The sequence below is a fragment of the Mesorhizobium sp. M1409 genome, assembly GCF_040317535.1.
GTDB lineage: Bacteria > Pseudomonadota > Alphaproteobacteria > Rhizobiales > Rhizobiaceae > Mesorhizobium.
Genome location: NZ_JAMYKV010000019.1, coordinates 1 through 57,671 on the forward strand (window position 1 = coordinate 1; position 57,671 = coordinate 57,671).

Below are 57,671 nucleotides of genomic sequence, written 5' to 3' on the forward strand. Positions count from 1 at the left end.
CGCGGCATCGCTCTCGGCAGAAAGTCCTGGCTGTTCTGCGGTTCCGATCGCGGCGGACAGCGCGCTGCCGTTCTCTACAGCCTGATCGTCAGCGCCAAGATGAACGATATCGATCCGCAAGTCTGGCTCGCCCACGTCCTCGCTCGACTGCCCGCCTATCCAGCCCATCGGATCGATGATTTGCTGCCGTGGAATTGGAGACCCGCAAAACTGCGGACCAAACCAGCGGCGGCCTGATCATGCAGCGCAATAAGGTGCATCACATCTACACCGTCGAACGTGTCGCCAGGGACCTCGGCGTCAGCGAAGAGCTCATCCAGGACCTGACCCTCGGTCTCGAGCCCGAGGATGGCGTCATCTGGGTGTACGGGGCTAACGATGACGACGGGATCTTGGTCTTCACCGATGAAGGCATCGAAGAGGTCGAACTCCTCCTCGAAGAACATCATCGCGTCTCCCCATCGAAAGCTTGACCCCAGCACCGCGGTGCTCAGGTCCTCATGGCATCGGATATGCACGTCTGCGGTCTTCACCGGATGCGTACCCAGCACCGCCTGGCTGGCGATCACGCCCGCCTCGCGAGCCCGCTCGTAGCGCGCGTCCAAAATGAGATACGGATAGCTTTCCTCGAGCCGCTGCGTGAAGAACGCCTTGAGCGCCTCATCCAGCCGCGTCGTCGCCTCGCTCACCGTCGAGGCCGAGAAGGAGTGGCCGCACAATTCCTCCGTCACCGCCTTCACCTTGCGGGTCGAGACGCCCTGCACGTACATCTCCACCAGTGCCGACACCAATGCCTTCTCCGAACGCTGGTAGCGCTCAAACAACTCCGTCGAGAACCGGCCGGCCCGATCCTGCGGAACGCGAAGCTCCAGCACCCCAACCCGCGTCACCAGCTTGCGCTCGTAATAGCCGGACCGGTAACTCGTCCGCTCCGCCGTCCGCTCGCCTTTCTCGGCCCCGATCGCCTCCGTCATCTCGGCTTCAAGAACCTCCTGCACGACAGTCTGCAATGCCTGGCGAAAGCCGTCCTCATCCGACAACAGCAACGCTTTCAACTCGCCTCTGCTCAGTCTAACTTCTCGATTGGTCATGGCACTTCCCCTTCCACGGGAATCGGTGATTGCAACGTCACCATCGTGCCATGGCCGCTCGCCCCTCAGAGCAAGCGCCGTTCTCTCTCCAAAACTTTTTGCAGAACCTTCAGGACACTATCCGTTGAAGCGCGAATATCACTCCATTCTTCGGCTGGTGTGATCGATCGACCTGACCCAACGACCCCTGCTGCAGAAGGAACCGAAGTGGCGCGGCATCGTTGATCCTTACGATACTAGATCAAGTTGCAGACGGGGCTTCAAGTTGACGATCTTGATGCTTCCGATGGACCGATTTTATGGCTCGCAGGGCCATCGAGCCGGCGCAGGCAGGGTCGCCATCGCAGAGTGTGGCGCCATCACCTGTGGAGGCACAACCGGCGCTTGGAGACAGGGCCCGCGCAAACGCTGGCGGTCGCCTTTGGGTCATCGCCGCGGCGGTCCCGCTCCTGTTCATGATCAGCGGGCTTGTCATTCGGTATGCTGCGTTCCATTCAGTCTCGGCAGTACCAGGCTTCGAAGCTTATGCGCGTGCGCTCTGCAGGTGGGACTGCGCGTGGTATGTGGACATTTCCGAACACGGCTACGAGCGTTTTCCCATTCCAGGCCAAAGCAACGTCGGACGCTGGGGCTTCTTTCCATTGTATCCCATGCTCGTGACGACTCTTCGGTTTGCTTTCCCTTTTCCCACGATTCTGATCGCGACGATCACCTCGATTGCATGCAGCTATGCCGCCTGCCTTGTGGCATGGCCACTTCTGGAGAAGAACATGCGCGCTTATATACTGTATTGCGCTTTCCTGCTTAGCGGCCCGTTCTCCTTCCACTTCACCACGTTCCTTACCGAACCTCTTTTCGTGCTCCTGACTTCGTGCGTCTTTTTGGCACTCAAGCGCTCCAACTACCTGGCCGCTGGCGTTTCATGCGCTTTGCTGTCGGCAACGAGGCTGGTCGGGGTTCTTGCTGTGTTTGCAACCGTCATCCAAATGTTCGAGCAGCACCGCCAGCAGGGCGGGTCGGCGGTGTCTTTCCCGCGATGGGTGCTTGGTCGTCCGGATATGCTCGTAGCTATCTTCATCTCGCCCGCCGGCTTGTTTGCTTACATGCTCTTTTTGTATCTCACTGTCGGGGACGGGTTTGCGTTCTTGCACGTCCAGCGCGCGTTTGGGCGGGTTACTGGCGATCCGCTCCTTTTTCTATGGGACGGTCTCGCAGCTGTGCCGACAAAAGGACGGCTGCCCACGGCGCCGCAATGGAGCGCGCTCGCAGCGATCATAGGGCTGACCCTATCGGTCGTTCTGGCGGCTCGCAGGCGATATGGCGCTGCGCTCTTCTGTGCGAGCAGCATCATCCTGCCGTTGATCACCAACCTGGCTTCCATGGTTAGATACGTCATTGGGCTTGCGCCGCTGATGATCTTGATTGCCGAGCTGCTGTCGGTATCGAAGCTGACCTATCTCGTGACTTTGGCTCTTTTCCTGAGCGCATGTTATTTCATGACTGTGGCGTGGATTGGAGGCTATCTTGCCCTGGTCTGACAGCCTGTCACCCTTTGGCCGTGCTGCCTCGACTGGCGGCTACGCGCTGGCGTTGGTTCTGGCCGTGTCCGAGATCATCATCCTCGCACTCGCTCTCAATCCAGATGTCAACGCCGATTATCGGGCCTATTACATCGATCGCACGACGACGTGCCTCAATCGCGATGCGGTTGGCAGCTACACTCCTGGCCAGACGGTATCGTTCCGGTCCGACGGCGCCAAACAAGCAGCCGGCATGATGGTCTGCGGTTGGTCGGGCCCGGTAGGCGACGGAACCCATTCGCTGGGCGAGACCTCTCGGCTGAGACTGGAAATGCCTTCCGTTCGCGACGGGCTTACGGCAACGCTACAAATGTCCGCCGTCATTCGTCCACCACAGACCACTCAAAGGGTAATGATCTCGGTGAACGGAGTTCGGGTACACGAGGTAACACTGTCGAGCAAAGACCCGACGACGATCTCGTTCGCGATCCCGCACGCAGCGTTTGCCAGCGCAAAGGTACTCGAAGTGACTTTCGACTATCGCGACGGGATTCCGCCAAGCCCGGCCGCCAGCAAGATCTACAAACGCGCCATTAAATTGGTATCGTTCCGGCTGGACGCCGGCTAGAGCACTTCACCGTTTTGCGGAAACGGTGAAGTGCTCTAACTCTTTGTTTTGACGCAATTCCGGACGGAAAACCGCTTCACAATTTTCTGGAGTTGCCCTATTTCAGCAGCACAACAGTTCCGTGATTATCTCATATGCCTGCACCTCCCGGATGGAGGACAGCCGGCGTTGGCAATAGATCGGGAAGTCGCGTGCCTCCTCGCCGCTGCTCGGCAGCCAATCGCGATAAAGGCAGAGCGCGGCGGGCTCGAGATCATTGGAGCCGTGCTTCAGCAAGCGGCTTTAGAACGGAAATCTTTCTGGCGGATCACGCGTCAGCCATCGCCGGACTGATCGGGAATGTGTTCTGCAAAAACCCATCGGTCGAGCACGACGAAATTGATCGCGGGCACAAGCAAGCAGGTAATCATGATGGGAAAGATGAGCGGCAGGCCCAGCTTCGCCGTCAAAAGCGCAGGCGCGCCATAGGCGATGGCCAGGCCGATCGCCGCCAGCAAGAGAAATCGCGGAGCCTCTGATCTATGCGACCCGCGCGACATGAAGGTTACTGACCTGTGCGCGAGATAGGAAAACAACGCCGCGGCTGCGTAAGCTGCAAGGGACGCTCGGACGGGGCTGAAGCCGAACCGTTCCGATTTGACAAAGGCGGCCGCCAAGGCGGCATACAGGATTGTGGCGGCGATGCCGACCAGGCCGAAGCGCGCCAGAAGCTTTAGGGCGGAGCCGCCGGCAGACCGATGTTCAGACGCGCGCACTACACGCATACTGGGCTCCAAGCGGCAGCGGCGCGAGGGCACGCTCAACCTTTCTGGCGAACCCGCCGGTCGACGGGAGCAGCAGGAAGTGCTCGGATCGAACCTCCCTGAAGCCTGCTTGTCGAAAGAGGGCCGCTGCTTTGACCGCGTTGAGCAGGACCGCGTCTTGGTCGAACGGACACCGGAGCACCGCCAGACGCGTCAGCGGATTATAGGGATTGTGCTCGATGATGCAGGCGACGCCGCCTTGCCGCACGACGCGTCGCATCTCGCGAAAAAAATCGAGCCAGGATGCGGGCGAAACATGATGAACAACACAACTGGCAAAAGCCAAGTCGAACACGCAGTCGTCATAAGGCAGGCCCGTCGTGGTGCATGTCCTATAAACGACGCCCGGATTGTCCTCGCTGGCGCGCTGGATCGACCCTTGCGAGACGTCGCAGCCATCCAGGCGCTCGAAAGCGCCGTCTAGATAAGGATGGAGCGAACCGACACCGCAGCCCACATCAAGCGCCCGCACCATGGCTCCCCGCCGACGAAGTCCTCGCTCGGCGACTAGGCGCCGCAGCAGGTCGGCCTTTGCGACCAAAAAGAAATCGTGCTTGAGTCCGGAAAAGCGGATCGACCCGTCGATCGTCTCTCCGTAACTGGATCTATAGCTGTCGAAGAGTTCGGACACCGGGAGCGACTCCGTTCTTGGGCTTGCGAAACGATCTCCGGCGCCCACCAGCGATGGCACGCACCGGCTCGTCGAAGCCGGTAAGCCGATTGATCACGTAAAGAGGGCGGCGTTTCACCTCGGCGTGGATGCTACCGACATAGAGGCCGACCACGCCGGTCATGAAAAGATTGATGCCACACAGGAACGATACGATCACCACGGTGGACGTCCAGCCGGCAATGACGCCGGTTTCAAAAATCCAGGCGAACACGGCATAAGCGCCAAAGGCCAGCGCAAGTGCGGAAATGGCCGATCCGCCCCAAAGCGCAAAGTGGAGCGGCTTTTCCGAGAAGCTGACAACGGCGTGGACGGCAAGGTGCATCATCTTCCAGAAAGGGTATTTGGTCTGGCCGATGGTCCTCGGGGGGCGTTCGAATGGCACCCCCGCTTGCTTGAATCCCATCCAGCCGAACATGCCCCTGACGAAGCGATCGTGTTCAGGCATGTGTCTGAAGACATCCAGCGCATGGCGGCCGACCAGGCGGAAGTCCCCGACGTTGCGCGGGATGTTGACCGGCGTCATCTTCTCCAGGAAACGGTAGAAAAGATCGGCGCTAAGCCGCTTGAACCAGGATTCGCCCTCGCGCTTGACACGGCGGGCGTAGACGATCTCGAAACCTTCCTTCCACTTTGCCACGAGATCAAGAACGACCTCCGGTGGATCTTGCAGGTCGGCATCCATGACGATGACGGCATCCCCCTCAGCAGCATCCATGCCAGCCGTGATCGCAATCTGGTGTCCGAAATTTCGGGAAAGCTCGATAAGCCGGAAGCGAGGTTCGGCGGTGACCACCCGCCGAAGGTATTTGACGCTGCCGTCATGGCTACCGTCATCGACAAAAATCGCCTCGGTCTCTCCATCCAGCCGACTGATCAGTGATCTGATCCGTTCGATCAGTCGCGGCAGCACTTGTTCTTCATTATATATCGGCAGGACCAGCGAGTAGCGCGGCGACGCGTTCACTCCCGTCCCGACGCTTTGGATCACAGAGGCTCGCATGCGGATGAAAATGAAACGCCCGCACCAAAGTTCCATAAGGCATAGCTAATTTAGAAAATTTTAGATATGGAGAGTCCGGGGAAAGACAGGCGCGCTGCTGGCACCTGCTCAAAGCTCAATAGTCCATATCTGCAGCCTCGTCGCGACCGCGAACCGCCTGAGGCAACCACAAAATCCCTAATCCGCGAGACCGCCGTCGCGATGTTCAACGGCATGAATGATCGCTTCATAAACGCTACCGATCTCTTCATCGATCTCCTGAATTGGGATGCCTTCGACGGCCGCCGCCCGCAGGGCCTGGTCTGCCATATCGGTTACAAGCCGGCCCGGGTCGTCGGTTGGCCCTTCCGGCATGTGTTCGGAAATCCATTTGTGTAGAAAGTCGGCACCGCGGGTGCTCATGGCGATTGCTGGATAACGACCTCTGCCGAGACAAACCTAGGATGGGGAACAGACACTGTCAGGCCTTTCGAAATAGCCTCGGGCGCGAGGTGACGTCTCACCCTCTTCGGGTTGCATGCCTACCCTATGTTCGTTGACGGGCATTCCGCGCTTCCAGCCGGTATAGAGGAGAGCAGGCTGGCAGCGAAGGAAAGTGGCGAGGGTTCGCAGCTTTTCGCGCATTGCCGTTCAGCGGCACCGCGATGGAATAATCGCGGTGCCGCGCACAGCTAGCAGTTCGCGTCAGTCTGCGGATCGCACGCCTTGTTTTTTTGCTTCTGTGGCTTGGGCTTGGCCGCCTGCTCGGGCTCGGCTTGCTGCTGCTCGGCGGCGGGCTGCTCCTTGGCCTTCGGCTTCTGAGGTTTGGCCGCCTGTTCCGGCTCGGTTTGCTGCGGCTCGGCGGCGGGCTGCTTCTTGGCCTTCGGCTTCTCAGGCTTGGCCGTCTGTTCCGGCTCGGCCTGCTGCGGCTCGGCGGCGGGCTGCTTCTTGGCCTTCGGCTTCTCAGGCTTGGCCGTCTGTTCCGGTTCGGCCTGCTGCTGCTCGGCGGCAGGCTGCTTCTTGCCCTTCGGCTTCTCAGGCTTGGCTGTCTGTTCCGGTTCGGCCTGCTGCTGCTCGGCGGCGGGCTGCTTCTTGCCCTTCGGCTTCTCAGGCTTGGCCGTCTGTTCCGGTTCGGCCTGTTCGGTCTTTGCTGCGCCTTCGGTCGGCTTCGATTTCCGGCCAGCCTGAACCTGCTTCACCTCCTCAATGTCTTTGAGCTTGGCTGGTTTGACCTTGGGGTCGGCTTTCACCTCACCTTCAAAGACCGCGACCGTATTATTTTCCAATTTGCCGGACTGCTCGGGCGCGTCGGTCTTGCTGACCTTGACGGCAGTCACCTTCTGGTTCGTCGCCTTTTCGATTACATCAACATCAATGACTTTGTTGATCATCACGTTGTTCTGGATCGTCACGTCGCCGGCCGGCTCGGCCGCCTCGGCAATGCGCACAAATTCGGACTCATCACGGATAACGACGACAGAAACGTCCGCAGCAAGGAATTCGCGGGTGGGGACCACCACCCAGTAATAATCCGGCGTGGTGTCGAAGGTTATCTCGATTGAAATCAAATCCGGATCACGGCGCGGCGGCAGCGGAGCCCAAATGATGTGCTGCCTGTCACGACGCCAGCTCACCCATGCTGGCGCCCAGCGAGTGCCCGGAACCCAGTACCAGCCGATATCGTCGGCATAGCCCCATCGGCCGTAATGGTACGTCGCCCAACCGAATGGCTCGTCGGACACCCAGAGCCAGCCATACTGCTCGGTATAGACCCAGTGTCCAAGCGTATACGGACGCCAATCGTCAGGCACATCAACCGGCACGAAAACGGTCGCTCCGTGATACGAGATCCAATCGCCATGGGAAGACAGGTCTTCGTAGAATGTGCTGGTCGAAATCTGGGTGGCGGCCCTTGCCTCGGACACAAGCGGCAATGGCGTAATCGGGTTGGGAATCTCGACGATTGTGAGCAGGCAGGCGGTTACACCGCCGAGCATCAGTCGCACCGCATTGTGGGCAAGGACGCGTTTCATCCCGTTTCCTCCGAAACAGATCGCCCTTCATATTGGAAACTCGCCGGCAATCGAATTGTTCCACCTTGCCGGCGTCGCCCGCATTCGCTCACGCAGCGGCTTTGGCATCGCACAATGATAAGGGATCAAACATCAGAGTTGCTTCATGAGGGGCACCAGGTCACCAACCGCCCTCACAAATCCGCGCCCGGAGATTGGAGATGTTCCTGCTCGCAACCACGAAACTGTTTCCGCAAAGTCACATGAGGAGACAGCCATTTTCGGACCGCTCGATGCCGCGAAGAAACCCTGCAAGCCTATGTAGACAAAGCTTCCTGCTCCCACCAATCTGAGTAGCGTGGCAACGGCCATGAACAAATCGCTGCGTGCACACACACTGGGATGAGATACTATTTCAAACGAACCGCTGCGCCGGTTGCGCACCGATGATCATGTTCGACCTCGTCAAGCCGCGCGGGAGCAGAAACCTCATCGGCACCTCGAAGTCGACGGCCTCCGCGACCTGTCCGCATCCGCCACTATGGGCTGCTTGCCAGCGCCAACCGCAAGGCCAACATCGCGCGCGCTCGCGAACTGCTCGCCGCACCCCAGCCCAAGGACGAATGCGGCGGATCCAATAGCGCCGATGCGACCGCCCCAACCGACTGGCGGCCGCCATGTCCGTGCTGCGGCGGTCGCATGATCATCATCGAAACCTTCGAGCGCGGCAGCGATGCCAGAGCACCCCCGTCCGGCAGCTCGACAAGCGGAGCCCGAGCATCATGACCGGGCCCCGCTCATCACCGCGCATCATCTCTGCCGAGGGACCTTATCGTCCCCGGATGAACGGCTTCGCGCGCCGCCGCCCAACCGCACCGAAATCGCCCGCTCTTCAACCGCCACACCGCATCATGCGCCGCCTCGGCCGGCCGCGCGCGCCCGTCAACCTGAGCAGTCCCACCTGTCAGGCGCATCAGTGCACCCACCGCGGACCAAGCGAAACCGTCAAATCCCCATAGCGCCGAAACCGAGCCTCCATCCCGCGGGTTCTTTCCCTGGAGGCTTTCGGACGCCGGCCCGTCGCCAAGCCAACACGTTGTTGGCCGGCATCCGTAACCCTACACAGAAGCGGTCGTCGAAGCTCAGAAATCGGGTCCCTCGAAATATTTGGCCTTCAGCCATGTATTCGACGGTCCGCTCCTGTAGCGGCTGTCGGCGCGCTTCGAGATAATGCTTTCGAGCCCCACCTTTTCGATGGCACGAAAAATCGCTAGCGCACTGCCCTCGAAATGCTCGCTGTACTGGATCTTGCCGAGGCCGTGCTCAACCAGTTGCCACAGCGCCTGCTTGCGCTTCAGCAGGGGCAAGGAGCCTAGATTGCGACCGTCGAGATGGAGGATGTCGAACGCTACGAACACCAGCCGGCTCGGTTCGTTCCAGATCGCGGCTTCCAGCGAAGGGCAATCGGGAGCGCCCTGCTCGCCTGGCACAATGACCTCGCCGTCGATAATGGCAGCCCGGCATGGCAACTCGACAGCCAGCGCGATGGGCCAGTATTTCGTGGTCCAGTCACGGCCGTTCTTGCTGTAAAGACGCACACCTCCTTTATCGATGATGATCTGCGTTCGGTAGCCGTCAAGATTGACCTCGTGAAGCCATCCCTCATCTTCGGGCGGCTCCTTGACCCGAGTCGGGATCTGCGGCGGAATGAACTCCAGCCGGCCGCCGTTCACCTTGGCACGCTTACTCAATGACCCCACCTTTGATCGCGCAGCGGCGGCTGTTCGGCACAGGCAGCCCGACATCCCCCCAACCTGGACGCCTGCCGCCTGTGCCGAGGCCCCGCCGAGCCATTGCGAGCATCTGCGCACCAAGCCGGATTGTCGTTAGCTTCGCATCCACATACTTGTCCTGGCGTACATATCTCGCTCGTTGCGGCGGTCTTGCACCACGCAGTCTTTTGGCTAATTTCGAGCGACCTGATTAGTCCATCAAAAGCACCACAGCAGGATGCAGCTTCTTCAGATTCGGCAATGATTTTGATTGCCAGGGTATGTCGGGCGTTCCACGCACGACGAGTCGGACATCGGGATGCTTGCGCACCTCGATGGTAAATTTCGCCAGCAGGTTGATGCCGGAAGAGTTGAGAAAGTGAAGGTCCTTCAGATTGAGCGTAATGGAAGCGGGATTCGAGGCAAGCACGCTGGTCGCCAGTGCCGTGATAGGCGCACCGGCGTCGGAACTGGCAAGCCGCATTGCACCGTCGAAAAAAATTTCGCTTCCTTCAGTCCATACGCGGTAGTCGTCTGTCTTGATTTCCATAGGCTAGCTTCGTTTCATTTAGTTGTGAATTTGCGAGATCGGAATGGAGGCATATGTCTCCACATAAATCCGATCGCTTTCGTCGGCGGCGCTGAATATCCAAGCCAGGCGCGCGCCGTAGTCGCTCATCAACGTCAGTAATCCAAGTCCGGAGCCTCCTACGTCGGGGTTCGCGGCATTGGCTTCAATTCGCTGTATCAGCAGGTCCATGGGGTCGCCAACCGTGATGTCCGCCAGGAGACTTTGGAACTCGGACGCATCTTCACCATCGACGTCATTCGACACCTTGAGCTTGAAGCATTCCGAATCCATCGACGCCTCAATCAAGATCTCACCCGGTGCGCGAAACTTGACGGCATTTTCGATGAGTTCGTTGACCAGATATCCAATGCTGTGCCGCACTTCCACGTAGTCATTGCGGGACGACCGGAAGCGCAACGCGAAAAGATCGGCGATGAAGTCCGAGGTCGTGGCACAATGACGCCAACTCAAGTCGAGAGGTCCGTCGAACAGCCGCACGCGACTGACGCTCTCCTTCATCCCGATTGCAACGTCAGGGGTCCCGAACAGCGTTGTCATGGCTATGTGTGCCTTATGATCACGAGGGTGATGTCGTCGTGGATCTTCTGGATCCCGATATGGGCCATCAGATCGTCGATGATGCCGGTCTTGATGTCCTCGGCGCTGCTGCCGTGACGCTTTTGTGCGCTCTCACAGAGGCGCTCGAATCCGAACAATTTTCTGTCTTGGTCTTCCGCCTCGGTCACTCCGTCCGTGTGCAGCACGATCACGTCGCCGCTCCCGAACACGATGTCGCGCGTGGCAATGAACTTCGAGATGTCATTCTCCAGGCCAACCGGCAGACCCAGATCCATCGTGTCGATACGTTCGACGTCCCCGTCCGCACGCACGACGAGGACATCCTCATGCTGGCCGGATAGCGTGACCCGCTCATCCTCGAAGTCAAGGAATGCCAGCGAGAGATGCTTGCCGGTGTTCGTTCGCTCGATGTTTTTGTAGATCGCTCTGTTCAGCCGATCCAGAAACTGGCGCGGATCCCCCTCGTTGGTCTCCTGCAGCGCGCGTGCAACGGATTGGACCATGAGCATCAGCACGCCGCTCTCAAGACCATGACCGGTCACGTCGCCGATGCCGATTTTGACCCGTGACCCGTTCTGCAGGACGTCATAATAGTCACCGCCGACCTCGTCGGCCGGCCGCATGTAGGCCGCGATCTCCAGCCCCGGAATCGCTTCGAGTTCGAATTGTTTCGGCAGGACCATCATCTGTATCTGCCTGGCGACCGCGAGTTCGGCGCCAAGGCGGACGTTCTCGTCCTGCAGCTTTTCGTTAAGTGCGGAAATCTCCTGATTGGCGTCCCCGAGTTCCCTAGTTCGTTCGTCGACGAGTTGCTCGAGGTTTTCCGTGTGAAAGCTGATCTGCTCGGCCATCCGGTTGAAAGCGATTCCCGCCGCTCCAACCTCGTCGCGCGTTGGAATGCTCACGCGGACCGAATAATCTTTGGACTGGAGCCGCTGGGCGGCGCTGGCGAGCGCCCTGAGACCCGCGGTGATCCGCTTCGAAATTCCGAGCACGGCGGCAAAAACTATCAGAAGCGAAACGATGATCGCGGCGACCTGAAAAAGCAGGATACGGTTGGTTGCGCGGGAAATACTCTCCTGCGCGGCAAACAGGGACGCATAGATCTCCCGTTCGGGAACGACGATCCCGACCGACATCGTTTCGGACTTGATCGGTCCCGAACTCCACAGATTGGTTGGCTTCAATCTTTTGAGGACAACAATGTAGGGTACGCGTTCGCCCTTGTCGTCGAGCATGATATGCTGAATGACACCGTCATTGTTCCGGTCGAGAGGCAGCGACGCGATAGCCGGCTGCGTGCTTCCCCGCAGGGACCTCTCCAGGCCAGTGACGCCCTGGCTGCCCGCATCGCTCGATGACGTCAGGCCGATGATTGCTTGGCCCGACGGATTGATCGCCACCACGTTGCCAGTCGACATCGTGAGAAAGCCGAATCCGGTTTCAGCGATCTTCACGCGTCCGACGATTTCCGCGAGTTGGTCGAGAGTGATGTCTGCTCCCGCCGTACCGGCGATACCGGTGTGATCGCGCGTCCACAGCGGATGGAAAAAGCTGACGATCAGCTTTCCCGTGATTGCATCGGTGTAGGGCGCTGTCTGGGTAATGTCGTCGGGGACGGGACGAGAGGCTGGATCCCTGGCCCATTGCTGCCATGAACCGTAGATACCCGGAAAGAAGAACTCCCAGAATTCCGCCTTGTTGTGTCCCGGATAGAGCTTGTCGAATGTCTGTGCCTGGTCCGTATACGGCACGGTCCTGAATATCGGCCGTTCTTTTGGACCAATATAATACATCTGCAGTTTGGACGATCCGCTGGCCATGAGCGTCGGCGCAACGAGGTCCAGAACGGTGCTGTCTTCTATTTCCTGCTGAACGCTTGGCAGCGGACTGTGATCGGCGCCCAGCAGGTAGCCCCAGACGCTCACCACGGAAGGCGCGCCCGGCAGGTTCTGTGCCCAATCGCCCCGCGCGTCATAGACGACCTTTACCGAGCCGGGAGCCTGCTGCGAAAGGGTGGCTCCGACCTGTTGCTGCCTGCTTGGATCGTCGATCTGGGCCTGCAACACGCCGGCCAGCGCCTTGACGTCCCCATGAACTCGATCGAGCAGCAGGTCGACGCTCAGCGCTGTCGATTCGGCATAGGAACGAATGTATTCCTGGTTTGCGGTCGTCAGGCCCTCACCGACTTCCGATGTGGCATCGCGCGACAGCTTTTGAACGTTCCAAAGCGCCAGGCCACCGCTCAAGAGGAGGTCGAACAGCACGGCGCCACCAACGACCAATACGAATTTCGCTCGAAAGGAGCGCAGGCCGAAGCGCGGCGTACCCTCATCCTCGGCTTTCATTGCGGCCGTCGCCCCGATGCGACCCAGATCGGCCAACCCGCATAACCCTTGGGGTGGAGCGCAGCGAAAATGTGGTCCTCGAAGCCCTGCCGAAACCGCGCGACGAACTCCGGTCCATCGCCGCGTCTGGTCGCCATCTCGCCCGCATAGACATCCGCCCAGGCTGCGATGACATCGGCGAAGTCCTGCGGATCGCCGTCCAGATTAGTGACCATGAAGGTCTCCACAAGGATGTCTTCGAATCCGGCTTCCACCAGGTATCGCCGACTCTTGGGCCCAAGCTCGACGTCCATCTCGAAATGCCCGAACAGCTTCGCCACCTCGTCGTAGGTCCAGCGAATGCTTTCGGCGCGCGGCTCGCCGAGGCAATGCGAATTCTTTTCGTTGGTGATATAGACCCGACCGCCTGGCTTGCATATGCGGTAGAGCTCCTTGAGGATGAGTTCAGGGCGATTGAAGATTTGCAGGGAATGTCGGCAGGTGACCAAGTCGAACTGAGCTTCGTCGAGCAGCATCTCCGACGCATCGCCATACGTATATTCGATGCCCCGGATGTCGAACTCCCGCATCACTCGTCGAGCATAGTTCAGGCTTGATCTGGAGTGGTCGAGGGCGACGATCCGCGATGGCTGGAACTCCTTCTGCGCGAGCACAGCGAAATCGCCGATCCCGCAACAGATGTCGGCCATGACGATCCCGGGCCTCATCCCGTGTCGCGGCAAGATCGCGCGCTCGTGGCGCCATGTCATCTTTGTCTGAGTACGCAGGATCGGTACGAACCCGCCTTCCTCTAGAAAGCCCTGGCCCGGATAGAATTCGGTGTCATACTCCTCGACGGTGATGTTCGGTTCAATTCCGCTCAGGCGACCGAATTTTCGCGAGGTCCATCCGACGACGCTTGACGTGATGACGACGAATTTGAGATCGGGTCGAGCGCGACAAGCGTCGATGATGATCCTCGAAAAGGCGTGAAACGCGGCGTTGTTCATCTGCGTCAGGCGCCTGACATTGACGTAGAGAACGCCGCGCACACGGCCGATCGCATCGCGAAGCAATGCTATGCTGGGTCCAAGCTCATCGATCGCCTGAGGCCGCACCACGCCAGATATGGAAAACTCCTGGTTGTTCGCGTCGTATTGCGCCTTAAAGCGCGGGAGAAGGTCGTAGGGGCTCAATTTTGCAAGCCCTCGAGCGGAAGATCCACGACAAGCTTGATTGCATCGCCATCGGCCTCCTCGATCCAGAGTGTCGCGTTGTAGTCGACAGCCAGTTCCAGGAGCATGACCTCGCGGCTCGGCGCGAGATCCCCAGACACTGAATTGAGGTATCGCTCTCTGGCCTCTATTCCTGCAAGTTGCGACACGGCTTCTTCGTAGAATTGGCGCTCTTCCGGTACGCAAGGAAATGTCAACTCGATCCTATCCGTCGCGCCATGGCGAGACACCCTGCATGCCAGTTCGCCATCGGCATGGCGCGTGCGAAAGGCGACTTCCAGCAATTCGTTGAAGGCGGAGGAAAAGAGATTTGAATGCCGGACCGAGTCGGACCTGTTCTGGCTGATCATCCGGGCCATGTATGTCGAGACATAATCGCAGTGTCTCCAAGCGGAGACAAAAGCTTTGATTTCCATGTCGATCTGGACCATGGGTTCAAAGGTCGGTCCGCCGCCAGCCAGGTCATGATGAACAGGTCCCATCGGCATCCTCACTTGTTCCATCAGTATTGAACCCCCGCGGGGTGATGGCCTCCGCGACGAAAAGATTCACCGCCCGTGGTCAGTCAGTCTGGCACCGACCCGAAGAATTGCGCGGTATCCGCCTCGATCGTTCTACAAATCTCCACTTCATCGTTAACAAAGGGTTCAAGGCGCTAGTGCGCCCGATTTGATTCCTGCATCGCTCGTACCACCCTCGGCGGGGACCGCTTGATGAAATCGCTGATCGCCTCGGCTCCGAGCGGCCGTCCTAGGTAATTACCTTGCAGGCAATCGCAATTTTCCTTGATCAGCCAGCGTGCCTGTGCCGATGTTTCGACTCCCTCGGCAGTGACATTTATCCCTAGGCCGTGCGCCAGATTCATGATCGATCGCACGATCGTTTGGCTTTTGAGGTTGGTCTCCAGGTCCGCAATAAAGTACTGATCGATCTTCAAAGTATCGAAGGGAAAGTTCTTAAGGTAGCTTAACGACGAGTAGTATGTTCCAAAATCATCGAGCGAAATTCGTATTCCCAGGACGTTCAGGGTATTCAATGTATCGATATTGTCGATCGTCTTCTCAAGCAGGACCGTCTCCGTTATCTCCAGTTCAAGTCTGTCGGCTTCGATTCCAACTGCGTCGATGATCTGGGCGACGGTGTCCGTCAGCGAACCGCTAAGGAACTGAGCTGGTGACAGGTTCACCGCGACCGTCAGCGAGGAAGGCCACGTCAACGCCTGGCGACAGGCTTCCTCGAGCACCCAACGCCCAATCTCGTCCATCAGACCGTCGGCTTCGGCGATCGGTATGAACACGCTGGGAGGAATGTTTCCGACCTCAGGGTGCCGCCACCGCAGCAGCGCTTCGAAACCGATCACCGACGAGGGAGGCCGAATGAGCGGCTGATACTCCAGATAAAGCTCGCCCCGCTCCAGCGCGGTTCGAAGGCTGCGTCTCAGATTCTCGCGTTGCTCAAGCAAGAGCAGCATCGAACGGTTGAACGTTCGAGCGCAGCCGCGTCCATCTGTCTTGGCCGCGTAAAGGGCAATGTCAGCGGCTTTCATCAGTTGTTCGCCATCGGTCCCGTGCTCCGGCCCGAAAGCAATTCCGATACTCGAGCCGACGAAGACGGGAATGCCGTTGATGACGAACGGGTTCTTGAACGCGTCGACCAGCGATCCGGCGAGGCGCTCAGCTTCTGCTGGCTGCTCTTTCCCCAATTGGATGACAGCGAACTCATCGCCGGCATACCGGTATGCCGATTCGCCATCCTGCAGCGCGTCGCGGATACGACCCGCCGCGAGCTGAAGAAGCGTATCGCCTGCTCCATGCCCGAGCGTGTCGTTGACTGCTTTGAAATCGTCAAGGTCGATCTGCAGCAGGGCGGCTTTCGGCTTCAGTTCGCCGAGGGCCGCCAGCGCTTGCTGCAGCTGCTCGCCGAATCGCCGCCGATTCTGCAGTCCGGTCAGCACGTCATGCGTCGCCTGATGGAGCAAAATTACATGCTCTTGCTCGTCCGTCACGCTGCGCCCATCGCGCTCCCTTGATTCAATGATTCCCACACCATTTGCAGCGGCGAAAACAAAAACGGACCGCAGCACTTCGCCCGATGACCGCGGCAAATCGATGCTTGCCGGTGAGCCGCCATGGAACACGCGAAGAAACTCGTCGCGATACCTCGCATCGAGGAAGCTCGGGTAGATCTCCCAAAGGGCGGCACCCGGCGTCACCGCGCTTCCGTACATGCCCCTGAGCTTGGTTGCGTAGTGGGTCAGACAGAAGTCGCGGTCGTAGAACGACAAAAGTTCGGTCGTGTTGGCCAAAAGGTCAGCGAGAAGCGCTTCGCCGGGACGTCGAACATCGCTTGAGGAAGGCCCCTCACTCCCCTTGCCGACGCCTGATGCCTCTGGAGCCAAGAGCCACCTCCATAAGCGGCGCAAATCCACGTCGCCCAGTCCAGAAATAACATAACTATCAAGCTTGGCAAACTTTTAACTCGCGGTCTTAACAAGTGCAGCATACGGCGCAGGTGCAATGCGTGCTCCGCTGTGGTTCTCAGCGATAATAATCAACAGCCACAGTTGGTTAATAAGTCGGGAATTGTTACGAATTGGCTATATGATTGATGGCGTGGTGGACGCAACACGAAATATTCTGGTCCATGATGCGGCGTGGCCTTCCTGTTTTGAGCACGTCCCATCTCAACCATCGCCGAACTTGTGCTCAGCTTCCGAGCGCTTTGAGCCAACCTTCAAAGGAAGACGCCTTCTCGTGTTCAGCAAGCGAAACAGAGTGGGCGGGGCGCGGTAACACCACGGTACCGCGGCCTTCGCGGGGGCTGTAACCGAATTCCTTGCTGAATGCTCGGCTGAAATTAGCCGCTGAACTAAACCCGAAGGCCTCAGCAATGTCGACGATTCGCCGGCTGTCCGCCGGATCGCTAAGCGCAATATGGGCTGCCAGAAGTCGGCGACTTTGTATGTAATGGAGAACACCACCGCTCGGTTCGAACAATTGATAGAGACGAGAGCGCGATACGCCGAGCGCCCGGCACATTGAATCCGGTGCCAGATGGGCCGCATCCAGATTGTTTTGGACGTATCGACGCGCTCGCTCCATCAGCGCGACACTCACCAATTGTTCGGCGGCCGCGGCATGTTCCGCCGGAGGCGCGAGGCAGGCAATGATCATGCTGCGTGTCGCGTGTACGATGCGGGGCAGATCTTCAGCCGTGAGACTGCGCAGTCTTGCTTCTATGCTGTTGACGTAGTCGACAAAGAGGTTGGCAAAGTTGCCGGACATAATTGAATTGTTTTTTGCGTCGAGGGTAGACGCCGTATCAGAGAACAAATCACGCGGCAGATAGAGAAACAGGCTTTCCGAGTCCGTTACCCTCCCGCGAAACGGGTAGCCAAGCGATCTGAACTCCAACTTGCCCGGCTGGTTTTCCGCAACGCGGCGATCGACCTCCGTCCACGACCGGCCTGTACGTGGCAAGACGATGTACCAGTGGTCGATCGAACTGGATCGGAGCTTCGCGGCGGAACGCATGTAGCTGTGTGCCGGCGCGCGCTGTTGAACGATCAGCATGCCACCGAGATTCCAGGCTGTGTGGTCGGCGGGAAAACCATCGTCCGGCGATTTGTCATCCGGCAACCTGACCTCGACAAGCGGCGCCATTTGCGCTTGCCAAGCGGCGAATTGATCCCCTGGCGCCAGCTCGAGCGTTGAAAAGGGCAGAGGTTCGAGCGCCGGCGCGAACGATGGAGCGGCCTCATTGCGGGGTTGACCTTCGCGCGACCAACGACGTCGATCACGGTCCCGCGGCTGCCTCGCAGGAGCCTCGTCTTGCCTCTTAGTGTCCATCGCGTGGTGCCATATCCGAATCGGGTATGCCCATGCCCCTCTCAATCATGTGGTGTATTTCGGGCATCTGGCAAGGCTGGCGGAACTCGAGTCGACCGAAATGGCGATCACGCTGGATTACAGCAAGAAATGCATTCCGAGATAAGTTTCTGGATGCGAAGATAACGACACTCTTCAACCTGATGCGTATAGAATCTGGCATCGTGAAATAGTAGTTGAGGATGTCACCAAATGAACACAAAGCTCAACAGCGAAGATCGTCGCAAGATAATTCTTGAGGGATACGGCAACAATGAGCCATTGAAAGCTATTGCGGCAAAGATCGGATGCTCGCTGGCGAGTTTGAAGGTCACCGCCAGCAAACTCGGCTGTACACGAACTGCGAAAGAAGCGGCGGAATTTCGACGCGGATTTCACGTTCCGGAAGACAAGCGGCAAGATTACAACCAGCTTATGATTGCCGGGCAATATAAAGCTCGTGAGTGCGCGCTGATTTTGGGACTCTTAACAGAACAATCATCAGGCAGCAGGTAAACTGATTCCAATACACCTGTGGACGGTATTGTCACTTAATCATTCCATCGTGTCAGCGGTTCATCAGTAAAAAGCCCGCCGCAAAGCACGGGCGACGGGCCCTGAAAGGTTCGCACAGATGCTGCGTCGGCGTTTCAATCATTCCTGCCTCAGCCCTCACGATCTGGCTATTTGCGAACGCGTGTTCGATCGGGTCTGCGCGAATGAACATCTCGACCCTTTGGACCCGGACGCCGAAATCTTGGCAGTGATGGTCGTGGCCATTTTTCAAAATGTTCACACCAGCGAGCGCGAACTGCTGGAGGCGGTCAAGTGTCGTCGGCAAAAGGCTGCGGGAACCGGACATTAGTACATGTCGCCTAAAAGTACGCAGCGGTTTTAGTAAAGCGAGATGGAAGCAATAACCTAAGGCGTCGCATGAATCCGTTCCGCGCCCAAAGCGGCTGCTTGCGGCGGTGACCGAGGCGCCGGTTACCGCATGGTGTCGTCGGCAAAAAAGCGACGTTGCGCTCTCTGCTTTCACATCCGGGTACGCCGAAAAGTCCGGCGGTCAAAAGTCGACCAGCGGCGTGTCCACGATCTGGTGCTCGAACAGCAGCCAGAACGGCGATCCCCGGGATTCGGAGTACCAATGCTCAAAAATCGCAAGGGCCTCGCCGATATTGGTGGCGGGTTCGTCCTCGGGCAGCTTCGCGGCCTGGAACAACGCAAGCGCAACGGGGCCAAAATGCGTGATCGCTTCCGTGCGCGCCTCGCTGTCCGCATTCCAGCCGAGCCGCAAGCGCAGGACAGCCAAAGCGCTGGCCACGGCGATCTCCTCACTTTCGGCCGAGGCCACGGCGTCCGAGATCGCCTGCATGAGGTTGAGCCGCCTGAAGGCGAAAGCGCGCTCCTGTTCCAGAACCGCGATCTGATTGGCCGCTTGTCGCCTGAAGCTTGCTTCGGTTGTCCTGGCGGTCTCAGCCGTCGTTTTCAGGTCATTCAGAAAGGAAGCCGTCGGGTTCATCTTGGCTCACTGGGATAGCGGAAGAGAGTGGGAGTCGAACCCACCAGAGACCGACTCGCGGCCCCTCCCGGATTTGAAGTCCGGACGCCCCACCGGGGACGATGCTCCTCCAGAAATTTGCGCCATCGGCGGCTCACCCTCGCCTGTCAGGCGGAACAGGTCCAGCCTGCGCCTGTTCAGACGGCGCAAGTCTCCCCGCCGCAGCGTCACGCCGTGCCGATCGAGAAATTCGAGGATATGGATGGCGACCTTGCGTCCGCTGCCCACGCGATCGCGAAATTGAGCAGCGGTGAACTCGTCTGTAGGCATCGACGCAGCGAGGTCGCGCGCGATCTCGACGATCTGCGCCAACGCCTCGCGCTGGAAGAAGTGGTCATGAGCGACCTCGTGGACCTTCCCCATGCGGCCGGCAAGCTTCAGAAGCCGGCGGATTTCCGTCTCCGGCGCGGCCAGCGCCTCGGCAATATCCCACACTCTTGGCGGATGGAACCGTCGGGGTCCGCCGATGAGAGGCTGGGTTTGCAGCCAGAGAGTTTCATCCTTTGCCGTCAGGTGCGCCTCATGACCGGGCAGCCGCACCCAGGCACCGTCCAAGGCAACTTCTCCAGCGTGCGAAAGGCTCCGCAGAACTGCCGTGAAAGCGGGCGCCGGCAGACGTGGATCAAGCCCAATACGCAGTCTCTCCATTCCTACGCCCGGCAAATCCGGATTGTCGGCATGGAAGGTCTCCAGGGTCGCGGCCAAGTCGCGCTTGAATCGCAACCAGCGCTCCGGCGACAGCACGAGGAGCATTTCTCCCACGGCAAAATGGACAAGCCCGAGTTGATCGATCAGGCCTTCCGCCTCGCAGTCACTAAGCGCCCTGTCGCGCGCGAAAACCTTCAGGTCGAAATAGTGGGGCGGCGCATCAAGGAGTGCGGCGGCGGCCAGTTCGGGCGCCAATAGCGCATGGGCATCGAGTTGGATCAGCCGTTCCGGCGCGCGGCGTTTGCGGCTGGGCGCCCGCAGATCGAGAAAATGTCCGCCGCCGATGGTTCGCTGCGCGGAGGTGTCGCGCACCACGTAAACGTCGCCGGCAGCGGCCGCGATCGGACTGTCCAGCACCAATTGAACATTGGCCGTGCCGCCAGGCCCGATCGGTTCGTCTGCGAGGAGTACGATGCGTGCCCCGACGTCCGTCGCGGCATGGTGGAGCCGCACCGGCAACCATTGGCCGATCGGCTTGCGTTCATCCGGCAGAACGCGAAGGCTTGCATCGATCCGGTCCGTCGGCGCGTGAAGCTTCGGATCGACAATCACGTCGCCGCGCCGGATCGCCTCCTTGATAACCCTTTCGCCGGTCAGATTGAGCGCGCAGCGGTCTCCCGCCCGACCACGTTCAGCCGGCCGGTTCTGGGCGTGGATCGATCGAACCCGCGCGAGCAATCCCGAGGGGCTTACGACCACGTTGTCTCCAATACCGAGAGAACCCGAAAGCACGGTGCCCGTCACGACGGTGCCCACGCCGCGCAGCGTGAACGAGCGGTCGACCGCTAATCGAAAACGGCCCGAAACTGCACGCCGGGCAAGATGCGACGCCTCCTCGAACAAGAGATACCTGAGTTCATCGATACCTTCGCCTGTAACGACCGAGACGGGAATCAGGGGGGCCTCGGCAAGCATCGTCCCGGCAACTACTGCGCGGATCTCGCTCGCCACCGCGGTGCGGCGCTCGGGACCGGCCAGATCGCATTTCGTAAGCAGGACGGCGCCGCGCTTGACACCGAGCAGATCGACGATGGCGAGATGCTCCCGGGTTTGCGGCATGACGCCGTCGTCGGCGGCCACCACGAGCAACACGAAGTCGATGCCGCTGGCGCCGGCGAGCATCGTGTGTACGAAACGCTCGTGCCCGGGAACATCGACGAAACCGATGCTATCCCCACCCGGCACCGGCAAATAGGCGAAGCCGAGATCGATGGTCATGCCGCGTGTCTTTTCCTCCTGCAAACGATCGGTGTTTATACCGGTCAGCGCATGCACCAGCGCAGTTTTGCCATGATCGACATGTCCCGCCGTGCCGACGATCATGATGCGGTCTCCAGCAACGGCGCGGCGGCGCGACGCTCGGCCTCGGCGGCATCGCCCGCGCTCAATTCGGCCCGCACCGCAGCCAGATAGCGGCTGGCAAGGGCGCTGCCGCCTGCCTCGGCACGCAGGAGCCAAACCAGCGCCTCGACCGCGTCAGCCGGCACGCCCGTGCCAAGATGGCAGGCGGCGCCGAGCATTGCCTGCCCTTCGGCGTCTCCTCGCATGGCAGCAAGGCGCCACCAGCGGACAGCCTCGTCCGGATCGCGCGGCACGCCGAGCGCATTGTGATAAAGCATGCCGATCCGGGTCATCGCGGATGCGATGCCCTGATCGGCCGCGGCAAGCGCCCAGCGTCGCGCCTCGCCGACATCGGGAGCCATCACTTCGCCCTCCAGCAGCATCCAGCTCAGCATATCCTGCGCCGGTCCGTCGCCAGTTTCCGCTGTTGCCCGATAGAGCTCGGCTGCCCGGCGAAAGTCCTGCTGAACGCCTTCGCCGCGGAAATAGAGCGACGCCAGGTTCCTTTGCCCGACAGGATCTCCTGCCTCGGCGGCGAGCGTCAGCCAGCGAAAGGCTATATCCGCGTCACGCTCGACGCCGAGCCCTTCGGCGAAGCAGGCGCCGATATTGTTCTGAGCGCGGGCAACGCCCTGGTGAGCCAGCGGCTCCCATATGGAGAGAGCCACGGCATGATCGCCTCGCCGCGCGACTGCGAGGGCCTCGGTCATGCGTGCGGCCACAGGCGTCTCGGCTGGGCGGCGCGCAAGGCGGTCAAGCCAGCGCATTGGTTCCTCCCAGATTTAAGCCGGCTAGTTTGGCGATGAATTTCGCCTCGTCTTCCAGGCAGCGCAAATCGAGCACGAGCGCCTGGTTTTCGATGCGCCCGATCACGGGGACGCCCAGCCCACGCAGCGCAGCCGCAAGCGCTTCGAGCGCCCGGCCGCTCCCCGAGCGCGGCTTGAGAGCAAGCCCGGCGCTTGGCACAGTTTCGAGCGGCAGCGCGCCGGATCCGACTTGGCTCCGGCACTCCACCGTGTCGACCGCAAAGGCTTCGCCCACGGCGTCAGCAACCAGGGGAGCAAGGCGCTTTGCCTGCGCTGCAATCTCCCTCACCGAGCGCGAGAGCAGCCTTAGCGTCGGCAGGCGCTCGGCCAGGCGGTCGGGGTCGCGGTAGAGCTTCAACGTCGCCTCGAGCGCGGCCAAACGAAGCTTGTCGACCCGGAGCGCCCGCTTCATCGGGTTGCGGCTGATCGCTGCCAGCAGGTCTCTGCGGCCGACGATGAAACCCGCCTGCGGACCGCCAAGCAGCTTGTCGCCGGAGAATGTGACGAGATCGGCGCCGTCGGCGACCGCCTCGCGCACGGTCGGCTCGCGCCCAAGGCCGTAGCGGGTTAGATCGACCAGCGTGCCCGAACCGAGATCATGGACCATCGGTATCCCATGCTCCTTGGCGATTGAAGCGAGCTCGGGTGCCCGGATCTCAGCCGTGAATCCTTCGACCCGGTAGTTCGATGTGTGCACCTTGAGGATGAGCCCGGTCTCCGGGCCGATCGCCTCGACATAGTCGTTGCGATGCGTGCGGTTGGTGGTGCCGACCTCGACAAGCCTGGCACCGGCGCGCGTCATGATCTCGGGCATCCGGAAAGAGCCGCCGATCTCGATCAACTCGCCTCGCGAAACGATCGCTTCGCGACCGAGCGCCAGCGTGTTGAGGACGAGAAGGACGGCAGCCGCATTGTTGTTGACGACGGTTGCATCCTCGGCTCCGGTCAGCTCGCAAACGAGCGATCGAAGATGATCGTCCCGTTCGCCGCGCTCGCCTTTCTCGACATCGAATTCGAGAGCCACCGCTTCGAGCATCGCCAGCCGAACAGCCTCGACCGCCTCTTTCGCGAGGAGGGCTCGTCCGAGATTGGTATGCAGCACCGTTCCGGTCAGGTTGAAAACGGGGCGCAGGGAAGAGCGTTCGCCGTCCCTGAGCTGCAAGAGCGCGTCGCCGGCAAGATCATTTGCCTCCGGCACGACGGCTCCGGCATTGCGGGAGGCCATTCGCGCATCGGCGACGGCTCGGCGAATGGCCTCCGCCGCGGCCTGCCGCCCGAAGCGCTCGATTGCGGCCGCCGCCAGCGGGGTCCTCAGCACTTGGTCGACCGACGGAAGATTGCGCAAAGGGTTTGCGGATGAAGCGGTCATCCTATCCTCAATAGCCAACAAGGAACGGATTGAACGATCCGCGGCGATGGCCGCCCTCGCGGACGAGCAGGTCGAGGCCGAGCGTCGCCACGTCGTCGGCGACCGGATCGAGAGCCGGATCCTTGTATTGGTACAGGATCTTTGCGTAGCAGCCGCATGCATCGCAGGTCTCGGCCTTGACCGTGCCAGGACCTCCCTCGATTTCCTGATAGCCTATGCCCTTGGTCGAGCCGCACAGCGTACATTTGATGCGGACGTGGTTCCACAATGTTCCACACAGGGCGCAGGCGCAGAACCGCGCCCCGTGTGCGCCGTGCCAACCGACGATGATCGAGCATACGGGCGGCCCACCGCAGGCCGGACAGGCGCCGTCGGCAACCGGAACGAGCTTCGAGCTGTCGAGACATGCCGCGAGGCGGGCGAAGTGAACCTGCAGCGCGGCCGCGACATAGACATGCTCGGCAAGCGCTTTTATTGGGATCGCATCGGTAAGCACATTGCGCACCATGGGATCGACCCCGGACGCATCGATATTCGCCAGCCTGCCCAAGGCGGCTGCGGCCGCCTCGGGTTTCTCGATCGTGGCTGCCACTTCGAACAGGCGGCCGAGCGTCATTCCAAGGGCGGCATCCGAAGTGAATTGGTTGCGATCGAGCGGCGGCATACCGAAGATTCGTGCGCGCTCGCGCGCCTCCGCGGTCGGCAATTCGATCTCCGGCAAGCCGTCCTGGATGCGGTGCTGCGCATCCGTCAGTGCAGCGAGGAAGCGGAGATAGGGGCCGAGCTGGTGGTCATCCGCCAACACATTCAATCGCTCGGAGCGGCGAATGAACAAGGTCCGCGGATCAGGCAGGCGCGCAAAGGGTGGGACCGAGACTTCGCCGATTACAGTCGGGTCAGGGCGTGACGGATCTTGTTGCCTTGGCATTTCAACCTCACGAACCTCACGGGCCACGTGGTCGGCTTGATACTGTTCCAGAGCAATTCCACGAAAAGTGTATAACGGTTTTTCGTCCGGAATTGCGTAAAAACAAATACCCGCTCATTCGGCGGGATCCGATCCAGAACGTCCGTCCGGCTTGCGTGCGATCAGTTCACGCAGCCATTTGCGATGATGCCGCCACGCCCAGCCGCCGGTCACCCGTCCGCGCGTCATGGCGGGAATGGTGCCGCGTACCCAGATGGCCGAGTAGAAATGAATAATCCAGACGCCGATGATCGCCACGGCAGCGATCGAATGAACAAGCAGCGCTACCCGCTGCTGGCCGATCGTGGTGTAAGCGGCGAAATATTGTTGCCAGATGACGATGCCGCTCGAAATCAGGATGACGATGAGGATCGACATTGACCAGAAGACGAGCTTCTGGCCGGCGTTGTACTTGCCGACTTCCGGGACGTTGTCCTCATGATTGGACAATACGTCACGGAAACGGGCGAGCCACGTTCCGTCCTCGGGCCTCCACAAATTGGCCTTCCAGAACCGAAGGAAAAGCCCAAGGAAGCTAAAGAAGAGCAAGACGCCGATCCATGGGTGAATGAAGCGCGTGAACTGGCCGCCGCCAAACAGCCCCGACAGGAAGAACAGGCTCGGGTGAAACATGGCAAGGCCGGTCAAGGCGAGCAGGATCAGGCTGGCCGCCGTGATCCAATGGTTGATCCGCGCGCCCACCGTGTAGCGGTCCACGATGACTGGCTTGCCGGGATGTACCTGCTCGTTCGGCTTCACGTCATACGCGGCCATCGTTGTCGCCTTCCGTCAGCTCTTCGGCATGCTCCTCATCCGTCTCGGAGACCCTGTTCGGTCCCATGACCAGATGGTGAAGCAGGCCGACGCCGGCCGCCACGCCGAGAATGGTGAGGCCGGCATATTTGGTCACGCCCTTCCACGCCTCCACCAGCGGACTGATCTTCGGCTCCTTCGGCAGACCCGAATAGAGCTCCGGCTGGTCGGCATGGTGCAGCACATACATCACATGCGTCCCTCCGACGCCGGGCGGATCGTAGAGGCCGGCATTCGAATAGCCTCGCGATTTCAGGTCCTTGATGCGGCCGTCGGCGTGCTGTTTCATCTCGTCTTTCGTGCCGAACACGATCGCCTGGGTCGGGCAGGCCTTGGCGCAGGCTGGTCCCTGGCCGACAGCCACGCGGTCGGAGCAGAGCGTGCATTTGTAGGCCGTGTGATCGACTTTGGAGATGCGCGGAATGTTGAACGGGCAACCCTTGATGCAATAGCCGCAGCCGATGCAGTTCTCATGGACGAAATCGACGATGCCGTTCGAATACTGCACTATGGCGCCCGGCGCCGGACAAGCCTTGAGGCACCCCGGATCAGCGCAGTGCATACAGCCATCCTTGCGGATCAGCCATTCGAGTTCGTTCGTCTCGGGATTGTCCCATTCGCTGTAGCGCATCAGCGTGAACATGTCCGGCGTGAGATCGGCAGGATTCTCATAGACGCCGGCATTGAGGCCGATCTCCGGATGCGTATCGTTCCACTCGATGCAGGCCGTCTGGCATGCCTTGCAGCCGATGCATTTCGAAACATCGATGAGCTTGGCGACTTCCGTCAATTGCTGCTTGGGCGCGGGAACCGTCGAGGCAGAGCGGCGGATGAGGTCCTTGTCGGAAATACGCGGTGCGGTGTCCGTCGTCGAAGGATTTGGAAGTGGAGGAAACATGGCTTACTCCTCCTACGCTATCGGCCCGGCGATGGGCTCGATGTTGACAAGGAACGCCTTGTATTCCGGCGTCTCGATGTTGGCGTCGCCGACAAAGGGGGTGAGCATGTTGGGGCCAAAGCCTTTCTTCGCCGCTCCCGTGAAGCCCCAGTGCAGCGGTATTCCGACGATGTGGACGGTCTTGCCATCGCAGGTGAGCGGCCTGATCCGTTTGGTCACCATGGCCTTCGCCACAACGGAACCGCGCTTCGACCAGACGCGCACCCAGCCGCCTTTGATGATGCCTTTCTCGGCCGCAAGCTGTTCCGAAATTTCCACGAAAAACTCCGGCTGCATCACCGCATTGGTGATGACGTGCTTGGTCCAGAAGTGGAAATGCTCGGTCAGTCGGTAGGAGGTCGCCGCGTAGGGAAACTCCTGCGAAGCCGATTCGGCGAACTGGGCCATATCGCCTTCGAACACCCGCGCTGCGGGGTTGCCGCGGACTTTGGGAGCTATCGGGTTCGCGATGGGCGACTCGAACGGCTCGTAGTGCGCCGGGAATGGTCCGTCGCGCATCATGCCCCGGGTAAAGAGGCGCGAGACGCCTTCCGGATTCATGATGAACGGGCCTACTTGATCGGGCTTTGCCGTTGGCAAGATGTCGGGGACATCGTAGCCCGACCATTTCGTGCCGTCCCATTCAATCACCTTGCGGCTTGGATCCCAAGCCTTTCCGGTGAGGTCAGCCGACGCCCTGTTGTAGAGAATGCGGCGGTTGGCGGGCCATGAGAACGCCCATTTGGGATAGGCGCCGGTTTCGTCAGGATCGGTGGTGTCCCGCCTGGCCATGTTGTTGCCGTTTTCGTTGAAGCAGCCGGAATAGATCCAGCAGCCGCAGGAGGTGGAGCCGTCGTCGCGCAGCGCGGCGAAGCCCGGCAAGAGCTTTCCGGCCTCGGCCAGTACCTTTGTCGGATCGGCCGTGTCGGTTACCCTGGCGAGCGCCCTGCCATTGATCTCCTGGGCAAGCTCCTCGGCCTTCGGATCGCCGGGATCGGCATAAGGCCAGTTGAGCTTGACGATCGGATCCGCGAAGGCGCCGCCTTCCTTGGTGTAGAGCTCCTTCAGGCGCAGATAGAGCTGCGCCATGATCCAGGTATCGCGTTTGGCCTCGCCGGGGGGCGTGCCGCCGGCCCAATGCCACTGCAGCCAGCGCCCCGAATTGACCAGCGAGCCGTCGTCCTCGGCGAAGCAGGTGGAGGGAAGCTGGTAGACTTCCGTCTGAATCTGCGACGGATCGACATCGTTGTACGGCCCGTGGTTCTCCCAGAACCGGCCCGTCTCCGTGTCCAACGGATCCATGATGACGAGGTATTTGAGCTTCGAGAGGGACTCGATTACCTTCTTCTTGTTCGGAGCTGCCTGTAGCGGGTTGAAGCCCTGGCAGAAATAGCCGTTCATCTTGCCCTGGTGCATCAGCTCGAAAGCCCGCAGCAGATCGTAGCCCGGCAGGTCGAGCTTCGGCAGGTAGTCATAGGCGAAGCCGTTCTCCGGCGTTGCCGCGTTGCCCCACATCGACTTCTGGAAGCTTACGAAGAACTTCCTGTAGTTCTGCCAGTAGCTCATCTGGTTCGGCCGGAGCGGCTTGAAGCCTCGGGTCGACATGTAGGCTGCCAGATCGACCTCCTTCTCAGTCGGCAGCGTCAGATAACCGGGCAGCAGGTTCGACATCAGCCCGAGGTCGGTCAGCCCCTGAATGTTGGAGTGACCGCGAAGTGCGTTCATGCCGCCGCCGCGTATACCAATATTGCCGAGAACAAGCTGCAGCATCGCCATGGCGCGGATGTTCTGCGAGCCCTTCGAGTGCTGGGTCCAGCCGAGCGCGTACATCGAGGTCATCGCCTTGGTCGGAGACGACGTCTCGGCGACCATCGCGGCCACCTTCAGGAACCGCTCCTTCGGTGTGCCGCAGATGCGCTCGACCATCTCCGGCGTGTAGACCGCGACATGCGTCTTGAGCAGATTCCAGACGCAGCGGGGATTGGCCAATGTCGCGTCGACAACGGCAAAGCCGTCGGTGCCTATGTCATAGTCCCAACTGGACTTGTCATAGTCTCGCTTCGCCTCGTTATAGCCGGAGAAGAGGCCGTCCTGATAGGTGAAGCCCTCCTTGACGACATACGTCGCGTTGGTGAAGGCCCTCAGATAGTCCCATTGCACCTTATCGTTCTGGATGCAGTAGTTGATCAGCCCGAGCAGGAAGGCGATGTCCGTTCCCTGGCGGATCGGCGCGTAAAGATCCGACACCGAAGCCGAGCGCGTAAAGCGCGGGTCGATGACGATGAGCTTGGCACCGCGGTTGGCCTTCGCCTCTGTAACCCATTTGAAGCCGCAAGGATGCGCTTCCGCCGCATTGCCGCCCATGATGACGACGAGATCCGTGTTCTTGATGTCGGTCCAGGAATTGGTCATTGCGCCGCGGCCGAATGTTGGGGCGAGACTCGCCACCGTCGGGCCGTGTCAGACACGTGCCTGGTTGTCGAACACCAGCATGCCCGCGCTGCGGACCACCTTGTAGGTCGCGAACGCGGTTTCATTGGTCGAAGCCGAGGCGGCGAGGAAGCCGGTGGTGATCCACCGGTTGACCGTCACGCCGTCATTGTTCGTCGCGACGAAGTTCTTGTCGCGATCGTCCTTCATCAGGCGGGCGATGCGGCCGAGCGCGTCTTCCCAGCTTATCGGCTCGAACTTGTCCGAGCCCGGTCTGCGGATCATCGGATGTTGCAGACGGGTCGGCGACTTGACAAATCCGAGCAGGGCCGACCCTTTGGGGCACAAGGTGCCGCGATTGGTCGGATGATCAGTGTCACCCTCGATATGGGTGATCTCGGCCGGCTCGCCCTTTCTGAGATCGCCCTTCGAATACAAGATTATGCCGCAAGCCACCGAGCAGTATGGACAGGTGTTGCGTGTTTCGGTGGTGTTCGCGAGCTTGAACGGCCTGATAGCCGCCGCGTGTGCGGCCTCGCTATCGCCGAAGCCTAGGGCTCCAAGCGTAGTACCGGCGAGACCCGCGCCTGCTGTTTGCAGGAACGCGCGTCGAGAAAGATTGATGTTCATGGGTTCCTCCCGAAGCCGATGCCCCACAAGGCAACTCGAACCAACGGTCAATCCGACTAACTAGTGTCGGACCAAATAAAATCAATGCCAAAGAACGAGGCACGTACGGTGCAGCAAAAGCGCCCCTCCGAACCGCCTTCCTGCAAAAGGTTGTGCCCGCAAATCGGCATTGTCTATTATTGTTGAATATTCTTGTCATCTTTTCGTGACCGCGATTGCGGTTGACGAAAACGAACGCATTATCATAAAGTAAGGCGTGGCGATGAAACAGCTCCCGCGGGTCGGGGCGCCTTTCGATCGATACCCGATGACGGCGATGCCTCGCACGTCGGATACGGGCTTTGCCCTTCCCAACTCAACGAAATCCGCTGAGAGCAAGCGTGCTCCAAACGTGCCGTGCGTTGGGCGATCGTATTTTCCATTTCGGTTGACTTTGATCCCTACTAAAGCGTGCCAGCAGAGGAGGCTCGACGACCATGGCAATCGCCCTCTCGCCTGAAATCACCGAAGCGCCCGTTGTGCGCCTGACCAGCCTCGCCCATGGCGGCGGTTGCGGCTGCAAGCTGGCGCCGTCAGTGCTGCAGCAGCTTCTCGCCGATCCGGCGGCTGCCAGTCCCTATCATCAACTTCTCGTCGGCACGGAGACCGGCGACGATGCGGCAGTCTGGCAGCTCGACGGCGCGACTTGCGTCATTGCGACCACCGACTTCTTCATGCCTATGGTAGATGACCCCTACGATTTCGGCCGGATTGCCGCAACCAACGCCCTTTCCGATATCTATGCGATGGGTGGCCGGCCGATCATGGCGTTGGCTATTCTCGGCATGCCTCTCGACAAGATCCCGACGCTCATGGTCCGCGAAATCCTGAAAGGTGGCGAAGCTGTCTGCGCCGACGCCGGAATCCCGGTTGCCGGCGGCCACTCAATCGACTCGCCGGAGCCGATTTACGGCCTCGCAGTCATCGGCACATGCCGACCCGAGAATATCCGACGCAATTCTGACACCAGGCCGGGTGACGCCTTGATCCTGACGAAAGGGCTCGGCGTCGGCATCTATTCCGCCGCCATCAAGAAGCAGGCGCTTTCCGAAAGCGGCTATCGCGAAATGATCGCCTCCACCACCCTTCTCAACCGGATCGGATCGGAGCTGGCACAGGACGCGAGCGTTCACGCCGTCACCGACGTGACCGGATTTGGCTTGCTCGGACATGCCCTCGAGATGGCACGCGGTTCCGGGTGCACGCTGATAATTTGCAGCCACGACGTGCCGTTCTTTTCCGAAGCTGCCTCGCTCGCGGTCGACGGCCATGTTACCGGCGCATCGCGGCGCAACTGGGCGAGCTATGGCGACGCGGTAAGCTTGCCTCCCGGCATGCCCGAGTGGCGACGCCATCTTCTCACGGACCCACAGACTTCGGGCGGCTTGCTGGTTGCTTGCGAGACCGACCGCGCAGCGGCGCTCGTCGAGAGGATCGTCGCGGACGGCTATCCTTCGGCTCGCATCATCGGCCATGCCATGCCCGGCGCGCCGACAATAGTAGTAGAGGCCTGAACGGCCGCTCCGCTTCCCCCCGGTCAAGCCCGGCGGCCACCGCTCTGCCAGCCCCCTCGCAGCCGAGCTGCTGGGCTGCCGCCTAGTCATTCGCTGCGAACGTCGGCTTCCAGCCCGATAGCGCTTCGCCTTGGGGCCTTCGTAGTCAGCGATGCTCGTGAAGCCAACGCTCGATCGAGGTGTAAGGGACTTCAGTCTTAGTTGAGCTATTGCTAATATGCCGATAGCTTAGCAGCGCGGGGACGATCCTGGCGCTCGTAGCTCAAACAGGACAGAGCGGAGGCTTAAATGGGCGATGATAAGCTCTGGCATGGTGCTATTCACGACCATCAAGTCGGATATTTCGCTTCGGAGAACGGCTTGACTACGGACCTGGCTTGGGAGTTGATCCTAAAACACGGCAACAACCGAAAGGCCGTGATTAAAGCCGCGCAGGGTTTAGTCAGGCAACATGGCCGACCAACCCCCTGCTCCCCTGTAGAGCCCCCGCCGCGCTTGGCGAAGAGCGTGGGCCGAGGAAAGCGGTAGCTTGCAACACGTCCTGCGACTTTGGCGCTTTTGAATACGGCCAAGGACAGGATGCGTTTCGGCCCCCGTTCCACCAGATGAACAGCGAGCTTGTTGAGTACTTCAACCGAGGGGCGCTCCCGGGCAGAGGTCGTTCTTCGGCCCAATAGCTCACGATGAGACATCGTCCCACACTGGAAGTGGCTACCCCAAATAGGTGATGCGCATATTCGATACGAAGAAAAGTATTGCCGTAGCCGATTGCCCCAAGGCTTCACACCGAAGGTGAAGAAGCGGTAAGGCCCGCCTGTCGAGGCAATGGAACATTAGGCGTCACTAATAGTTACCTTGACGGCAGGGGTCACCAACGCCTCCGCAAGCCCGGCGATTCCCTAGGGACGACCCGCTGCTGCCGTAAATCGAGCGACAGCGCTCAAACCGGGAGAAATATCATGCAACGGTTTATGTTCGCATCAGTTGTAATCGCTTTGTCGGCTGGCCTGTCGTTGGCACAAGCCGCCACGCCCGTTCAACATAAACAAGGTATCAGAACGAATTATGGTGCGGCCGGCGGCATGAAGCTTGACCCCACCATAACGGGCGGCACATCGAAACCGAATGCGGTAAAAGATTGTGCCCCCGGCCAGCAGACCGGCAGTGCACAGCCCACTGGTCAGGCGACAGCCGACGCGAAGGGCGCCGCTCCTAGCCAGATGAAAAAGACAGCTGCGGGCTGTGAAACATCCCCGCCGCTTCGCCAATGATACGGATCGAGATATTACATCCGAAGCGGCTCGAGTGGGTGCCTAGCCGCGCGGTCTGGCTTTAGGTTGCGGCGAGCTTTCCGACGGATTTTCGGCCATTTTGGCGAATCTCCGATAGCCAAAGCGGTTTTTCCTGCCAGCTCATCGCGATCATTATTTGTGATCGCTCGGCCATGCGTCGCAGCAATCGCATATCTGAAGAGCTACGAACTCGCCGGCCCTTTCACCGGAACGTTTCCATCCAGCCTCGATCTCCGGCCCATCTTCGCTGCCGGCATGCGCACGAAAGTCGGGCGCGTAAAGCTACGAATCGCGGGCCACTGGCAAGCCGCAGGTGGGTGGGTTCAGGCAATGCTCATTGAAAAATGGGCCGCCGATTTTCTGCTTGGCTGTAAAGCTCAGCGGGTTGTCGCTTTCAATACTACTGGCAAGCGATTTCCGGAGAAGCCGGTGTCGTGCTCCGGCCCACCTTCCCCTCATTTGCCTCCCTGCGGCGGGACACCCGGAGGCCCCAATTCCGCTGGCAATTCTGCCCCAACGCCCCGTAAATGGCGCCGCCACCTTTCCGGGCGCTGTCAGCCGCTCAAGTGTATGGCCCCTTCTGCGAGACAAATGCTCAGCGTGAGTTGGAGATGATCCAGACGAAGGTCATTGCGTTGACGCAGCTCGCGAAAGCGGTTTCGATTTCTTCCACGGGACCAGTCGCCAGGGTCAGCAAACGCGCCATGAGCCACAGAGAGTTGGAGCTTCCTCCCCGTGGGTCGAAGGCTGTGAAGCTGCTCCGTTCAAAATGTCGGAGCGTTAAGGCGTCAGCTAGAAACGATAACGAAGCCCAACAGTATTCGCGTTGGAACCCTCTCCCATATTTCCAAACGTACCACCGGCGCCGGATCTGTGGTGGAGTTGATAGACAAGCTCGACGTTGGGAGCTTGCCTTAACCTGAAAGAAAGCTCGGCGCCGATGAAACCAAGGAAAGACGCGTCGCCGTCGTAATAGACCTCGCGCTCGCGTTCGATTTCGGTGGTTCCCGTAACGGCACTCAAACCGGCCGTCAGTGCTGGCGCAATCGCCAGATCGCCGATGACAAGGCCCTGGTGACGAACCCTAACCCCGGCCCAAACTTCCCCTGACGTATCGTCATCCTCGCCAAACCTTACGGCGGCCCCGGTCACACCGCCAAGAACGAAACCAGCGCCAATATCGGCGAAGTCGCGGCCGTAAGCAGCTCCGATTATGTAGTTGTTCGTATAGTCGGCGCCGAAGACGTTGATCGTGTTCCCAAATGATCCGGCCGCAAAAACGCCGCCAAAAAAATAGACGTCGTTCTTCGCCGGTTGACCGACAGCGAAAGGATCTTCGGTAGCAAAATAGATGAAGGGAGAACTGTTGTCGGCGAGAGCGGAAGTGATGGGACCGGTCAGGATCAGTGCGGCCAAAGCTGCTTGCACCCCGCGCATTCACAAGCTCCGAATCAATCCCTCAGTTGTCATCTTTCATCCGGCATTTGACGGGAAGAAGCAAGTTCCCTGCTCCACGAATTGGATGGAGTTCTATCCCATTGCTTGACCAAACCTTCTTTCCGAACTGCAGGTCGCTCAGCAAATCGGATTCCCCTTTGCCGGCACTACCTACGGGATCTGGTCGAATGAAAAAGCTCGCATCTTCCGTAGCGTTCGGCCCGCTCCGACGGTCAAGAGAGCTGCGGATCCAGACGACGTTGCGCCGCCCGCTTGCCGACCCCAAGCACGGCGAGGTGATCCGCGAGGATCTGCGCGCTGGTCTCTCCGCTGTTCCGATCTGGATGCAGGAGTTCCTGCGCGAACTCCTCGGCCCAGGCGCTCGGCACGAGGGCAAACCATGAGCACCGACGCCTACCGCCAAATCTTCCCCGACACATTCATCAGCCTTCCCGCACGACTTGATTGGCGACCGATCAAAGCCGCGGGCCAAAAGCGCTTGACAAAATAGCGTCGGCCCGCTCAATTTCGACCCATTCACCAGGGGAGTCCCGGCAAGGGGCTGAGATACTGCTGGCTTTCGCGGCGCAGTGACCCGTTGAACCTGATCCAGTTCATACTGGCGTAGGGACGGTGCAAGCGCTCTGCGGGAGTTCACGCCCGAGGTCCTATTTCGGCAGGTCCACAGAAGCGTCTTTTCATCCTTCCGGCACAGAACTGGGTCTCCAATGCATGAGCAAAGGAGCCTCAAGATGAATGCCCTCACCCCCGCCGTGTCGACAGGGCCGCTGCCTGCCTCACGGAAAATCCACAAGTCTGGCGTCCTCCATCCGCACATCAAGGTGCCGATGCGCGAAATCTCCGTCCATCCGACGGCAGGCGAACCGCCCGTCACCGTCTATGATCCGTCCGGCCCTTATACGGACCCGACTGTCAAAACCAGCATCGAAAAAGGCCTCGCCCGGCTTCGCCATGAATGGATTACGGCACGCGGCGATGTCGAAGCCTATGACGGCCGTCATGTCCGGCCGGAAGACAACGGATTCGCGGCGGGCGAGCGCCTGACACCGGAATTTCCCATTCGCAACCGGCCGCTCAGGGCCAAGGCCGGCAAGGCGGTGACCCAGCTTGCCTACGCGCGCGCCGGCATCATTACGCCTGAGATGGAGTTCGTCGCCATACGCGAGAACCTCGGCCGCGAGACCATGCGCAGCAAGCTGCCGCACGACGGTGAAAGCTTCGGCGCCGCTATTCCCGATTTCGTCACGCCGGAATTCGTGCGCGACGAGGTGGCGCGCGGACGCGCGATCATTCCCGCCAACATCAACCACCCGGAGAGCGAGCCGATGATCATCGGCCGCAATTTCCTGGTGAAGATCAACGCCAATATCGGCAACTCCGCTGTCACCTCCTCGATGGCCGCGGAGGTTGAAAAGATGGTCTGGGCGATTCGCTGGGGCGCCGATACGGTGATGGACCTGTCGACCGGCCGCAACATTCACAACATCCGGGACTGGATCGTGCGCAACGCACCGGTGCCGATCGGCACGGTGCCACTCTACCAGGCGCTCGAGAAGGTTGGCGGCATTGCCGAGGATCTGACCTGGGAGGTGTACCGCGACACGCTGATCGAACAGGCCGAGCAGGGCGTCGACTATTTCACCATCCACGCCGGCGTGCGGCTGCATTATATCCCGCTGACCGTTGACCGGGTCACCGGTATCGTCTCGCGCGGCGGGTCGATCATGGCCAAGTGGTGCCTTCACCACCATCGGGAAAGCTTCCTCTACGAGCATTTCGCGGAGATCTGCGACATCGCCAGAGCCTACGACGTATCCTTTTCGCTCGGCGACGGCCTTCGTCCGGGCTCGATCGCCGATGCCAACGACGCGGCGCAGTTCGCCGAGTTGGAGACGCTCGGCGAGTTGACGCAGATCGCCTGGGCGAAGGATTGCCAGGTGATGATCGAGGGCCCCGGCCACGTGCCGATGCACAAGATCAAGGCGAACATGGACAAGCAGCTCGCTGTCTGCGGCGAAGCGCCGTTCTATACGCTTGGACCGCTGACAACCGACATCGCGCCGGGCTACGACCACATCACCTCAGGCATTGGGGCCGCCATGATCGGCTGGTTCGGCACCGCCATGCTCTGTTACGTCACGCCGAAGGAGCATCTCGGTCTTCCCGATCGCAACGACGTCAAGATCGGCGTGATCACCTACAAGATCGCGGCCCATGCCGCCGACCTGGCAAAAGGTCATCCGGCGGCGAAAGTCAGGGATGATGCCCTTTCCCGCGCGCGATTCGAGTTCCGCTGGGAGGACCAGTTCAATCTGTCGCTCGATCCCGAAACCGCGCGGTCCTTCCACGACCAGACCTTGCCCAAGGAAGCGCACAAGCTGGCGCATTTCTGCTCGATGTGCGGGCCGAAATTCTGCTCGATGCGAATTTCCCACGACATCCGTGCCGAGGCGCAGAAGGAGGGTATGGCGGCCATGGCGGCGAAATACCGCGAGGGCGGCGATCTCTACATTCCAACTGGCGAGACCAGCGTCCCACTCATGCCTGAGGCCCCGGAACCGTCATGAGGGTGCTGGTCAAAGGGGCCGGCGTCGCCGGCCTCACCGCCGCCTTCGAACTCGCCGCCCGCGGCGCGACGGTCACGGTCGCCGAGATCCGGCATGGCCTTGGAGGCAATGCGTCGTGGTTCGCCGGCGGCATGCTGGCGCCATGGTGCGAGCGTGCAAGCGCCGAGCAGCCGGTGCTGGATCTCGGACGCGACGCCGCCAACTGGTGGAATGCCGCAACGCCCGGCTTGGTAACACGGCGGGGAACGCTGGTCTTCGCCGCGCCGCGCGATGCGCGCGAGCTTGACCGGTTCGCCAGCCGCACATCGGGCCATCGGTGTGTCGGTGAAGAGGAAATCGCGTTGCTGGAACCCGACCTCGCCGGCCGCTTCCGGCGCGGATTGCTCTTCCCCGATGAAGCTCATCTCGACCCGCGCCAGGCGATGGCAGCACTTCATCACAAGCTCGCGGCCATGGGTGTCGAATTCCACTTCGGCGCCGACCCCCAGCATGTTTTTGGTTTCGATCGTCAGATCGATTGCACGGGAATGGCAGCCGCCGATGACAGGCTGCGCGGCGTTCGCGGCGAAATGCTCATCCTGCGCACCCCTGATATCTCGCTGTCACGCCCGGTCCGGCTGCTTCATCCGCGCTTCCCGCTTTATGCGGTGCCGCGCACCGACCACCGTTTCATGATCGGCGCGACGATGATTGAAAGCCAGTCCGCCGGACCAGTCACGGCGCGTTCGATGATGGAGCTGCTGGGTGCCGCCTATGCCCTCCATCCGGCTTTTGGCGAGGCCGAGATCGTTGAAACCGGTGTCGGCGTTCGTCCAGCCTTTGCCGACAACCTGCCGCGCGTCGAAATGAACGGAGACACCGTCGCGATCAACGGGCTCTATCGTCACGGATTTCTTCTCGCCCCCGCCATGGCGCGCCAGGCTGCCGACCTGGTTTTCAATCAAGACGCAACCAAGGAACTTGCTCATGAAACTGATGGTCAACGGCGAATCGCATGAGGTTGCCACCGCCACGCTGGCGGAGCTGCTTGCCGCGCTCGACTACGAGGGCGATTGGTTGGCAACGGCCGTCAACAGCGACCTCGTGCACAAAGCCAACCGGGCGGAATTCCAGCTAAGCGATGGCGACCGGGTCGAAATCCTCTCGCCCATGCAGGGAGGCTAGATCATGTTAGAGCTTTATGGAACCGAGCGTCCGTCGCGCCTGCTTCTCGGCACCGCGCAATATCCTTCGCCGGCCATCCTTGCCGAGGCTGTCAAGGCGTCGGGCACGTCGGTGGTGACCGTCTCGTTGCGCCGTGAGATGGCAGGCGGCAGGGCCGGCGAAAAATTCTGGTCGTTGATCCGCTCGCTCGGCGTCAGAATCCTGCCCAACACTGCCGGCTGCCACTCCGTCAAGGAAGCGGTCACGACCGCGAAGATGGCGCGCGAAGTTTTCGGCACCAACTGGATCAAGCTCGAAGTGATCGGCAACCACGACACGCTGCAGCCGGACGTGTTCGGGCTGGTCGAAGCCGCCCGCATCCTGTGCGAGGACGGTTTTGACGTATTCCCCTATACCACCGACGATCTTGTCGTCGCCGAGCGGCTGCTGGAGGCGGGCTGTCAGGTTCTGATGCCGTGGTGCGCGCCGATCGGTTCCGCCCTCGGTCCGATCAACATCACGGCGCTGCGCTCGATGCGCGGCCATTTTCCAGGCGTCCCGCTGATTGTGGATGCAGGCCTCGGACGACCGTCGCACGCGGCCACCGTCATGGAACTCGGCTTTGACGCCGTGCTCCTGAACGCGGCGGTCGCCAAGGCGGCCGATCCGGTCGGCATGGCGTGTGCGTTCGGCAAGGCGGTCGAGGCCGGTCGTGAAGCTTTCAGCTCCGGAATGCTCGAACCGCGCGACGTCGCCGTGCCATCGACGCCGACCATCGGCAGGGCAGTTTTTTCATGAAGCTTGATCCCTTCTACCTGATCGTCGACAGCGCTGCCTGGATCGAACGGCTGGTGCCGCTCGGCGTCAAGCTGGTGCAGTTGCGCATCAAGAGCATGGATGAAGCCGGGTTGCGCGCGGAGATCCGCAAGGCCAAGGCTTTATGCGCCCAGCACCAATGCCAGTTCATCATCAACGACCACTGGCGCCTGGCAATCGAGGAAGGCTGCGACTTCGTCCATCTCGGCCAGGAGGATTTGCTATCCGCCGACCTCGCGCGGATTCGGGCAGCCGGCGTGAAGGTCGGGGTCAGCACGCATGATCATGTCGAACTGGACACGGCCATGGCCGCCATGCCCAACTACGTCGCGCTCGGCCCCATCTATCCCACCGTCCTGAAGCAGATGAAATGGGCGCCGCAAGGGCTCGAGCGGATCAGCGAGTGGAAGCATCGGGTGGCGCCGATCCCATTGGTCGCCATTGGCGGCCTCAACCCCGACCGGCTCGACGGTGTTTTCGAGGCTGGTGCGGACAGCGCGGCAGTGGTCACCGACATCACGTTGAATGCCGATCCCGAAGCGCGCACGCGAGAATGGATCGAAAAGACAAAGCCATGGCGCTGAGGCGAGAACCGCATGTGCTCGTGGTCGGCGGATCAGACTCCAGCGGTGGGGCTGGAATAGCACGCGATATCGAGACGATCTCCTTCATTGGCATGCGCACGTGCCTGGCTGTCACCGCACTAACGGTGCAGACGCACGATGCCGTCATGGAAATCCAACATTCGCAACCTCGCTTGGTGGCCGATCAGATGCGCGCTGCGCTGCGGGCCAACGAGGTGACGGCCATCAAGATCGGCATGCTCGCGACGGCTGAGATCGTCGCTGCCGTTGCCGCCGTGCTACGCGAAAGTCCGCAGGTGCCGATAGTGCTCGATCCTGTGCTGGCGTCCACGTCAGGCCGGCCGCTCCTGGAAGCAGGCGCCATCGCGGTCATGAAGCGTGATCTGATGCCATTTTGCGGTCTGGTCACCCCCAATCTCTTCGAGCTGGCGCTCCTTGTTGGCGCGGAACCGGCGGCGGACGAGAGCGATTCGGTGAGACAGGGACGGAAATTGCTGGCAGCCGGCGCGCAGGCCCTGCTGATCAAGGGGGGCCACGCTGCGGGACCTCGTTCGACCGATATTCTGTTGCGCCGTGATCAAGAACCAATCCGCTTCAACACACCGCGCCTTGCAGGATCGATGCGCGGGACGGGATGCATGCTGGCCAGTGCGATTGCGGCGCATCTGGCGAAGGCGAACTCGCTTGAGGACAGCGTGCGCAAAGGCAAGCTATTTGTGTTCGAGAAGCTTCAGAAGCAAGCAGCCGAATGACAGTGGCTTTATGCCCAAGTTGATGTGCCCGCCTGAGCGGGCGCCCGTCTTTCGATCCTCGGCCTTTGAGTGTTTCATGTGCGCGAAGCAGATCCGCCGATTTGCGCGTGGCGCTCCGCCCTATTTGTAGCGTCCACAATCGCGCGGATCGCCTCCGATCATGGTTTGGCCCGCCCACGTTCGACGAGCTGTTCCAGCGCGCTCGCCTCATCCTCGCAGCCGTAAATCATTGAAATCATTTCATGAATTATGGTACCGTTGGCTGGGATCGAACCAGCGACCTCCGGATCCACAATCCGGCGCTCTAACCATCTGAGCTACAACGGCACGTTTGCCTGAGTGGGATCGAAGCAGAAACTCATCCCACTCGACCGCTCTGTCGTTCGGCGATGCGTCCTTACGGGCTTATGGATTCTAATTCAAGGCTTTTGGAAAGCAAAGATCACTTCCCCACATCGGCACGACATTTGCCTGGCAAAAAGAGGCACAAGGCAAGAACAGGGCGCCAGACAAAGAAAAAGGCCGGCGGGAGGAGGTGCCGGCCTTTTCCTGTTACGAGCCAGCGGGAGGAGGTGCTGGCTGGTCACCCCGGGAGGCAGAGGGAGGAGGTTCCACCCGCCGGGTATTCCTTGATGGTCACCATCATACGGCTGATCTATCTTAAGAAAATGCGACCTTTTGTTGCATCTTCAGATCATGCGTAAATGTTAGGCGACCTTGATTTCCTTCATCGCCTTCTCGAAGGCGGTCTTGATCGGCTTGGAGACGTCCTCGGCCGCCTTGGAGGCGACAGCCTGGAAGTCCTTGGCCTGCTCGACGGTGGTTTCGACGCGCTTGCGCAGGAACGCGGTCTGCAACTCGACGACTTCCGACAGCGACTTGGCGCCGATCAGCGCTTCGAGGTGCGAGAAGCCGGCTTCGGCATTGGCACGCAGGGCGGAAATGGTCTTGAGCGAAAGGTCGCTGGAAACGGTCTTGGCGGTCTCGAAGGTCGACTCCAGAGCCTTCTGGGTCTCCTCGGCGCCGGTCTTCAGCTTGGCATAGGCTTCCTTCGACTGCTCAACGCCCTTTTCGGCGAAGGCGCGCATCTGGTCGGTGGCCTTGGAAGCGTCGAAGCTCGGGAATTCAACGTTTTCGATCGTCTCGGCGGTTTTGGTCCTGGACATTTTCCATCCTTTTCAGCGGCAGCGGCTTTGACAGAAAGCCGTCTCGTTCATGTATGATGGCAATATAAAGGCAAATTTTGTGCATTGCAATATCTTTGTTGCAGTGCACCATAAATTCTTTTGGGCCATTAACCAAGAGCCCAAATTCCAGCCTTTGCACGTTCTGGCTTGTGGACCTTCGCGCCTCCGGCTTTTATTAACAAAGCGTTAACTGCAAATTCGCCGCTCCGTTAGGGTTAGCCAAGCGCATGCCGTCCGAATATTCCTTCCTCGACGTCGCCGTGCTCGACGCGGTCCGCCAGCGCTTTGCCGCCGGCGACGCGATCGCGATCCTGTCGGCGGACCTGGAGCAGGTGATCTGGGCCAATGGGCCGGGAGCCGCGACGTTCGGCTATCCCGACATCGAGGCCATCATCGGCGCCTCGACGCAGCTGCCTTTGATCGCCAAGCGCCAGATCATGGCGACCAGCGGATTTCCCGAGATTGGCAGCGACCGCGCCATCATGGTGCGGCTGGCGACCGGCATGACCAGCCGCGCCGTCGGCTTCCTGGCCAGTGCCGTGAGCATGCCGGACGCCGAAAAGGCGATCATGCTGGCCGTGCCGGCGGCGCAGACGGGTTCGCGCAGTGCCGGCGAAATCGCCGCTCGCGCCATCAGCGGGTTTACCGAGGATGGCCATTTCATCGCCTTTGTCGATGCCGCGGGCAACATCGAGGCCGCCTCGGAGGGGTTTTCGGCGCTGGGTATCCTGCCGGAGACGCTGGCCGCGCTCGTCGCCGATGTCGCGGCCGAGAGCGACCGCATCGTCAAGCGCCTCGTCCCCGGCGGTGCGACCTCCTATCCGGCGGGGCTGGCAAGACTGACCGAAGAGCGGCATCTGCTGGTGGTGATCGACGAGGACCAGCTCGACGACACGACCGCTGGCGGCGAACACCCGGCGCAAACCATTGCCGAGGCTGCGCCGGCCGGCGACGTCGCCGCATCGCAACCGCATGAGATCGCCGACGCGACGGCGCAGCCGCCCACGGCAGCCAACAGCGATCAACCGGCAGCCGCGCGCACGCCGGCGCAGCACGACCATTGGTACTTCAATGCCGGCGAGGACGAAGGGCAACGGGCGCCGCGACCAGCCGCGCCCGAAGCTGAAGCACCGGCTGAACCGGCCGCCCTGGAAATTCCTGCCCAAGACACGAAACGGGACGATGTCCAGGCCACCTCCGCGCCCGCGACGGTCTCGGCGACAGATCGCATGGCGGCGCCGGTACGCTTCGTCTGGCGCACCGATGCCGAGGGCAAGTTCAGCGCGCTGTCGCCGGAATTCGCCGACATAGTCGGCAAGCCGGCGGCCGACGTGATCGGCCGGCGCTTCAGGGATGTCGCGGCCACCTTCGGTCTCGACCCCTCCGGCGAAATATCAGGCCTGCTCGAACGGCGCGACACCTGGTCCGGGCGCTCCGTGCTCTGGCCGGTCGTCGGCACCGGTCTGAAGATACCTGTCGACCTGGCGGCGCTACCTGTCTATGGCCGCAGCCGCGCCTTCGAAGGTTTCCGCGGCTTCGGCGTCGCGCGCGCCAGTGATGCGGTCGTCGATCCGGAAGCCATCGGCATGGCGCTGGTGCCCAACAGCAGCGCGCCAGCGACGCCGGAACCGCAAGCCGTCGAAGCCGAGCCCGAACAGCCAAAGGCCGAGGATGCTCAGGCATCGGATCCGTTCAAGGGCGAGGTGCCGGCGCTGACTATCGTGCCGAAACCGGAACGGCGCTTTGCCGACAAGGTGATCAGGCTGGCCGAACATCGGCAGCCAGCCAACGACAAGGGTCTGTCGAGTCTGGAACGCAGCGCGTTCCGCGAGATCGGCGAGCGGCTGAAGAAAGACAGCTCCCCGGTCGAGCCGCCAGGGGCCGAGAAGCCCAGCCTTGAAAGCTTCGAGGAAGCGACGACCGAAACATCTGCTGAACCTTTGGGAAAAGCTGACGTGCCTAAAGCGGAGGCCGAAGCCCCGGTCGAGGCGGCTGGCGAGGTTGCGTCGACGCCCGATGCTGTCCAGCAGGAAGACTCCACGCATGCCGGCGAAATCCCCGCGGCAGAGCCAGAGAACGAAACAGCGCCAGCCGAGCTGTCCGAAACCGATGTCGATGCCGAGGACGAGCGGGATCTGGCGCGGCTTGATGGCGGCCATCCGAACGAAGCGGTTCATGAAGACCCCTCCGAGTCGAATGCGGCGGCGGGCTCATTGCTCGACTATGCCGACCATGATGACGACAGCATGACGTCGGCGGACTTTCGCGATGCCGAGGATAGTGAAGATTGGGCGCAGCCCGACGAGGAAGCCTCGGCGCCTGACGAGCAGGCGGTTGCGTCGGCCGAGGAAACCGCCAGTCCAAGCGACGCCGTTGCGGCACGCGTCGAGCGCCCTCGCCTGCAGGTGCCGCCGCTCAAGGCCGAAGGATTCGTGCCGTCGGCGTTTTCGGCCGGAGATGAGCACAAGGCTCCGGACACTTCGCTTCTCGGCAAGCTGCCCGTGCCGCTGCTTATCCATTCCGGCGACCAGTTGCACTATGCAAACGAGGAATTCCTCAATCTGACCGGCTATGAGGCGCTCGACGACCTGGCGGATGCCGGCGGCCTCGGCGCGCTGTTTGCCGATCCCTACGCCCACGACGGCGCTTCCGACGGCGCCGATCGCGCGCTTCGGTTGAAGACGCGTGACGGGCAGGAATTCCCGATCGAGGCTATTTTGCGCTCAGTCCCCTGGCGCGACGGCAAGGCGCTGATGCTGGTCGTTCGCCGCTCCGGCGAGGATGACGCACCGGTGAATGCGGTTGGCGACGAGCAGACGCAGCCCGACATTCCCGAGCTCAAGGCGCGAATCGCCGAGATGCGCACCATCATCGACACCGCCACCGACGGCGTCGTGCTGATCGGCCGCGACGGCACCATCCGCTCGATCAGCCGTCCGGCCGAAGCGCTGTTCGGTTTCGACAGCGACGACGTGACCGGCAAGCCGTTCGCCTCGCTGTTTGCGATCGAAAGCCAGCGCGCCGCCCGCGACTATCTCAACGGGCTGTCCGAGCCCGGCGTGGCGAGCGTGATGAATGACGGGCGTGAGGTGATCGGGCGCGAGGCGCAGGGGCGCTTCATCCCGCTGTTCATGACCATTGGCCGATTGCCCAACGACAGTGGCTTCTGCGCTGTCGTGCGCGACATCACGCAGTGGAAGCGGGCCGAAGAGGACTTGACGCAAGCGCGTGCGGTGGCCGAGCGCGCGTCCTCGCAGAAGACCGATTTCCTCGCCCGTATCAGCCATGAGATACGCACGCCGCTCAATGCCATCATCGGCTTTTCCGAACTGATGGTCGACGAGAAGTTCGGACCTGTCGCCAATGACCGTTACCGTGACTATCTGCGCGACATCAACCGGTCGGGCAATCATGTGCTCGACCTCGTCAACGACCTGCTCGACATATCGAAGATCGAAGCCGGCCAGCAGGAGATGGCCTACGAGGCGGTGTCGCTCAACGACACGCTGGCCGAGACAGTGGCGATGATGCAGCCGCAAGCCAACCGCGAGCGCGTCATCATCCGCTCCAGCTTCGCTTCGCGGTTGCCGGAAGTGGTGGCCGACCTGCGCAGCGTGCGCCAGATCGCCCTCAACATCCTGTCGAACGCCATCCGCTACACCCAGGCCGGCGGCCAGGTGATCGTCTCGACCGCCTATGAGACATCGGGCGACGTCGTCATGCGGGTGCGCGACACCGGCATCGGCATGAGCCAGGCCGAGATCGAGCAGGCGCTGAAGCCGTTCAAGCAGATCAATGCGCTGAAGCGCGGACGCGGCGACGGCACCGGGCTTGGATTGCCGTTGACCAAGGCGATGGTGGAAGCCAACCGCGCCCGGTTCATCATCAACTCGACACCGGGTGAAGGCACGCTGGTCGAGGTCGCTTTTCCCTCGACCCGTGTGCTTGCGGAATAGGCCAGCGCCCCTCCACAGCTCGATCTCGTACCGGCAAAAGAAAAGGCGCCCAAAGGACGCCTTAAGAGATAGGATTGCTGTCACAACGGGGGCTTGAGCGAATTCGGATCCTCCGGGGGCCGAGGAACGGGATTTCTCCCTCAAGTTGAATGCGACTATCGACGCCGGACCTTAACAACTCCTTACCGGCCCGGCGGAAAATTTACGGATGTGTACCACTCATGAAATCTAGGTAAATTCTACCGACATATTTCGGTAACCATGCCGGATTCTTTGTTTCATGCATGTCGTTGTCTCAAAACCGGGGCCACTTTTGAGCGACATGCATTAGCGATCAGTCCGCCAGTTGCGGCAGGTTCTTGAACAGCTCCAGCGCCTCTGGGTTGGCGAGCGCCTCCTTGTTCTTGATGGCGCGGCCATGCACCACGTCGCGCACCGCAAGCTCGGTGATCTTGCCCGACTTGGTGCGCGGGATGTCGGTGACGGCGACGATCCTGGCCGGCACGTGACGCGGGCTTGCCCCGCCGCGGATTTTTGCCCGTATGCGTTTTTCAAGTTCCTCGTCGAGCTGCACGCCGGCGGCCAGGCGCACGAACAGGACGACGCGCACATCATTGTCGAAGTCCTGGCCGATGCACAGCGCCTCCAGGATCTCCGGCATCTGCTCGACCTGGTTGTAGATCTCCGCCGTGCCGATTCTTACGCCGCCCGGGTTGAGCGTGGCGTCGGACCGGCCATGGATGATCAGGCCGCCATGCTCGGTCCATTCGGCGAAATCGCCATGACACCAGACATTGTCGAAGCGCTCGAAATAGGCCGCCCGGTACTTCTTGCCCTCGGGATCGTTCCAGAAGCCGATCGGCATCGCCGGAAACGCCTTGGTGCAGACCAGCTCGCCCTTTTCCTGCCGGACCGGCCTGCCGTCGTCGTCCCAGACATCGACGGCAAGGCCGAGGCCGGGACCCTGGATCTCGCCGGTCCAGACCGGCTGCGTCGGCACACCGAGCACGAAGCAGGAGACGATGTCGGTGCCGCCGGAGACCGAGGCCAGATGGACGTCTTTCTTGATGCCGTCATAGACGAAGCGGAAATCCTCCGGCGACAGCGGCGAGCCGGTGGAGGAAATCGCTCGCACGCTCGACAGATCATGGCTGCGGATCGGCTTCAGGCCGGCCTTGCGCACGGAATCGATGAACTTGGCCGAGGTGCCGAAGAAGGTCATCTTCTCGGCATCGGCAAAGTCGAACAGCACATTGCCGTCAGGGTAGAAGGGCGAGCCGTCATAGAGCAGCAGCGTGGCACCCGAAGCGAGCCCCGACACGAGCCAGTTCCACATCATCCAGCCGCAGGTGGTGAAGTAGAAGAAGCGGTCGCCCTCGATCAGCCCTGCATGCAGCCGGTGTTCCTTGACATGCTGGATCAGCGTGCCGCCGACCGAATGGACGATGCATTTGGGAATGCCGGTCGTTCCCGACGAGAACAGAATGTAGAGCGGATGCGCGAAAGGCAGCGGCTCGAAGGCAACGGGCTTGCCGGCGAAGGGCGACAGCGCCTCTTCCAGCGCCACTGCCTTGTCCATGGTGCCAGCGACATCGCTCGAATTGCCGAGATAGTCGACGACCAGGATCTTGCGGACAGTGCCGAGCTTGGCCGCGACCGCGGCGATCTTGTCGGCGACCTCGATCGCCTTGCCGTTGTACCAATAGCCATCGGGCGCGATGAAGACGACAGGCTCGATCTGGCCGAAGCGGTCGAGCACGCCCTGCTCGCCGAAATCGGGAGAGCAGGACGACCAGACCGCGCCGATCGAGGCGGCTGCGAGCATGGCGGCGACGGTTTCCGGCATGTTGGGCATCATCGCGGCAATGCGATCGCCCTTCTTCACTTTGAGCGACAGGAAAAGCTGCTGCAGCCGCGAGGTCAGCGCATGCAACTCGTTCCAGGACAGACGGCGCTCGACCTTGTCCTCGCCGCGAAACACGATCGCCTCACTGGCGCCGGTCTTCTTCAGGAGATTCTCGGCGAAATTCAGTGTGGCCTCGGGGAAGAACGATGCGCCGGGCATCCTGTCGCCGTCGACCAACACAGGCTCTCCCTTGTCGCCGACGATGCCGCAGAAATCCCAAACCAGGCTCCAGAACCCGTCGCGGTCCTCGACCGACCAGCCATGAAGCTGCGAATATGAAGAAAACGCCACGCCGGCTTTCCCAGCGGCGGCCTTCGTGAAAACGGTCAAGGGTGCTGCATCAATCTGGTCTTGCGTCGGGGTCCAGAGCGGTACTTCGGCAGCCATGATCGTTCCTCCGCGGTCGCCATCGCTTATGCATATCGCAGCGCAGCAGAGCAAGATTTTGTTCGGCCGATGCGGCCAGATGTGCGCAAATGCCATCGCGGGGCCATAAAGACTTGAAATGCGTCAGCCCTAAGTCGTAGTGACGACTGGAAGTCGTGGTAACGACTGGAAGTCGTGGTGACGACTGGGTTACACCATCGGGCGATTTTGTCGGAATGGAAGCATACGGGGCGATATGCCATCATCTTTGATCCGGCGCGGAATATGGGCGATCGGCGCTGCCGTGATCGTCATCGCGCTGGTGGTTGCTACCCTGCCGCTGATCGCCTCCACCCGTATCGTGCGCGACCGCATCGCTTGGGAAATGAGCGCGTGGAGCGGCTTCCGAGTCGCAATCGAGGGCTCGCCCCGCATCGAGGTCTGGCCGACATTCCGGGCAATCCTGACCGATGTGACGCTGTCGCAATGGACCGACACCGAGGCGCCGCCGGTCGTCGAGGCCGAACGGGTCGAGGTCGACCTTTCCGCCATGGCGGCCTTGCGCGGCGACGTGGTGTTTTCGACGGCGCGGCTGGTGCGGCCGACGATCCGGGTTGAGCGCACGCCGACCGGCTTTTTCCTGCCCGCCGTCCCAACCGGCGGGCGCATCACGCGTTCCATCGACGCGGCGCGCGGCGTCGTCAATGCCGACCCCGCCACGCCGGATCTCGACAAGCTGCCGACCGACACTTTCGGCACGGTGGAGTTTCGTGACGGCCGCATGGTGGCTTCGGTCAATGGTAAGGACGTCGAGATTCTGAGCAGCCTGAGCGGCCAGGCGACCTGGGCGGCGATGAACAGCAATGCGACGCTGTCGGCGACAGGGATCTGGCGCGGCGAAAGCGTGGCCGTGGACGCCGCCTCGGAGAAGCCGCTGGTGCTGTTTGCCGGCGGCATGGCGCCGCTTACTCTGTCTTTCAAGGCCGCGCCCGCCACCTTCTCTTTCGACGGCACGGCCAGCATGTCCGAAAACAGCTATTTCGACGGTCAGGCGAAGTTTTCGGCGCCCTCGCTGCGCCGCGTGCTGGAATGGTTGCAGTCCGGCATCGCGCCGGGCGCCGCGATCGGCTCGGTCAGCATTTCGAGCAAGGTCACGGCGACGGCCGGGCGCGTCAAATTCGACAACACCGCCATCGCGCTGGACAACAATCCGGGAATGGGAGCGCTGGACCTGTCGCTTGGCGAAGCTCAGCCGGTGATCTCCGGCACACTCGCCTTCGACACGCTCGACCTCAGATCGTTCCTGTCGGCCTTCACGCCGCTGGCGCCGACCGGAGGGGCCGGGCCCAGCGAAATCGACACAAGTTTCGCCGACAAGATCAACCTCGATCTCAGGCTGTCCGCGGCACACGCCACGGCGGGGCCTATCCAGCTCGCCGACGTCGCCGCCACCGCACAGGTCAAGGATGGTCTGTCCGTCTTCGATATCTCCGATGCCTCGGCCTTCGGCGGCAACATCCAGACCAGCCTTCGCTTCGACCGCAAGCCGGAAGGCTCACAGGTCGAAATCCGGCTGCTGGCATCCGATATCGACGGCGGTGCTTTCGCCACGGCGGCGGGGATGACCCGCCTGGTGCCGGTCGGCACGGGGACCGTCTCGGTGATCCTCAAGGGGCCGGGCAGAACCTGGGACTCCATCTTCGACAATGCCGACGGCTCGGTTTCGGCGACCTTCGGACCGGGTGCGTTGAGCAAGCTCAACCTGCCGGCCTTCCTCAAGCATACCGAACAAGGCGGCTTCTTCGCGCTCGACGACGTCTCCGACGGAACGCTGCCGATCGACGGCGCCGAGATCAAGGCCAGCATTTCGAAGGGCGTGGCTCGGCTCGACAAGGCCGAAGCCAATTCGGCGAAATACAAGATCTGGCTGTCCGGGATCGCGTCCTACGCCGGACGCGGACTGGCCCTGTCCGGCGGTGTCATTCAGCAGGACCAGGCGGCAACGCAGACCACTGGCCAGCAAGGTTCGAACCAGTCATCGTTTTTTGTCGGCGGAACCTGGAGCACGCCGTTCATTTCCCCGATCAGCCGCGGCGTTTCGGGGGAATAGGCAGCCGCGCTTCCCGTCTTCACCCGCGCTGCGCGGCCTGCTCGTCGAGCTGGCGCTGCACCTCACGCCGCTTGTTGGCAAGCGAGGCGATGATGACGCCGATCGCCACAACGGCGATCAGGATGGTGCAGGCGGCGTTGATCTCCGGCGTCACGCCGAGGCGAACCTGGCTGTAGATCTTCATCGGCAGCGTCGTGGCACCCGGCCCGGAGGTGAAGCTGGCGATCACCAGATCGTCGAGCGAAAGTGTAAAGGCCAGCATCCAGCCTGACACGATCGCCGGCATGATGACCGGCAGCGTGATCTGGAAAAAGGTCTTCACCGGTGTCGCGCCAAGATCCATCGCCGCTTCTTCCAGCGAGCGGTCGAAGGTGACGAGGCGCGACTGCACGACGACGGCGACGAAACACATGGTCAAGGTGATGTGAGCCAGCGTGACGGTCAGGAAGCCGCGGTCGAGACCGACGGCAACGAAGAGCAGCAGCAGCGACAGGCCGGTGATGACTTCCGGCATGACCAGCGGCGCAAAGACCATGCCGGAGAACAGCACCCTGCCCTTGAAGCGGGTGTAACGGGTCAAGGCGAGTGCCGCCAGCGTGCCGAGCACCGTCGCCACGGTGGCCGAGATCAGGCCAACGCGTGCCGTCACCCAGGTCGCGTCCATGAGGCCCTGGTTGTGGAACAGCGAGACGTACCATTTGGTCGAGAAGCCGCCCCAGACGGTGACCAGCTTGGACTCGTTGAAGGAGAAGACGATGAGCAGCACGATCGGCAAATAGAGAAAGGCAAAGCCAAGCACGATCGAGGTGATGTTGAAGCGGCTCCAGGTGGTGTTCATGAGGTCACCTGTCCATTTCCTGAGCGCGCGCCTGAGCCCGCTGGAAGAGCATGATCGGCACGATCAGCAGCAACAGCAGGATGACGGCGACGGCCGACGATACCGGCCAGTCGCGATTGGCGAAGAACTCGTTCCACAGCGTCTTGCCGATCATCAGCGTCTGCGATCCACCGAGCAGATCGGGAATGACGAACTCACCGACGGCTGGAATGAACACCAGCAGGCAGCCGGCGATGACGCCCGGCAGCGACAGCGGGAAGGTGATCTTCCAGAAAGCGCTGGTTGGCGGACAGCCGAGATCCTTTGCCGCCTCGATCAGGGAATAGTCCATCTTCTCGAGAGCGGAATAGAGCGGCAATACCATGAACGGCAGATAGGAATAGACGATACCGATGAAGATCGCCGTGTAGGTGTTGAGGATGATCAGCGGCTGGTGGATGACCCCGGTGGCGAGCAGCAGCTGATTGAGCAATCCCTCGGGCTTGAGAATGCCGATCCAGGCGTAGACGCGGATCAGGAACGAGGTCCAGAACGGCAGGATCACCAGCATCAGCAAGGTTGGGCGGTTCGTCGCCGGCGCGCGTGCCATTCCATAGGCGATCGGATAACCCACGAGCAATGTCAGGACCGTCGAGATCGCGGCGATGATGACGCTGGTCACATAGGCGTTGAAGTAGAGCGCGTCCTGCGTCAGCCAGGTGTAGTTGTCGAGGCTGAGTTGTTTCAGCTGATCCAGAAATCCGGAAATGCCGCCGCTGAAATCGAGTGCCGGCGTATAGGGTGGAATGGCGATAGCCGTCTGCGACAGCGAAATCTTGAAGACGATGACGAACGGAATGAGGAAGAAGAACAGCAGCCAGACATAGGGGATGATGATGACCAGGCGGCCAACGAAGGCAGCGCCCAACTTGGCGAGGGCGGATTTGCCGGCATTGATTGCCGGAGAGGCTGATGTGGTGGTGACGGTGGCGCTCGACATGGTCGCCCCCTACCGCGTCAGCACGACGCCGGCGTCGGGCCGGAAGGAAACCCAGGCGCGGTCGTTCCAGCTCAATGGATCCTCGGTGATGCGAGCCGCGTTCATGGTGCTCGCGCGCACCACCTGGCCGTCGTCCAGCCTGACGTGATAGACGGTCATGTCACCGAGATAGGCGATGTCGTAGACCTCGCCCTCGATAGCGTTGACGGCCTCGGCCGGCTTTCTCGACGACACCTTGATCTTTTCCGGCCTGATGGCGAAGGTGACGGCCGTCCCGGCACTGGCAGCGCCGGCATTGTCGGTGCGGATGGTGATGCCATTGCCGGCATCGATGCTGGCGGCGCCAGCTTCGCCACGCGCGATCTTGCCCTCGAACATGTTCACATTGCCGACGAAGCCGGCGACGAAGCGCGACCCCGGCGCCTCGTAGACTTCGGCCGGCGTTGCCACCTGCATCACCTCGCCCTTGTCGATGATGGCGATGCGATCGGCCATCGTCATCGCCTCTTCCTGGTCGTGGGTGACGACGACGAAGGTCAGGCCGAGGTTCTGCTGCAGGTCCATCAGTTCGAACTGCGTTTCCTCACGCAGCTTCTTGTCCAATGCGCCGAGCGGCTCGTCGAGCAGCAGCACCTTCGGCCGCTTGGCGACCGAGCGGGCGAGCGCGACGCGCTGGCGCTGGCCGCCGGACAGTTGATGTGGCTTGCGCTTGGCGAACTGCTCGAGCTTGACCAGCTTCAGCATCTCGGCGACGCGCGACGCGATCTCGGGCTTCGGCATGCCGTCCTGCTTGAGGCCGAAGGCGATGTTGTTCTCGACCGTCATATGCGGGAACAGCGCATAGGACTGGAACATCATGTTGACCGGCCGGCGATAGGGCGGGATACCGCGCATATCCTGGCCATCGAGCAGGATGCGGCCGGCCGTCGGCTCCTCGAAACCGGCGAGCATTCTGAGCAACGTCGACTTTCCGCAACCAGAGGCGCCGAGCAGCGCGAAGAACTCCCGCTCGAATATGGTCAGCGACAGTTTGTTGACGGCGGTGAAGTCACCGAACTTCTTGGTGACATTGTCGAACTGGATGTATGGCTTGGCGTTCGGGTCGTTCCACGGCGCAAAATCCCTGCGGATGCTGCCAAGCGATTTCATGTCCCACTCCGTGCTGATTCCTGCTTCTTGCCCCAGAAAAGAATGGTCCCGGCAGGTGGCTGCCGGGACCATGTCGGATTGCTTACTGGCCAGTGACGATCTTGGTCCAGGTGCGCGTGATGACGCGCTGGGTCTTGGGATCGTATGGCGAGACCGTGTAGAGCTTCTTTATCGTCTCGGCATCGGGATAAACCGAAGGATCATCCAACAGCGCCTTGTCGACGAATTGCTGCGAAGCCTTGTTGCCGTTTGCGTAGAGCACGTAGTTCGACGACTTGGCGATAACCTCCGGCTTCATCATGTAGTTGATGAACTCAAGCGCCTCGGCGACATGCGGCGCATCGGCCGGGATCGCCATCTGGTCGAACCACATCTGAGCGCCCTCCTTCGGCACGGAATAGCCGATCTCGACGCCCTGCTTGGCCTCGACCGCGCGGTTACGCGCCTGGAACACGTCACCCGACCAGCCGACCGCCAGGCAGATATCACCGTTGGCGAGGGCGTTGATGTATTCGGAGGAGTGGAATTTTCGGATGTAGGGCCGGACCTTGAGCAAAGTTTCCTCGGCCTTGGCGATATCGTCTGATGACGTGCTGTTCGGGTCGAGGCCGAGATATTTCAACGCCGCCGGGATGATGTCGGCCGGGGAGTCCAGCACGTAGACGCCGCAGTCCTTCAATTTGGCCAGGCTGTCGGGATTGAAGAAGACATCCCAGCTGTCGATCTTGTCGGTGCCGAGTGCTGCTTGCACCTTCTTGATGTTGTAGCCGATGCCAACCGTGCCCCACATGTAGTTGATCGAGTATTCGTTGCCGGGGTCGTATTTGGCGGTGCGCTCGGTAACCGTGTCCCACATATTGGAAATGTTCGGCAGTTTCGACTTGTCGAGCTTCTGGAACACCCCGGCCTGGATCTGGCGCGCGAGGAAATTGCCGCTCGGCACGACGACGTCATAGCCGCTGCCGCCGGCAAGCAGCTTGGTTTCCAGGATTTCGTTGGAATCGAAGGTGTCGTAGACGACCTTGATGCCGGTTTCCTTGGTGAAATCGTCGATGATCGAACTGTCGATATAGTCCGACCAGTTGAAGACGTTGACGACGCGATCCTCGGCATGACCGCCGACGGTGAAAAGCGTCAGAAATACCGAAGTCGCCGAAAGCCAGAGCGCTTTGCGGATCATGCTATTCTCCTTTGGTGAGTGTTCCTTCGCCGGCTCGTCGCGGTTCCAGCGCGGCCGGGCATTTGTTTCAGGCTATTGAGCTTTCCAAAAGGCGACAAGCGTGAACTGCCAACGCTATGCAGGCAGTTCGATGAGCGGCAGGCGTTGTGTCGTCGCCGGGACTCGTGTGGCGTGCAGATGCCGTCATAGGCTTTCGCCGTGGCGCAGGCAGAGATACGACGATGTGGTCCGGTCTCGATCTGACCGGCAGGGAGACTTGGCAAGATACGCCTGTCTTGTTGTTGCCGTAATCTCAGCCTGCCCGCGCGGCAGCGACATTGTCAATGGCAAAGCTGCGCGCCACATCAATTAGGCGATGGAACTCCGGTGACCCCTGCGCGCTCGGGCCGGGTCTGGCGCTTGAATTCGAGCCCGATATGAACGAGCAGCGCCGTGACAACCGCCGCGCCACCGATGATGGTGCGCCCCGATGGCACCTCGGAATGGATGAGCCAGACCCATATCGGGCCGAGGATCGGCTCGAACGTGCCGAGCAGTGCTGCTATTGCCGCCGGGATCAGCCGCGCGCCGGTGGCGAAGAAGGCGAGGCCGAGGCCCAGATTGACCACGCCGAAGACAAAGAGAAAGCCCATGTCACTGGTCGACACAGTGAATGTCGATGCCTGCGAGGCGGCGAAGCCGGCCGCAAGCATGGTGCCGAGGCAGGTCGCCGGCGTCATGCGCACGCTGGAAAACCGCCGGGTGATGACGGTGGCGATCGAGAACATCACCGCGATCAACAGAGCCAGCCCGTCGCCTATCGGCGAGACAGCGCCATCTAGCGATTCCGACACCATGATGGCGACGCCGGCGATGACGGCGGCAATCGCCAGCCAGGTCGCGACACCAACCCTTTCACGGAACAACGCCCAGGCAAACAGCGCCGCCAGCAGCGGCACGCCGGCCTGCATCAACAGGATGTTGGCGACGGTGGTGTAGGCAAGTGCCACGACGAACGCCGTCGATGCGGTGGCGAAGCAGACCCCGACGGCAAGGCCGGGCAGACCCATGTCGCGGAACATTTTCAACATGCCGCGCCAGCCGTCGCGCCAGACCATGAAGCAGATCAGGAAGGCCGCTGCCCAGACGGAGCGCCAGAAAATAACCGTCCAGCTGTCGCCGACCGTGATGAAGCGGGCGATGGTGCCGCCGAAACTCCACATCAGCGCCGACAAGAACACCAGCAGGAAGCCGATGCGCTCCTCCCGCTGCGGGACGGTCGAGGAAACAAGGATCGGCGACGATGCGGTGTCGGTCATGGGCGCGACTGTCGGGCTTTCGTGGACGGGACGATGCGCAAGGGACGACGAAAAGATGCTCTGTTCGCGTAACGCAAAGACGCAGGCCGGGCGTGAGCCAGCGACCGGCGACAATTGTGGCACCCGCCACGGCGTTACTGAAAATCGAAGGCGCTCAAGCCGGTCACCATCTCGTCAAGGCCGAGCGGACGCGTCACCGGCGGCTCGGCGCGCGCCAGGCAGCCGACGCGCTCGCAAAGCCGGCAGGCGGGCCCGACCGGCGTCGCCGCGACACTGCCGGCCTTTGCGGTGACTGCCGCGCCGGGCAGTGCGGCGCCATAGACGATGTCGTCGCGAAAGCCGATGTCGCAACCAAGCAGCAGCGCCGTGCGGCGCGGGCGTTCCGAGAACGCGCCTTGCGGTCCTTCCAGCGTGCGGGCGATGCACAGGAACTCGGCGCCGTCGGGCATTTCCACCGCTTCGACGAAAATCTGGCCGGGCTGGGTGAAGGCGACATGCACCGGCAGCTTGGGACAGGCACCGCCGAAGCGGCTTTGCGGAAAGCCCTGGCTGCCGGCCTTGCGGAAGCGGTTGCCGGCATTGTCGACTTCCAGCATGAAAAACGGCACGCCCGAGGCCCCCTGCCGCTGCAGCATGGTCAGCCGATTCGCCGCCTGTTCGAAAGAGACACCGAAACGCGAACGCAGGACGTCGATATCGTAGCGGGCGCGCACCGCAGCCGCGTGAAAGGCCTGGTAGGGCATCATCAGTGCATGCGCCGCATAGCGGCCGAGTTCGAAGCGAGCGAGCCGGCGGGCCTCGTCGGTGGTCAGCTTGAGCGCCTGGATCTCGCCGGCGACCGCGACCGTCATGCGGATCAGACAGGCCTCCATCGCGACTTCGCGCAGTTGGTCGAACGGCGACAAGCGCTCGGACAGAAACAGGCGCTGCGAGTGGCGATCGTAACGGCGGCGCCAGTTCGGCATGGTGGAGACCGGCAGCACCTTGACCACGATGCCGTATTCGCGCTTCAGCCAGGACTTCAGCGCGCCGAACAGATCGTCGCCGGGGTCAAGCACCGAGGTGAACGCCGCGGCCTCTTCCTCGAGGGCCGCGAAATGGTTCGGCCGGCGCTCGAAAATCTCGCGCACCTCGTCTATCGGCAGGCGGGCTCCGGAAAGTGCGGTCGCCCGGCCCTCGCGCGCCAAAAGCTCGTTGAGGTCGGACAGGCGCTCGGCCTGTTCGCGATAGGCGCGAAACAGCTTTATCACCGCCGCGGACGCGTTTGGCGCCGCCTCGGCAAGCTCGATCAGTTCCTGATCGCCTGGCAGCTCGCCGACCAGCAGAGGGTCGGTGAACACCTCCTTCAAGGCAGCGACAGATCCCCTTGCCTCGCCTTGCAACTCATGCGGATCGATCTTGTAGACGGACGCCAGCTTGAGGATCAGCTGCACGGTCAGCGGCCGCTGGTTGCGCTCGATCAGATTGAGATAGGACGGGGAAATGCCAAGCCCCTCGGCCATCGCCGTCTGGGTCAGACCCTTGGCGTTGCGGATGCGGCGGATGCGCGGTCCGGCAAATATCTTCTGGTCAGCCATCGACTGTCCTTGACAGGAATTTACACAAGTTTCGCGGCAATCTCGATGCGCCGCTCTTTACAATCATGACAAATTTACAGCGTGCCTCTGTCAAACGCAACACAGATTTTCCGTTATATTTCACCGATTTCCTTGATTTTTCTGGCTCATTTCGCGCCGGAATGTAAATTCAGTCATATTCCGGAGCACAGATGGTTGATGCCCGGACACGAGTGCAGCAATCCTTCGGAGTGACCAATGACTGATTTTTACAACCTCGTCCCATCGGCGCCGGAAGGTCGCTTCGACGGTATCGAACGGCCCTATTCCGCGGAAGATGTGAAGCGGCTGCGCGGTTCGGTGCAGATCCGCCAGAGCCTTGCCGAAATGGGCGCCAACCGGCTGTGGAAACTCATCCACGAGGAGGACTTCGTCAACGCGCTCGGCGCCATGTCCGGCAACCAGGCGATGCAGCAGGTGCGCGCCGGACTAAAGGCGATCTACCTGTCGGGCTGGCAGGTTGCCGCCGACGCCAACACCGCTTCGGCGATGTATCCGGACCAGTCGCTCTATCCGGCCAATGCGGCGCCTGAACTGGTCAAGCGCATCAACCGCACGCTGCAGCGCGCCGACCAGATCGAGACGTCCGAGGGCAACGGGCTTTCGGTCGAGACCTGGTTCGCGCCGATCGTCGCCGACGCGGAAGCCGGATTCGGCGGACCGCTCAACGCCTTCGAGATCATGAAGGCATTCATCGAGGCGGGCGCCGCCGGCGTCCACTATGAGGACCAGCTGGCGTCGGAAAAGAAGTGCGGCCATCTTGGCGGCAAGGTGCTGATCCCGACCGCAGCGCACATCCGCAACCTCAACGCCGCACGCCTGGCTGCGGACGTGATGGGCACGCCGACCCTGGTCGTCGCGCGCACCGACGCGGAAGCCGCCAGGCTGCTCACCTCCGACATCGACGAACGCGACCACCCCTTCGTCGACTACGGCGCCGGGCGCACCGTGGAGGGCTTCTATCACGTTAGGAACGGCATCGAGCCCTGCATCGCCCGCGCCATCGCCTATGCGCCTTACGCGGACCTGATCTGGTGCGAGACCTCGAAGCCGGACCTGGCGCAGGCCAAGAAATTCGCCGAGGGCGTGCGCAAGCATCGCCCCGACAAGCTGCTCGCCTACAATTGCTCGCCATCGTTCAACTGGAAGAAGAACCTCGACGACGCGACGATTGCCAGGTTCCAGAAGGAACTCGGCGCCATGGGCTACAAGTTCCAGTTCATCACGCTCGCCGGCTTCCACCAGCTCAATTACGGCATGTTCGAACTGGCTCGCGGCTACAAGGCACGGCAGATGGCGGCCT

The 57,671-nt window shown here is 61.3% G+C and carries 47 protein-coding genes, 2 tRNA genes, 4 pseudogenes and 1 riboswitch (1 of these 54 running past the window's edge); of the genes and pseudogenes, 17 read left to right on the forward strand and 36 right to left on the reverse strand.

Features of this window, described 5'->3' with window-relative positions:
• Positions 1-237: transposase domain-containing protein (locus NKG99_RS16560; protein WP_352869559.1), on the forward strand; the 237-nt coding region annotated here is incomplete at its 5' end.
• Between the two features lie 308 nt (positions 238-545).
• Here the strand turns inward: NKG99_RS16560 and NKG99_RS16565 are convergent.
• A pseudogene (locus NKG99_RS16565) lies at positions 546-1,091 on the reverse strand (transposase); the annotation flags it as partial.
• A 563-nt stretch (positions 1,092-1,654) separates the two neighbouring features.
• Here NKG99_RS16565 and NKG99_RS16570 point away from each other — a divergent pair.
• Together NKG99_RS16570 and NKG99_RS16575 are read left to right on the forward strand one after the other, a co-directional pair.
• Complete coding sequence (locus NKG99_RS16570; protein WP_352869560.1) at positions 1,655-2,629, forward strand: hypothetical protein; 975 nt, start codon at positions 1,655-1,657, stop codon at positions 2,627-2,629.
• Positions 2,616-3,239 carry a hypothetical protein gene (locus NKG99_RS16575; protein ID WP_352869562.1) on the forward strand — a complete coding sequence of 208 codons (624 nt, stop codon included), beginning with the start codon at positions 2,616-2,618 and terminating at the stop codon, positions 3,237-3,239. The genes NKG99_RS16570 and NKG99_RS16575 overlap by 14 nt, the downstream gene beginning before the upstream one ends.
• 102 nt (positions 3,240-3,341) lie before the next feature.
• Here the strand turns inward: NKG99_RS16575 and NKG99_RS16580 are convergent.
• From NKG99_RS16580 to NKG99_RS16605, 6 genes and pseudogenes are all read right to left on the reverse strand, one after another.
• Positions 3,342-3,500, reverse strand: a pseudogene (locus NKG99_RS16580) (AraC family transcriptional regulator); the annotation flags it as partial.
• Between the two features lie 53 nt (positions 3,501-3,553).
• Entirely contained in the window at positions 3,554-4,036 is a 483-nt protein-coding gene (locus NKG99_RS16585) for a GtrA family protein (RefSeq protein ID WP_352869564.1), read from the reverse strand.
• Positions 3,981-4,673 carry a class I SAM-dependent methyltransferase gene (locus NKG99_RS16590; RefSeq protein ID WP_352869566.1) on the reverse strand — a complete coding sequence of 231 codons (693 nt, stop codon included), beginning with the start codon at positions 4,671-4,673 and terminating at the stop codon, positions 3,981-3,983. The genes NKG99_RS16585 and NKG99_RS16590 overlap by 56 nt, the downstream gene beginning before the upstream one ends.
• Positions 4,648-5,715: a glycosyltransferase family 2 protein gene (locus NKG99_RS16595; RefSeq protein WP_352869703.1), complete on the reverse strand. Its 1,068-nt coding sequence runs from the start codon at positions 5,713-5,715 to the stop codon at positions 4,648-4,650. Before NKG99_RS16595 ends, NKG99_RS16590 begins: the two co-directional genes overlap by 26 nt.
• Positions 5,716-5,892: 177 nt before the next feature.
• Complete coding sequence (locus NKG99_RS16600; RefSeq protein ID WP_352869568.1) at positions 5,893-6,117, reverse strand: DUF768 domain-containing protein; 225 nt, start codon at positions 6,115-6,117, stop codon at positions 5,893-5,895.
• Positions 6,118-6,386: 269 nt separating this feature from the next.
• Positions 6,387-7,727, reverse strand: a complete 1,341-nt coding sequence (locus NKG99_RS16605; RefSeq protein WP_352869570.1) for a DUF6600 domain-containing protein — start codon at positions 7,725-7,727, stop codon at positions 6,387-6,389.
• 507 nt (positions 7,728-8,234) lie between these two features.
• On the opposite strand from NKG99_RS16605, the pseudogene NKG99_RS35955 reads away from it, so the two are divergent.
• Positions 8,235-8,492 (forward strand): annotated as a pseudogene (locus NKG99_RS35955) (IS91 family transposase); the annotation flags it as partial.
• 356 nt (positions 8,493-8,848) lie between these two features.
• Here the strand turns inward: NKG99_RS35955 and NKG99_RS16610 are convergent.
• The 8 genes from NKG99_RS16610 to NKG99_RS16645 all read right to left on the reverse strand — a co-directional run bounded on the left by NKG99_RS16610 (position 8,849) and on the right by NKG99_RS16645 (position 18,038).
• Entirely contained in the window at positions 8,849-9,457 is a 609-nt protein-coding gene (locus NKG99_RS16610) for an ATP-dependent DNA ligase (RefSeq protein ID WP_502913080.1), read from the reverse strand.
• Positions 9,458-9,689: 232 nt separating this feature from the next.
• A complete protein-coding gene (locus NKG99_RS16615; protein ID WP_352663269.1) occupies positions 9,690-10,028 on the reverse strand; it encodes a slr1659 superfamily regulator in 339 nt (112 codons plus the stop codon).
• A gap of 18 nt (positions 10,029-10,046) precedes the next feature.
• On the reverse strand, positions 10,047-10,607 hold the full coding sequence (locus NKG99_RS16620) for a slr1658 superfamily regulator (protein ID WP_352869574.1): 561 nt from the start codon (positions 10,605-10,607) through the stop codon (positions 10,047-10,049).
• Between the two features lie 2 nt (positions 10,608-10,609).
• Entirely contained in the window at positions 10,610-12,976 is a 2,367-nt protein-coding gene (locus NKG99_RS16625; protein ID WP_352869705.1) for a SpoIIE family protein phosphatase, read from the reverse strand.
• A complete protein-coding gene (locus NKG99_RS16630; protein ID WP_352869576.1) occupies positions 12,973-14,151 on the reverse strand; it encodes a methyltransferase domain-containing protein in 1,179 nt (392 codons plus the stop codon). The genes NKG99_RS16625 and NKG99_RS16630 overlap by 4 nt, the downstream gene beginning before the upstream one ends.
• Positions 14,148-14,672, reverse strand: a complete 525-nt coding sequence (locus tag NKG99_RS16635; RefSeq protein ID WP_502913081.1) for a ubiquinone biosynthesis methyltransferase UbiE — start codon at positions 14,670-14,672, stop codon at positions 14,148-14,150. The genes NKG99_RS16630 and NKG99_RS16635 overlap by 4 nt, the downstream gene beginning before the upstream one ends.
• Before the next feature lie 173 nt (positions 14,673-14,845).
• Positions 14,846-16,588: a putative bifunctional diguanylate cyclase/phosphodiesterase gene (locus NKG99_RS16640; RefSeq protein ID WP_502913079.1), complete on the reverse strand. Its 1,743-nt coding sequence runs from the start codon at positions 16,586-16,588 to the stop codon at positions 14,846-14,848.
• Positions 16,589-16,895: 307 nt separating this feature from the next.
• Positions 16,896-18,038: a helix-turn-helix domain-containing protein gene (locus tag NKG99_RS16645; protein ID WP_502913078.1), complete on the reverse strand. Its 1,143-nt coding sequence runs from the start codon at positions 18,036-18,038 to the stop codon at positions 16,896-16,898.
• Between the two features lie 231 nt (positions 18,039-18,269).
• Between NKG99_RS16645 and NKG99_RS16650 the strand changes: the two genes are divergently transcribed.
• Entirely contained in the window at positions 18,270-18,572 is a 303-nt protein-coding gene (locus tag NKG99_RS16650; RefSeq protein WP_352869582.1) for a hypothetical protein, read from the forward strand.
• Positions 18,573-18,624: 52 nt separating this feature from the next.
• Here NKG99_RS16650 and NKG99_RS16655 read toward each other — a convergent pair whose 3' ends face one another.
• From NKG99_RS16655 to fdnG, 10 genes and pseudogenes are all read right to left on the reverse strand, one after another.
• Positions 18,625-18,918 (reverse strand): hypothetical protein, encoded by a 294-nt coding sequence (locus tag NKG99_RS16655; RefSeq protein WP_352869584.1) that lies wholly within the window; start codon positions 18,916-18,918, stop codon positions 18,625-18,627.
• Positions 18,919-19,122: 204 nt separating this feature from the next.
• Positions 19,123-19,431 carry a hypothetical protein gene (locus NKG99_RS16660; protein WP_352823130.1) on the reverse strand — a complete coding sequence of 103 codons (309 nt, stop codon included), beginning with the start codon at positions 19,429-19,431 and terminating at the stop codon, positions 19,123-19,125.
• A 165-nt stretch (positions 19,432-19,596) separates the two neighbouring features.
• Positions 19,597-19,689, reverse strand: a tRNA-Sec gene (locus tag NKG99_RS16665).
• A 123-nt stretch (positions 19,690-19,812) separates the two neighbouring features.
• Positions 19,813-21,648, reverse strand: a pseudogene (gene selB, locus NKG99_RS16670) (selenocysteine-specific translation elongation factor); the annotation flags it as partial.
• Positions 21,645-22,433 (reverse strand): tetratricopeptide repeat protein, encoded by a 789-nt coding sequence (locus NKG99_RS16675; protein ID WP_352869586.1) that lies wholly within the window; start codon positions 22,431-22,433, stop codon positions 21,645-21,647. The gene NKG99_RS16675 and the pseudogene selB, both read right to left, overlap by 4 nt.
• Complete coding sequence (gene selA, locus NKG99_RS16680; protein ID WP_352869588.1) at positions 22,420-23,841, reverse strand: L-seryl-tRNA(Sec) selenium transferase; 1,422 nt, start codon at positions 23,839-23,841, stop codon at positions 22,420-22,422. Before selA ends, NKG99_RS16675 begins: the two co-directional genes overlap by 14 nt.
• A gap of 7 nt (positions 23,842-23,848) precedes the next feature.
• Entirely contained in the window at positions 23,849-24,769 is a 921-nt protein-coding gene (gene fdhE, locus NKG99_RS16685; protein WP_352869590.1) for a formate dehydrogenase accessory protein FdhE, read from the reverse strand.
• Between the two features lie 114 nt (positions 24,770-24,883).
• The gene (locus NKG99_RS16690; protein ID WP_352869592.1) at positions 24,884-25,582 is read right to left on the reverse strand and encodes a formate dehydrogenase subunit gamma; all 699 of its coding nucleotides are present in this window, start codon (positions 25,580-25,582) and stop codon (positions 24,884-24,886) included.
• On the reverse strand, positions 25,569-26,519 hold the full coding sequence (fdxH, locus tag NKG99_RS16695; protein WP_352869594.1) for a formate dehydrogenase subunit beta: 951 nt from the start codon (positions 26,517-26,519) through the stop codon (positions 25,569-25,571). The genes NKG99_RS16690 and fdxH overlap by 14 nt, the downstream gene beginning before the upstream one ends.
• Positions 26,520-26,531: 12 nt before the next feature.
• Positions 26,532-29,618, reverse strand: a complete 3,087-nt coding sequence (fdnG, locus tag NKG99_RS16700) for a formate dehydrogenase-N subunit alpha (protein ID WP_352869596.1) — start codon at positions 29,616-29,618, stop codon at positions 26,532-26,534.
• A 476-nt stretch (positions 29,619-30,094) separates the two neighbouring features.
• On the opposite strand from fdnG, the gene selD reads away from it, so the two are divergent.
• Positions 30,095-31,171: a selenide, water dikinase SelD gene (selD, locus tag NKG99_RS16705; RefSeq protein WP_352869598.1), complete on the forward strand. Its 1,077-nt coding sequence runs from the start codon at positions 30,095-30,097 to the stop codon at positions 31,169-31,171.
• Between the two features lie 959 nt (positions 31,172-32,130).
• A complete protein-coding gene (locus tag NKG99_RS16710) occupies positions 32,131-32,442 on the forward strand; it encodes a hypothetical protein (protein ID WP_352869600.1) in 312 nt (103 codons plus the stop codon).
• A gap of 153 nt (positions 32,443-32,595) precedes the next feature.
• On the opposite strand, the gene NKG99_RS35960 is transcribed toward NKG99_RS16710, so the two are convergent.
• On the reverse strand, positions 32,596-32,694 hold the full coding sequence (locus NKG99_RS35960; RefSeq protein WP_502911035.1) for a hypothetical protein: 99 nt from the start codon (positions 32,692-32,694) through the stop codon (positions 32,596-32,598).
• A gap of 561 nt (positions 32,695-33,255) precedes the next feature.
• Positions 33,256-33,900 carry a hypothetical protein gene (locus NKG99_RS16720; protein WP_352869602.1) on the reverse strand — a complete coding sequence of 215 codons (645 nt, stop codon included), beginning with the start codon at positions 33,898-33,900 and terminating at the stop codon, positions 33,256-33,258.
• Between the two features lie 188 nt (positions 33,901-34,088).
• On the opposite strand from NKG99_RS16720, the gene NKG99_RS16725 reads away from it, so the two are divergent.
• The 7 genes from NKG99_RS16725 (at position 34,089) to NKG99_RS16755 (ending at position 39,783) form a co-directional block, all read left to right on the forward strand.
• Positions 34,089-34,304: a hypothetical protein gene (locus tag NKG99_RS16725; RefSeq protein WP_352869604.1), complete on the forward strand. Its 216-nt coding sequence runs from the start codon at positions 34,089-34,091 to the stop codon at positions 34,302-34,304.
• 128 nt (positions 34,305-34,432) lie between these two features.
• A riboswitch (TPP riboswitch) is annotated at positions 34,433-34,549 on the forward strand.
• A 103-nt stretch (positions 34,550-34,652) separates the two neighbouring features.
• Positions 34,653-36,488, forward strand: coding sequence for a phosphomethylpyrimidine synthase ThiC (gene thiC, locus NKG99_RS16730; protein WP_352869606.1), 1,836 nt, complete (start codon positions 34,653-34,655; stop codon positions 36,486-36,488).
• Entirely contained in the window at positions 36,485-37,486 is a 1,002-nt protein-coding gene (thiO, locus tag NKG99_RS16735) for a glycine oxidase ThiO (protein WP_352869608.1), read from the forward strand. The genes thiC and thiO overlap by 4 nt, the downstream gene beginning before the upstream one ends.
• Entirely contained in the window at positions 37,455-37,652 is a 198-nt protein-coding gene (thiS, locus tag NKG99_RS16740; protein WP_352869610.1) for a sulfur carrier protein ThiS, read from the forward strand. The genes thiO and thiS overlap by 32 nt, the downstream gene beginning before the upstream one ends.
• A gap of 3 nt (positions 37,653-37,655) precedes the next feature.
• On the forward strand, positions 37,656-38,429 hold the full coding sequence (locus NKG99_RS16745) for a thiazole synthase (RefSeq protein WP_352869612.1): 774 nt from the start codon (positions 37,656-37,658) through the stop codon (positions 38,427-38,429).
• A complete protein-coding gene (locus tag NKG99_RS16750) occupies positions 38,426-39,031 on the forward strand; it encodes a thiamine phosphate synthase (RefSeq protein WP_352869614.1) in 606 nt (201 codons plus the stop codon). The genes NKG99_RS16745 and NKG99_RS16750 overlap by 4 nt, the downstream gene beginning before the upstream one ends.
• Complete coding sequence (locus tag NKG99_RS16755) at positions 39,022-39,783, forward strand: hydroxymethylpyrimidine/phosphomethylpyrimidine kinase (protein ID WP_352869616.1); 762 nt, start codon at positions 39,022-39,024, stop codon at positions 39,781-39,783. The genes NKG99_RS16750 and NKG99_RS16755 overlap by 10 nt, the downstream gene beginning before the upstream one ends.
• Positions 39,784-40,033: 250 nt before the next feature.
• Here the strand turns inward: NKG99_RS16755 and NKG99_RS16760 are convergent.
• A tRNA-His gene (locus tag NKG99_RS16760) sits at positions 40,034-40,110 on the reverse strand.
• Between the two features lie 380 nt (positions 40,111-40,490).
• A complete protein-coding gene (locus NKG99_RS16765; protein WP_109670216.1) occupies positions 40,491-40,949 on the reverse strand; it encodes a phasin in 459 nt (152 codons plus the stop codon).
• Between the two features lie 248 nt (positions 40,950-41,197).
• Between NKG99_RS16765 and NKG99_RS16770 the strand changes: the two genes are divergently transcribed.
• Positions 41,198-44,926: a PAS domain S-box protein gene (locus tag NKG99_RS16770; RefSeq protein ID WP_352869618.1), complete on the forward strand. Its 3,729-nt coding sequence runs from the start codon at positions 41,198-41,200 to the stop codon at positions 44,924-44,926.
• A 334-nt stretch (positions 44,927-45,260) separates the two neighbouring features.
• Here NKG99_RS16770 and NKG99_RS16775 read toward each other — a convergent pair whose 3' ends face one another.
• The gene (locus NKG99_RS16775; protein ID WP_352869620.1) at positions 45,261-47,219 is read right to left on the reverse strand and encodes an acetoacetate--CoA ligase; all 1,959 of its coding nucleotides are present in this window, start codon (positions 47,217-47,219) and stop codon (positions 45,261-45,263) included.
• 235 nt (positions 47,220-47,454) lie between these two features.
• Between NKG99_RS16775 and NKG99_RS16780 the strand changes: the two genes are divergently transcribed.
• A complete protein-coding gene (locus NKG99_RS16780) occupies positions 47,455-49,308 on the forward strand; it encodes an AsmA family protein (protein ID WP_352869622.1) in 1,854 nt (617 codons plus the stop codon).
• A gap of 19 nt (positions 49,309-49,327) precedes the next feature.
• Here NKG99_RS16780 and NKG99_RS16785 read toward each other — a convergent pair whose 3' ends face one another.
• From NKG99_RS16785 to NKG99_RS16810, 6 genes are all read right to left on the reverse strand, one after another.
• Positions 49,328-50,146, reverse strand: a complete 819-nt coding sequence (locus NKG99_RS16785) for an ABC transporter permease (RefSeq protein WP_352869624.1) — start codon at positions 50,144-50,146, stop codon at positions 49,328-49,330.
• A 4-nt stretch (positions 50,147-50,150) separates the two neighbouring features.
• Positions 50,151-51,125: an ABC transporter permease subunit gene (locus NKG99_RS16790; RefSeq protein WP_352869626.1), complete on the reverse strand. Its 975-nt coding sequence runs from the start codon at positions 51,123-51,125 to the stop codon at positions 50,151-50,153.
• A 9-nt stretch (positions 51,126-51,134) separates the two neighbouring features.
• The gene (locus NKG99_RS16795) at positions 51,135-52,274 is read right to left on the reverse strand and encodes an ABC transporter ATP-binding protein (protein ID WP_352869628.1); all 1,140 of its coding nucleotides are present in this window, start codon (positions 52,272-52,274) and stop codon (positions 51,135-51,137) included.
• A gap of 82 nt (positions 52,275-52,356) precedes the next feature.
• Entirely contained in the window at positions 52,357-53,454 is a 1,098-nt protein-coding gene (locus NKG99_RS16800) for a polyamine ABC transporter substrate-binding protein (protein ID WP_352869630.1), read from the reverse strand.
• A 344-nt stretch (positions 53,455-53,798) separates the two neighbouring features.
• Positions 53,799-54,752, reverse strand: coding sequence for a DMT family transporter (locus NKG99_RS16805; protein ID WP_352869632.1), 954 nt, complete (start codon positions 54,750-54,752; stop codon positions 53,799-53,801).
• Between the two features lie 134 nt (positions 54,753-54,886).
• Positions 54,887-56,329, reverse strand: a complete 1,443-nt coding sequence (locus NKG99_RS16810; RefSeq protein WP_352869634.1) for a helix-turn-helix domain-containing protein — start codon at positions 56,327-56,329, stop codon at positions 54,887-54,889.
• A 237-nt stretch (positions 56,330-56,566) separates the two neighbouring features.
• On the opposite strand from NKG99_RS16810, the gene aceA reads away from it, so the two are divergent.
• Positions 56,567-57,671, forward strand: the 5' portion of a protein-coding gene (aceA, locus tag NKG99_RS16815; protein ID WP_352869636.1) for an isocitrate lyase. It continues 185 nt past the right edge of the window; 1,105 of the gene's 1,290 nt are visible here — the first part of the coding sequence; the start codon lies at positions 56,567-56,569; the stop codon falls past the right edge of the window.

Excerpts from the sequence above, each read along its gene's own strand:
- NKG99_RS16595 (WP_352869703.1), bottom strand. The coding sequence starts at position 5,715 with ATGCGAGCCTCTGTGATCCAAAGCGTCGGGACGGGAGTGAACGCGTCG.
- NKG99_RS16600 (WP_352869568.1), bottom strand. The coding sequence starts at position 6,117 with ATGAGCACCCGCGGTGCCGACTTTCTACACAAATGGATTTCCGAACAC.
- NKG99_RS16605 (WP_352869570.1), bottom strand. The coding sequence starts at position 7,727 with ATGAAACGCGTCCTTGCCCACAATGCGGTGCGACTGATGCTCGGCGGT.
- NKG99_RS16615 (WP_352663269.1), bottom strand. The coding sequence starts at position 10,028 with ATGGAAATCAAGACAGACGACTACCGCGTATGGACTGAAGGAAGCGAA.
- NKG99_RS16620 (WP_352869574.1), bottom strand. The coding sequence starts at position 10,607 with ATGACAACGCTGTTCGGGACCCCTGACGTTGCAATCGGGATGAAGGAG.
- NKG99_RS16625 (WP_352869705.1), bottom strand. The coding sequence starts at position 12,976 with ATGAAAGCCGAGGATGAGGGTACGCCGCGCTTCGGCCTGCGCTCCTTT.
- NKG99_RS16635 (WP_502913081.1), bottom strand. The coding sequence starts at position 14,672 with ATGGGACCTGTTCATCATGACCTGGCTGGCGGCGGACCGACCTTTGAA.
- NKG99_RS16645 (WP_502913078.1), bottom strand. The coding sequence starts at position 18,038 with ATGGACACTAAGAGGCAAGACGAGGCTCCTGCGAGGCAGCCGCGGGAC.
- NKG99_RS16650 (WP_352869582.1), top strand. The coding sequence starts at position 18,270 with ATGAACACAAAGCTCAACAGCGAAGATCGTCGCAAGATAATTCTTGAG.
- NKG99_RS16655 (WP_352869584.1), bottom strand. The coding sequence starts at position 18,918 with ATGTCCGGTTCCCGCAGCCTTTTGCCGACGACACTTGACCGCCTCCAG.
- NKG99_RS16660 (WP_352823130.1), bottom strand. The coding sequence starts at position 19,431 with ATGCAGGCGATCTCGGACGCCGTGGCCTCGGCCGAAAGTGAGGAGATC.
- NKG99_RS16675 (WP_352869586.1), bottom strand. The coding sequence starts at position 22,433 with ATGCGCTGGCTTGACCGCCTTGCGCGCCGCCCAGCCGAGACGCCTGTG.
- selA (WP_352869588.1), bottom strand. The coding sequence starts at position 23,841 with ATGACCGCTTCATCCGCAAACCCTTTGCGCAATCTTCCGTCGGTCGAC.
- fdhE (WP_352869590.1), bottom strand. The coding sequence starts at position 24,769 with ATGCCAAGGCAACAAGATCCGTCACGCCCTGACCCGACTGTAATCGGC.
- NKG99_RS16690 (WP_352869592.1), bottom strand. The coding sequence starts at position 25,582 with ATGGCCGCGTATGACGTGAAGCCGAACGAGCAGGTACATCCCGGCAAG.
- fdxH (WP_352869594.1), bottom strand. The coding sequence starts at position 26,519 with ATGTTTCCTCCACTTCCAAATCCTTCGACGACGGACACCGCACCGCGT.
- selD (WP_352869598.1), top strand. The coding sequence starts at position 30,095 with ATGGCAATCGCCCTCTCGCCTGAAATCACCGAAGCGCCCGTTGTGCGC.
- NKG99_RS16710 (WP_352869600.1), top strand. The coding sequence starts at position 32,131 with ATGCAACGGTTTATGTTCGCATCAGTTGTAATCGCTTTGTCGGCTGGC.
- NKG99_RS16720 (WP_352869602.1), bottom strand. The coding sequence starts at position 33,900 with ATGCGCGGGGTGCAAGCAGCTTTGGCCGCACTGATCCTGACCGGTCCC.
- NKG99_RS16725 (WP_352869604.1), top strand. The coding sequence starts at position 34,089 with ATGAAAAAGCTCGCATCTTCCGTAGCGTTCGGCCCGCTCCGACGGTCA.
- thiC (WP_352869606.1), top strand. The coding sequence starts at position 34,653 with ATGAATGCCCTCACCCCCGCCGTGTCGACAGGGCCGCTGCCTGCCTCA.
- thiO (WP_352869608.1), top strand. The coding sequence starts at position 36,485 with ATGAGGGTGCTGGTCAAAGGGGCCGGCGTCGCCGGCCTCACCGCCGCC.
- thiS (WP_352869610.1), top strand. The coding sequence starts at position 37,455 with ATGAAACTGATGGTCAACGGCGAATCGCATGAGGTTGCCACCGCCACG.
- NKG99_RS16745 (WP_352869612.1), top strand. The coding sequence starts at position 37,656 with ATGTTAGAGCTTTATGGAACCGAGCGTCCGTCGCGCCTGCTTCTCGGC.
- NKG99_RS16750 (WP_352869614.1), top strand. The coding sequence starts at position 38,426 with ATGAAGCTTGATCCCTTCTACCTGATCGTCGACAGCGCTGCCTGGATC.
- NKG99_RS16755 (WP_352869616.1), top strand. The coding sequence starts at position 39,022 with ATGGCGCTGAGGCGAGAACCGCATGTGCTCGTGGTCGGCGGATCAGAC.
- NKG99_RS16765 (WP_109670216.1), bottom strand. The coding sequence starts at position 40,949 with ATGTCCAGGACCAAAACCGCCGAGACGATCGAAAACGTTGAATTCCCG.
- NKG99_RS16770 (WP_352869618.1), top strand. The coding sequence starts at position 41,198 with ATGCCGTCCGAATATTCCTTCCTCGACGTCGCCGTGCTCGACGCGGTC.
- NKG99_RS16775 (WP_352869620.1), bottom strand. The coding sequence starts at position 47,219 with ATGGCTGCCGAAGTACCGCTCTGGACCCCGACGCAAGACCAGATTGAT.
- NKG99_RS16780 (WP_352869622.1), top strand. The coding sequence starts at position 47,455 with ATGCCATCATCTTTGATCCGGCGCGGAATATGGGCGATCGGCGCTGCC.
- NKG99_RS16785 (WP_352869624.1), bottom strand. The coding sequence starts at position 50,146 with ATGAACACCACCTGGAGCCGCTTCAACATCACCTCGATCGTGCTTGGC.
- NKG99_RS16790 (WP_352869626.1), bottom strand. The coding sequence starts at position 51,125 with ATGTCGAGCGCCACCGTCACCACCACATCAGCCTCTCCGGCAATCAAT.
- NKG99_RS16795 (WP_352869628.1), bottom strand. The coding sequence starts at position 52,274 with ATGAAATCGCTTGGCAGCATCCGCAGGGATTTTGCGCCGTGGAACGAC.
- NKG99_RS16800 (WP_352869630.1), bottom strand. The coding sequence starts at position 53,454 with ATGATCCGCAAAGCGCTCTGGCTTTCGGCGACTTCGGTATTTCTGACG.
- NKG99_RS16805 (WP_352869632.1), bottom strand. The coding sequence starts at position 54,752 with ATGACCGACACCGCATCGTCGCCGATCCTTGTTTCCTCGACCGTCCCG.
- NKG99_RS16810 (WP_352869634.1), bottom strand. The coding sequence starts at position 56,329 with ATGGCTGACCAGAAGATATTTGCCGGACCGCGCATCCGCCGCATCCGC.